Raw genomic sequence first — 57,671 nt, forward strand, 5'->3', positions numbered from 1 at the left:
CGACTATCCACCGACACAACCGGCGGATAACACCAACAGGGCGCAGGCGAAAAATGCGTTTGCAGCACGTTCTTGTGTTGCTCAATTATCACCCCCAATGGGGGGGGAGACCATTTCTTCGCATTCGCTGCCTGAGCCAAGACGCATTGTTCCACATCCGAGAACAATGCGGAAAGCACGCGAGCAAATCAAGCAGATGGTCCACGATGGATTCTCTATCCAATCGATCAGACGCTCGGCACCGCTTTGTCCTTTGGTGGGTAAATACCTCAGACATTTGAACTTATAACGAACTCTTAATACTGTATCAAGAGACATGCTGGGATAAACGTCTTGCAACGTGTGCTTTAGACCTACTTAAAGAGCGTGTCGTTAAGAAATCGTACACCACGACCGTGATGTCAAACTGTCGTTGCCCGTGATGGGTTGTCCATCATGCCGCATGCGGCGCTCAAGTCCAAGTAGTTCTGCTGTATTTGCTCGACATAGTTTATCAAGATGGGCACCCGCCCCTCGCGGATATCCCCGCGCATCCAGCCACGCCCCCCGGAGCCCGCCCGCCCATCCAAGGTCAAAACCAAGGCCAGATGAATCAGAAAGGGGGTAATAGGACGAACCATCATATTGGAACTTTAATGAACGCGATAACGGCTTTTTTTCTTCAAGAATATAATAAAGACCCTGGCAGAAAGCTTGTGCGTAGCACGCCGGCAGGAAGCGCTGCGTATAACCGATAACCTGACGCCAGAATAAATCACGTTGATTCCATGACCAACGGTCAAATTGCGCGTCGTAGACCTTAAGCGCATCAATCAAGTGCGATGGATTAAAAAACATTTCTTTTTTTGCCAAATCTGTAAAAGCTGTTCTAAACCCGTTTAAAGCCTGGCAAATCGGTGTGTCATTATTCTCTTTTCTAAGAGCTGCCATAATATCAGCATCTGAACTGTTAGAAATAACTTGAACTAGCTTGGTAAAATCATACGATTTCTGCTGAGGCAGTCCTTCAGGAAATAGTTGTCTAAATTGCCTTACCTTTTCTGCCTCACCATCGGGCAGCTTATCAAAATAGGACTCTATCTTTTTCCACAGGGCGACATCGTGAGAGGACAAAGCGGCCTGAAAGGGCGTCAACCCTTGATAGGAACGGCCTGAATAGTCAGTGGCTTTAGAAGGAATAAGCAATAAACGAGGGTTTGCATCAATCATTTCAAGCGCTTCAGCTTCCTCACCTTTAACAACATGGAATAAAAGTATTTTAGCTAATAGTGGTTGACAAGAAAAAAACATCACTTTTGATGCTTGAGAAAGGTTTGACAAGTCTTTTTTGGAAAGGTATTGCGCTAAAGGCCCTTGAATCAGTTCAGTGGGTAATTGCTCTAGTAAAGATAATGAATCTCCACTTGCACCTTCGTTCATTTTTTCTTCACCTTTCTTCGGCATATCAATCTATCCTAACCGTTTAAACAAATGAGCTTATCATAAATATGTCAAAAAATTATACTATGAAAAGCTTAAGGAACGATTAAAAGGTTGGATTTAACAATTGATTAAATTTTAAGCTTTGGATTGGCATTTGAGTGTTATGATTATGCTTCTCTCATCTCAATGGCAATGTACTGGGCAGATTTCAGGTCGTGCGGTATTTGATTTTAGAAAAGCGGGCGATCCTTCCCTCATGCAAGCCTGCCGTAAGTTAGTGATTGTTTAATCAACACAAGGCATATAGGAAGCTGTTAATTTTTGCCTAAATTTGTTTTCAAGACGCAACTGGGCGCTTTGTTTACTATGTGTTTTTTTTTAACAGCGAAAGTTCAATGCAGCCGTTAGGCCCTGAAAAATGAGATCATTGGTGTGCGTACCTGTGCCATCGTCAAATACCTGATATTGATTAAACCAATCAGAAACTTCATATCCTAGCTTTATAGAAACGTTATTATAGCTTAAATTTAACCCCATCAATCCTTGTAGCTCAAAGGCACCAAAATTTCTTTTTCCAAGACGAACCATGCTGGGTAATGTAGAATTACTTTGAGTCATGTTGTCATGAATTGACCAATTACCCCATAAATAAGCAGAAGAAATTTCTGCAACCAGACTAGAATGAAGGTTCTGCTTTTTATAAAAAATCCATTGACTGTCAATCCCAACTTTTGGACCTACTCCCCCAAAATTATTGCTGACTTTTTCATAAACTGTAATATCACCCTGAAAACGAGTATTAACCTGTTGGTTAATAGACCCCCCTTTGATTCCGATGATAGGCTGCAAAATAAACGACTCTCCAACTTCTATTTTCTTAAAGAGATCGGCATCGATCATATTAAAGTCAATGGTAAAATTAACATGTCCAGTATTGTAAAACGCCTCAGCAAACTTACCGGGAATAAATGCAGAAATCACATTACCTTGTGTTGTGGCTTTTTCATTAACGTGATAATGGGTATAAAGTAATCGACCATACCAGTTTTTGTGTTGAAATCCTGTGCCTACTCGAACACCCGGAGCAAAATCAAAATCAATCGTGTTATAGGAGATGACCTGATTAGGTAAACTCAAGCTATTCGTTAAGGACCAGTCGACCGTTTCAAATGCTTGCCAGTACAAAACATCGGCATAAAAATCGACCGCATAGGATAACGATGAAAACAACAGACTAATACCAATTATACTGTGATAAAAATACCGCATGTAGCACCTTGTAATGTCAAATCACCGTGGACGGGGAGCGCTTGGAACATGGGCAACCGTAATTGATTGCTCCAAAACTGCATCTCATAACCTGCTTTAAATGTCACCGTAGCTTTGGCTTGAAATGTCCAATCCAGGCCCAGAAAATACCGTGCCATAAATGTGCCCAGCTTGGAGTTTCTTCTATTTGAGGTAATAGTGGTTTGTGGGATTAAACCCAAAAAAGCCTCTGGCCTAACATAGATATCTTCTATATTCCAGCGCCCCCATAGTAATGCCGTTGACAAATCACTACGGATATTAAGATTTTTACTAAGAGAAAATGAACCATTGATTCCAAAGCTTGGTCCAAAACCTAAGAAATTATTTTTTAGGTTTTCATTGGCAGAATACAAAGGAGTATTATCAAAATTGGCTTCCCATGCAGAGTGAACAGTTTGGTTAATTGTTCCCCCTTTCACACCAATAAAAGGTCGTATTGCTAATGAATCCAGCGGATTAAACCTATGGCCAACCTCAACGTCAACCATATTCATGATAAGCCTCCAGTCTAGCTGGGCGGCATTAAACAAATTTAAAGTCGTAAATCCATTGAAAAACTCAGGAACAAAAAACTGGCCAGAAGGTGCAAAGATGCTTTCATGAGCTTTGGTCGAAAAATAGGTCCAATATAGTTTAAGATCAAAATAAGAACTAGGCTCATAAAGCACCCCCACCCTCAGACCAGGACTCCAATTAAAGTAAACATTGGGTTCCGTGTAAACCGCACCTGGTGGATTGTTTGTTGTTTGCATAAAAGCCCAGGGAGAGGTAGTTTCTTGAGAAGCTTTCCAATATATTAAATCTTCAAACAAGGAAACTTGACTCGAACTCCAACTGACGATGCTTTTAACACTTAAAAAAAACAAAAAAAAGATTGATCGAATGCTCATCATAAATCTTCGTTAAACGTGAAAACAGACGGTTAAAACGCCACCTTGGAAAAACAGTGAATCATCTAATCGTCCCATATCAAATGAATAGTATCTCAGCTGATTAAACCAAGCTTGCGCTTCATAACCTAAACGGACAACCAAATTGCTCTGATTAAAGACACCTTCCCACTCCATTCCTAAATAGCCCCGAACCATGGTTGATACGGTGGATAAAGAATCATTTTGAATCGTGATGAAAACCGGGGTATTGTTTTGATAAACATCCGTTAGTTTCCAGTGTCCCCATAAAAAAGCACCAGAAACATCGCCTTTCAGGTTTAAAGCATGCTTTGGTGTTTCAAAGAGATGCCAATTGGTGTCCAAACCGAACGATGGGCCGATTCCTCTAAAATCGTTGGTCACGGTTTCATTCGCTAATGAAAACGTAGTAATTGGCAATTTCGTTGCGTTGTTAAAAGGCTGTTGCCAATTGGAGCGAATGGATTGATTGATAACACCCGCTTTAATTCCTGCAAATGGGCGTAAGTTCAGAAGGTTATCCACGGCGATAGAGCGGCCAACCTCTAAATCTATGGTATTAAATAGGATTTTCCATTGAATACTCGCTTGGTGATAATAAGGACCTGAGACGCCCGCACCGGTTAGATTTTCAGCAAAAAAATTACCAAGAAATGCCGAGTGAATTTCCCCAGTATTGATTTGTACTTGATTGTTCCCTTCGGTTTGATAACCAGTGTAATAAAAGCGGATATCCCATGGAATTACTACGTTGTTGTAACCAACACCGACGCGTACCCCAGGATTCCAGTTGAAAGGAACGTTTAAAAATTGAACTTGTTGAGTCGTTCCAGTTGGACCAAGAATTTGGCCCCAATTGTCATCACTAACCTCCGTAACTTGCCAAATTAATAATTCTGCAAAAACCGAAGGCACTTGATTTGAATATTGAACACCAAAAATCTGGCTACTGAACCATAGTAACGCGAATAAAAATCCCTGTTTCAAAAAAACTTCTCCAATAACAACCTAAGACATTAAATCATTGAAATCTAACGAAGGAAATTTACCCCAAGGTTTTTGACATGTCTAGGAATAAGTTTGCTATTGAAGTCAATTTTCGCCAATAAGGGACAAGTTAACTTTCGTTCAAGTGTATAGATATTTTCCTCCATCATGATCATGTTCGGATCAATGCAATTAGCAATCCACCCCGCACAATGAATCTGATGCGTCTGCAAAACGTGTTCTGTAAGCAACGCGTGGTTTAAACAACCCAATGTTATCCCAACAATTAAAATCACTGGGATACCTGTCAGCTTTAACACATCAATCCAGGTTTCATGGTCATTAAGTGGCACCATTAATCCCCCTGCTCCTTCTATCAATAAATGGCTCGCGTACGAAAACCGTTCATGCATACAAAAATCAGCAACGTCTTTGGCAGTTAAACTCTGATTCACTAAATGAGGGGAGACTGGGGGCTTAAAACGCCAGGGATTTATATCAGTATGAGATGTGTTACACGCGGAAGAAAGAAGTGATGCGTCTGAGTTAATCAGCACCCCCTCTTTCTCCTCACAGCCAGTCGCGATTGGTTTTAAAGCAATCGCGGTCGATTCGTTCTGAATTAAAAAAGCCAATAGTTGTAATGTGGCATAGGTTTTACCACAATCGGTATCGGTACCGGTAATGAAAAAACGTCTCATACTATAAACTCCTTCAGCAACCTAACGAAATCGCTTTTTTGAGATAAAAATGGCATATGGGCTGATTTTCTAAAGGTTTCATAAGTAAACTTCGGATATTTTTTTTCCATTGCCACCTTTGTTTTATAAGGCGTAATAGCATCCAACCGCCCGAAGAGATAACATACAGGGATTGTAATACTGTTTAATGAATTACGAAGATCCCACTGAACCAAACAGTCTAACCCGTTTTTTAACCCTTCTGAAGTTGGGTCAGAAATTAAGGCTTGTAACGTTTGTTTGTTTTCACCCCGTGCCTGCAAGTCAACAAATTCTATTAATGTTTGAGAGGGGGTTTGACCTAGATTCAGATAAAATTTATCAAACAAGTCTTTTTCAATACCCGGCCAGTTTTCCTCTTTAACGAATTTAGGGGATGAAGCAACATTAACGAGATGAGTGATTCGCAGAGGAACCTCAATGGCTAATCGGGTGGCATATAGCCCACCCATTGACCAGCCGATTAGTGCAAATCGAGGGGGTAATTTGGCTAATAGTTGGGTTTTAAAATACGCCCAATCCGAGAGAGGCGTTTTACCAAACCCCGGTAGATCCACTAAATAGAGTTGATATCCACTGGTAATAAGAGAAGAAGTAAGCAATTCCCAAACTCGACTATCAAACCCCCATCCATGAAATAAAACCAAAGGCTCCCCTTCTCCATAAGATTGAATCTTTATGTTCACAAGGGGTTCCTTTCATAAAAAGAGTCTATACCACAAAACAAAGAATCAATCTGTTCTGGCTCATGACCTGCGTTTAAAATGACTCGTAACCCCGTATCTTTTTTTCGGACTGTAGGAGAGCGCATAGGTAGACAAAAGATATTGTTCTGACGTAAATGCTCCGATAATTTTACCGCTTGATGTGGACATCCTAATCTTAGTTGCTGGATCTGTGACGTAGAATCACCCCATTTGACCTTGGATGCCGTAATTTTCTTTCTAAAATATTGAATCAGGTTTGCGAGTTTTTTACGGCGATCATCCGCTTGTCTTATCACATCTAATGTACGTTCAAGTCCATAAGCATAGGCCGGACTAATCGCAGTCGAGTATATATAGCTGCGAGCACATTGTAGCAGCGCATCAATCCAAAGTGCATTACCTGCAATAATTGCACCTGACGCAGCAAAGGCTTTACCAAGCGGGATCACTCTTAGCGGAACCTCTTCTTGCGATAGTTCCTGCGCAACCACTTCCCCAAGACCATCTCGTCCAGTCACTCCAAAAGCATGGGCTTCATCAATAATTAATGGCCCTGGGTTCAAGCGTGCCATCGCTTTAAGTGAGGTTTTTTGACCACTCATGCTAAAAATGCTTTCTGTGAAAATGACCTTATCACCAGCGACCTTAGAGATTTTTATACCCAAATCAGTCAAGTTTTGATGTTGATAGCGACTGTACTCAACACCGGCTAGTTTTAAACCATCATACACGGAAGCATGTACTTCTTTATCAATTAGAACATGGAGTTTTAGCCGACTTAAAAGACTAGCAATGCCTAGGTTCGCGGTGTAACCTGAGGAAAACAAAATGCACTGGTCTACTTTCAGTACTGTCGCAAAAGCCTGCTCTAACCTGGCATGGGCCTGGTGATAGCCACTCACAACCATAGAACCACCACTCCCTATGGCAAAGCGGCGAAATCCCTCAAGGTATGCTTCCTGAATCGAAGTCTCTAATCCGAGTGATAAATAATCATTGCTGCTAAAGTTCAGATAATTATCATCTCGGATTTTACGAGAACGATATAACCCCATAATCTTCGTTTGGGCAATAAATTGTTCCAGTGCGCCCTGGATCATAAAGCCACAGAGGTCTCATGTGCATTTAATCCTAGTTTGCTAAAAAGCTGATTATCTTTTTCACGTTCAGGATTATCCTCAGTCAATAATTTCTCGCCAATAAACACCGAATTAGCACCAGCAAAGAAACATAATGCCTGCAGTTCGTCATTCATCTCTGTTCTTCCTGCGGTGAGTCGTATAACACTTTCAGGCATAAGAATTCGGGCTGTAGCAATGGTTCGGACCAACTCTATATTATCCACTGGCTTTGCTTGAGCTAACGGGGTACCGGCCACAGGGATTAAGCGATTAATTGGAACGCTTTCAGGAGGCGTTTCAAAATTGGCTAACGTCAATAAAAATTCAATGCGGTCATTACGACTTTCACCTAACCCCAAAATTCCGCCACAACAAACGCGAATGCCTGCATTTCTAACCTCTTGGAGGGTATCGAGACGATCTTGAAATGCTCGGGTGGTGATTACTTGATCATAGTAATTAGGAGAGGTATCAATATTGTGATTGTAATAATCAAGACCAGCGTCTTTGAGCGCTTGCGCTTGCTCGGAATTAAGCATGCCCAACGTCATGCATGTCTCCATGCCTAGTTTTCTGACTTCCTTAATCATTTCCACTAATCTAGGCATAGCTTTGGTGGGTGGGCATCTCCAAGCGGCCCCCATGCAAAACCGTTTTGCTCCACCAGCTTTAGCCTCGATGGCTTTTTGTATCACATCCTCCACATTCATTAAATTTTCTTTTTCAATATGAGTGCTATGATGGCCGCTTTGCGAACAGTATCCACAATCCTCAGGGCATGCGCCTGTTTTAATGCTTAGTAGTGTTGCGAATTGCACTTGATTAGCCAGGTGATGCTGACGATGGATTGTATGGGCATTGAATAATAAATCATTGAATGGTTGCTCATAAATAGCAGAAACCTCATTAATACTCCATTTTGTTTTTATTCGAGACATTTTTAGCTCACTGTCATTGAGGATTGCGAAAAAAATTTACCCAAGATACCGTTTGTCACAAGTCTTAGCACATGATAAATTAGCCCAACCAGTTGTCAACCTGTTTTTTATATTGTGGTTAACAGTGATTTTTTAATTCCTCGTGATTTGAAGCATATCTGGCATCCTTGCTCTCAGATGAAAGATTTTGAACAAGCTCCCCCGCTGATCGTTCATCAAGCTAAAGGCAGCTATCTTTACACCGATAAAGGCATGTTAATTGATGCCATTTCATCATGGTGGTGTAAGTCATTAGGACATGGTCATCCAGAGATTATTGCCGCAATTAAATCCCAGCTATCAAGTTTTGAACATGTCATTAGTGCCAATACCACGCATGAGAAAATCGCCGAACTAGGGGAGCGAATTGCTGATATTACCCAAAACCAACACGTTTTTTTCGCTAGTGACGGCTCAAGCGCCGTTGAAATTGCCATGAAACTTGCTTTACATGCCAAGCAACTCCAAGGATCCACGGCGAATTATTTCGTCTCTTTAAAAAATAGTTATCATGGCGAAACATTTGCAACATTAAGTGTGAGCGATGTAGGCATTTACAAAAAACCCTATAATTCTATAAGCGTCCCTTGTCACTTTCTTCAAGATATCCCTTATGTCAGCGGAAAAGATGATGCCCACTGGCAATCGTGTGAGAGCCATTGGCAAGCGACCCAAACGGTGCTTGACAGCATTAAGGATAAAACTTGTGCCATTATAGTAGAACCGCTTATACAAGGTGCCGGAGGCATGCTTTGTTATAGTGCTGCGTATTTAAAAAAATTAGGACAATACTGCAAAGAAAATGATATTTTTCTTATCGCTGATGAGATCATGACTGGCTTAGGTCGAACCGGGAAATGGCTAGCTTGTGAGCATGCTGAAGTAACAGCAGATTTAATTTGTCTCTCCAAAGGATTAACTTCAGGAACCCTTCCATTAAGTTGCGTCAGTGTAGATCATTCCATTTATGAGTTATTTTATAATGACTATGACACTGGGCGATCATTTTTACATTCGCATACTTACAGCGGCAACGCGGTTGCTGTCAGTGCAGCCTTGGCGACTTTAAAGATTATGCAGCGAGAAAATACTACCTTGAAGGCTGAAAACCTGGGTCAGGTTATGGAAAAAAACTTACATGACATTGCAAGCCTTACTGGAAGATTAAAAAATATCCGTCGTTTAGGAGCAATCGTTGCTGGAGACTTAATTAACCCTGAGCAAAAAAGAGTGGGATTTGAGTTATACAAACGTGGAATTGAGAATGGGGCGCTGCTTAGGCCGTTGGGAAATACGTTGTATTGGCTCCCTCCCTTAAACTGCGATGAAAAGACTATTGGGAATTTAGCTGAAATAACACTAAAATCAATTAAGGAAGCTTATACCTAATAAACGGATCAGAATGTTTCAACTCAAAGAGAAGGGTTCAGGAAGTTTTTATATTCTTATTATTTTCTGGCTATTATTAACCAGCTTAATTTTAACGATTATTTTTTATTTCAATTGGAATAAAGAGCAATTAGAAACAGAACACGCCCTTTTTAAAGCCTCCGACTCAGTTAGTCATAAAGTAAATAACTTAATTAATGACATCCAAAACTCCGTCTACTCCATTCCTGTACTAAGCAAGAATTTCGACGAGTGCACGCCAAACGTACGAGAGAGTCTTGAAAACACTGTTTTTAATAACCCCTTAATTTCTGCTTTGGCTTTAAAAAATAAAAAGAATAAAGTGCTTTGCTCCTCCATCAGCGATATTGCCACCGCTGGGTATCTTAACCCCAAAGCACAAGGACTACTTGGTCCTATAAGTGTGACCAAAAAAGATAATCCAGCCTTTGTCCTCCAACAACCCTTAGGTAATTACATCATTGATGTGTATATATTAAAAAAAGTTTTGGAACAAGCTTTAGAAATTAATGCTTCTTATGCACAAATTATCGCACTTTATAACAACAACGCTCAAAAAGTATTTCTTCAAATTGAGCGAGATGAAAAAGGGGAATGGCAAGCAAGCTCAGAAGAATCTTATTTAACGATGAATGCGATTAACCAGACCTCTTATTTCCATATCGCCACAATTGATAGCCTTAAAGACTTTCAAATTATTTTAATTGCACAGCCAATGGTGATCCATCAATTAACCCTTTGGCATAAGTTGGTCTCGCTATTGGTTGTCATTATTATTTCGATTTTACTGTTTTTCGCGATGAGAAAAGTGTTCAATCATTTTTTTTCACTGCATCGCGCCATTATGAATGCAGTTAAGCATGAGCGGTTTTTCCCGGTGTTTCAGCCTGTTTATGATTTAAATAAAAACCTTTATGTAGGCGTAGAGGTATTAATGCGCTGGAAAACAGAAAATGATGAAATTATAATGCCCGATGTCTTTGTAAACAATGCCGAACGCTCAGGACTTATCATCCCAATCTCTTTACAAATCATAGAAAAAGCTTTTAAAGAATGCCGCCACCTTCTAGCCAAGCACGCTAATTTTTATCTTGGATTTAATTTATCCGCGGCTCATTTTTCAAACCATGATTTTTTTAATAGGTTTGAGAAGCTATGCTTAAATTATCAAGTAAAGCCATCACAAATTTTGTTAGAAATCACTGAACGTGAATTAATTAGTCATGGTGAAACCTTAATCACCAAGACCATGAAAAAACTAAGAAGCAAAGGTTACTCCTTGGCCATAGATGATTTTGGAACAGGACATGCTAGTATTAATTATTTACGGCATTTCCCATTTAATTATCTTAAAATTGATAAACTTTTTATCACCGCAATTGGTACTGGAGCTGTAACTGAAGTGCTAAGTCATTCCATTATTCAAATGGCTAATAACTTAAAACTTGAAATTATCGCTGAAGGCGTAGAGTCTGAAAAACAGATAGAATATTTAAAAGAGAAAGGCGTATATCTTATCCAGGGATGGTATTTTGCTAAAGCAATGCCCATCTACGAGCTAATGCCGTTTATGAATGGAGTCAATCATGAGTAATCATCTTGTTGTCATAATCATTATGCTGAGTATCCTAGGGGCAAATTCTTTATTTGCAGACACCACAGCTGTGATGAAAGGTCAAAATAGCTATTGGCAATGTAAAGCTTATGATGATCAAAATAATCAATGGATTGCGCATAGTCCTTATGAGCGAGTCGCTATAAATAAAGCTTATGATGCCTGTAAAAGTCAAAGTAAACGACCTGAAAGCTGTAAAACCGCTCACGAATACTGTGAAACCATGATTAAAGGAGTAACTACGCGCCCTATGTGGCGCTGCACCGCGCTCGACATGCATGCAAACGCCTGGGTAAGTGATCTTTACACCAGTCGAAATGATGCTGCATTGGGCGCGCGCGCATACTGTGAACATCGAAGCGGTATGCCAGCCACGTGTTATGTTAATTTACTCACCTGTAAAAATCATAATCAGGTACAGGATTAGTCCGATGTATTGCGTCGCGTTAACTGGAAACATCGCCAGTGGAAAATCAACGGTTGCTAAGCTGTTCAACCAACGAGGTGTTGATGTCATCAGTGCCGATCAAATTTCTCGTGCTCTGACTCAACCTGGAGAACCCGCTCTATCTGAAATCACACAATATTTCGGATCATCGATTTTAACCTCCAATGGTGAGCTTGATCGGCCCAAGCTTAGACAAATTATTTTTAATAATCCAGAAAAACGACGATGGCTGGAAACACGGTTACACCCTAAGATACGTCAAGCGATTGCCGCGCAGGTGGCAGAATGTAAAAGTCCTTACTGCATCATTGAAATTCCTCTATTGCCTGATAAAAAGCATCACCCCTATCTCGATGAGATCCTATACGTCGAGGCTGACAAAGAACAGCAAATCGAACGCGTCATGAGGCGCGATAATTGCAGCCGTGAAGAAGCGTTATCAATTTTGAACACACAAGCCACTGCCGAACAACATAAACGATTAGCGGATAAGATTTTATTCAACACTGGAACCCTAAGCGATCTAGAACACAAAGTAGAATCGCTTCATACGTATTATGTAGAAAAGGCTGCAAATAAATCTAAGAACTAAGAGACAACCATCCGTTTAGCGTTTATTCTGCGTACGAAGCCTTGATCATAAAAAACTTGACAAAGATCATTTTTTTTTGTTTTCAGAAAGAAGTATGTTAGTCTAAATGAATCATGCACTAGATGCACAAAACCAATGCTAAATGAAACCATTACATTTCAGCTTGCAACACATTTTCTATCGAAGATTGCCCTGCGTCTTGAGTGCCTTTTTTTAACGGTTGAACAAGCTTGCGAAGAAACGCATCCAGTGATCCATCATTATGCGTTAAAAAACATTATTGAGATTGTAAAAATTGTTGAAAAACCTGAGCTTAAAAGTCGGTTTTTAAAAGAGCTCATGCGAATCGAACACGCGATTCATAAAACCCAGTTCTCTATATCGTCTGAACAATACACTAAGTTGTTTACCCAAGTGCAATATTTAAGTCACGCTGCAGGTCGATTAGGTGGTTCTATTCAGTCCGATCCTTTTCTCCAGGCAATTCGTCTAGCACAAGCCAGTGAGCATAATGATTGTGAGTTCCATTCTCCTCAGCTTCTGTTATGGCTAGAAAACACCCCTCAAAAAAGGCAGCATGATTTATTGAGTTGGCTTAAGAAATTACAATCATTGCAAGAAACCGTTTCGGTTTATTTATCGTTGTTAAGGAATACCGCTCAATTTAACACCATTGATATGTATAATGGCTTTTATCAACGTTCCCTTCCATCTAAAATCTCTTGTCACTTAATATTGCTTCGTATGGATAAAGATTGTGGAATTGTTCCGAAAATGCATGTCGGACATCATGGTTTGAGCCTACGCTTATGCGAGGCTAATTCAATGAATGAAGTAAGCCATAGCCGCACCCCGGTTGACTTAGCAATCTGTCAAATTTAGTCGAAATTTCCCCTTCGTAATACCTGGAAGTACAGAATGTCTTTCCTGAATTAGGGTTATAATTTTTTCATTAGCTTCCGGAAAATGGTACTGATTAAGATCAACCCAATGAACCCATTTCAACCCAAGTTGGTTCTCGTTAGGAATTGCGTGACCTTTAAAAGACGTGACATAGAACACGAATAATCTGACGGCAAGAGTTGCATAATAATGATTGATTGCTCCTATAGAAATACAATCCATAATTTCAAGATTAACTTCCTCTTTGATTTCTCGTTGCAAAGCCATCCGGGGAGACTCATTCTCTTCGACCTTACCTCCAGGAAATTCCCACATTCCTCCGTGCGACTTATCCAGCGGGCGCTGAGCAATGAGCACCCGCTGTGATTGATCAATGATGATCGCAACCGCAACATCCATTAAATCTTACCATGACAGGCTTTATACTTTTTGCCGGATCCACAAGGACAAGGATCATTTCGACCAACTTTTTTAGCGGATCGCTTAAACGTTGAAACCCCTGCCTCTTCCTCTTCCTGATGATCGGGAGCCGCATGAATGTATTGCATTTTATAGGATTGATCAGCGCGACGCTGTTCTTCTACAGCCTCGACATCATCCGATGTTTGCACCTCAACAGAAGACAGTAGACGTATAATTTCATAACGCATGTTGTCTAACATCATAGAAAAGAGTGTAAATGCTTCGCGCTTATACTCTTGCTTTGGATCTTTTTGCGCATAACCCCGCAAATGGATGCCTTGGCGTAAATGATCCATCGCAGCCAAATGTTCACGCCAATGATTGTCTAAGGTTTGCAAGATCACTGACTTTTCAAATTGAGCCAACACATCACGACTAATTTGCTGTTCTTTTTCCTTAAACTGCGTTTCACTTAACTCAATTACTTTTTCTTTAATTTGCTCAGGAAGAATGGCGTGATCTGCTTCAATCCAATCCGAGATCGGTGCTTTAAGCTTGAAATCATCCAAAAGCACTTGTTCAAGCGATTGAACATCCCATTGATCTTCCATGCTTTGTGGCGGAATGTAACGATCAACTAGATTGCCTAAGACATCTTCGCGAATTGTATCAACGGATTGCAATGGATCTTCCATTGCCATAATTTCAGCGCGCTGAGAGTAAATGACTTTCCGTTGATCGTTTGCCACATTATCGTATTCAAGCAATTGCTTTCTGATATCAAAATTATGCCCCTCAAGCTTTCTCTGGGCGTTTTCGATAGCTCTAGTAACTAAATTATGTTCGATTGGTTCACCGGGTTTCATACCTAAACGACGCATCAATGCTGCCACACGCTCAGAAGCGAAGATACGCATTAAATTATCGTCCAAAGACAAGTAGAATCGACTGCTACCAGGGTCTCCCTGTCGGCCTGAACGACCACGAAGCTGATTATCAATACGACGTGACTCATGACGCTCTGAGCCAATAATTCTCAACCCGCCTGCTGCTACAACCGCATCATGTCGCTTTTTCCAATCCTCGCGAATCGCTTGTTTTTCTTCTTCCGTTGCATCTTCTGGAAGTACGGCAAGTTCAGCCGAAAGATTTCCACCTAGAACAATATCTGTACCCCGACCAGCCATGTTTGTTGCAATGGTCACAACCCCAGGACGACCTGCTTCGGCGATAATCTGGGCTTCTTTTTCATGAAATTTCGCATTTAATACTTGGTGTTTTATCTTCGCACGATTTAACATCTGACTGAGTAACTCAGAGGCTTCGATAGAGGCCGTTCCTACCAGTACCGGTTGTTTTCTGGCCACACAATCGCGAACATCTTCAATGATGGCCTGATATTTATCAGCAATGGTTAAATAGATTAAATCCGACTCATCCACTCGCCTCATAGGTTTGTTCGTTGGAATAACGACCACTTCTAAATTATAAATTTGTTGAAATTCATAAGCTTCTGTATCTGCCGTACCGGTCATACCTGATAATTTATCGTATAAACGGAAGAAGTTCTGAAAGGTAATTGAAGCCAAAGTCTGATTTTCATTCTGAATGCGAGCGCCTTCTTTTGCTTCGATTGCCTGATGCAACCCTTCTGACCAGCGGCGACCCGGCATGGTTCTACCGGTGTGCTCATCAACAATCACCACTTCATTATTTTGTACGATGTAATCTACATCACGATGGAACATCGCATGTGCCCGTAAAGCGGCGTTGACATGGTGCATTAGAATAATATTGCTAGCATGATAAAGACTTTCGCCAGGATCCAGCAAATTGGCTTCAGTTAACAACTCTTCAATATGCTGATGACCAGTTTCGGTCAAATGCGCCTGTTTTTGCTTTTCATCAATGGTGTAATCCCCATCACCCTCTTCGCTTTCTTGTTTTTTTAATTTTGGAATGAGCTGATTTATTTTAAGATATAGTTCTGAGCTATCTTCGGCGGCTCCTGAAATAATCAAAGGTGTACGGGCTTCATCGATTAAAATAGAATCTACTTCATCCACAATGGCAAAATTTAACTCACGCTGAACTTTATCCCCCAAACTAAAGGCCATATTATCGCGCAAGTAGTCAAAGCCAAACTCATTGTTTGTCCCGTAGAGAATATCTGATTTATAGGCCTGTTGCTTTTCTTCGTGAGGCATATCTGGATAAATAACGCCAACACTCAAGCCTAAGAATTCATAAATAGGTTTCATCCATTCGCTATCGCGCTTAGCGAGATAGTCATTTACGGTAACAACATGAACGCCTCGATCAGTCAACGCGTTTAAATAAGCAGGTAATGTTGCGACTAGTGTTTTACCTTCACCAGTACGCATTTCGGCAATGTTGCCTTCATGTAAGACCTTGCCGCCTATCATTTGCACATCAAAATGACGTAACCCTAGTTTTCGGACAGAAGCTTCACGAACAACCGCAAACGCCTCAGCTAACAATTCGTCGAGTGTTTCACCATCTGCTAATCGGGCCTTGAAATGTTTAGTCTTTCCAGCGAGCTCCTCATCCGACAATGCTTTCATATGAGGTTCAAACGCATTAATAGCTTCCACCGTTTTTTCCATGCGCCGTAGGGTGCGCTCGTTTCGGCTACCAAACATTTTTTTCATTAACGTATTCAGCATGGCCCTGATAATCCCCTCATAGAATCAAATTTTTAAAATTGGTTAATGTACTAGAATTCCTCTCTAAAAGCCATGACTCAACAGCAATTCCCGCCTCTTTCGTATAATCTTAGAAGCAAAAGCCTTCAGTCAGCATGGCTTCAGCATAGGTTTGTTCCATATCCGTCATCATATTCAGAGCTTGTTTAATCCCTTGTTCAAAATCATGGCTGGCCGTGGAAAGTATACACTGCTTCCATCGCTTGGCATTTGGTAATCCATGGGTTAAGCCAAGAACCGGTTTTAACAAAAGACTAGTCGGAACCCCAAGCGGTTTTTGTGATAGCACATAATCAAAATAGTGGGTTAAAACCTCGACGCGTGTTACAAGTGGATATTCTGGAAACATCTTATGATGAATTCTTCCTATCTGATAAGGTTCATTGCAAGCCAAACGCCCTAGCATAACCCCATCAACTACTACTAAATGGTTTTGTATTTCATTATAGCAGTTAATATTACCGTTGATGACGACAGGGAGGGATTTTAGTTCATTTTTTAATCGATAAACGTATTCATAGTTAATCGGTGGTATTGTTCGATTTTGCTTTGGGTTTAATCCTTTTAGCCAGGCTTTGCGAGCATGAACGATGAGTTTATCGGCGCCTGCATCAACAAGACGATGAGCAAAATTCGCAAAAAACTCATAGCTGTCTTGCTGATCAATGCCAATACGTGTTTTTGCTGTAACAGGAATAGCCACAGCGCGCTTCATAGCAAAAATGCAGTCAGCCACTAAATTCGGCTCCGCCATCATACAGGCACCAAAACGCCCAGCTTGCACGCGATCACTCGGACACCCAAGATTTAAGTTGATTTCATCAAATCCAGCCTCTTCCGCCAATTGTGCGCAATGCACTAAGGCATCAACTGAAGCACCGCCTAGCTGTAAGGCCACTGGCTTTTCAATACGCTGAAATTGCAAAGCGCGCTTAGGATTGTTAAACACCGCACCAGGTGTTTGCATATCTGTATAAACTAAGGCCTTAGGGGCCAACAATCGCATCAATACCCGAAAGTGAGTATTTGTCCAATCAATCATTGGGGCTATTGCTAGAGGGGAGAGTAAGCTTGGTGGTTCAATCACAACAAATGCTTCGAATCATTTACAATAGGCTATAGTATACAGCAAAATTTACTGTGTTTTAAAATTAGATCTATCTAGCCTATTACTCTCAGAAACAAACTTCTACTTAGCCAACTTATGCAGCTCGTCTTTTGAGGTCTTGGCTATGCAGGACTCTATAGGCAAAAATCGCCAAATTTGACGCTGTCGCTTTCTCTTTATTCAGTAGATAGGGTATAATATACCCATCCCACCTGAAGATACTGGTTTTTTCGCGACTTGATTTTTGTATCAGCAATTTGTTCAAAAGTGAATAATAGCAAGCCCCACTGCGAGCTTTTGAACAAATTGCTGGCGTAAAAAGCGATAGCGCAAATCCAGTATCTTCAGCTGGAATGGGTATAAAGTGCCTTGGCCTAGGTTGAGGCAGTTAACCGCATACATGGGGCAAGTCATGAATATATTGAACATTGATTACACGCATCCTCTGGCCAATAAACAATTTAGCGAATCACTCCAACATACTGGCTTTGCTGTATTAGAAAACCACCCAATATCTTCTGCGCTCATTGATTCCATTTACAGCGAATGGATTAATTTTTTCAATTCTGATGACAAAAACCGTTATCTCTACAAACGAGAGACACAGGACGGCTACTTTCCTCCTTCAGTTTCGGAGAAAGCAAAAGGCGCCTCTTTGAAAGATATAAAAGAATTTTTTCAATATTATCCCTGGGGACAATATCCCTCCATAATGAGCCAAGATACGAAAACGCTTTACCAACAACTCACAGATTTAGCTGCAACGCTTTTGACTTGGTTAGAAAATACATTACCTGTGAATGTTTCTAATCAATTGTCTATGCCGTTTTCCCGCATGATCAATCAAAGTGACCAAACCATGCTTCGCATCCTACATTACCCGCCGCTAACCGGATCGGAACCAGCAGGCGCTGTTCGTGCAGCCGCGCATGAAGACATTAACTTAATTACGTTATTAGTAGGAGCAACCAGTTCTGGATTGCAAGTAAAAGACAACCTTGGAAATTGGCATGAAGTACCCTGCTCTAAGGAAAGCATTGTGGTCAATGCAGGGGATATGCTAGATCTGGCAACTAGTGGTTATTATCGTTCTACCACTCATCGAGTCGTTAACCCAGAATTAAATAATGTGGCTAGGCTTTCCATGCCTCTATTTTTACATCCCAGACCAGAAGTATCACTCTCTCCTGAAAAAACAGCCAGACAATACCTTCATGAACGCTTAACTGAGTTAGGAGTTCTATAGCCATGAGCAACCACAATACCAGCCTACCATCCGATGCTATTGTACAAGTTAAACAGTATTTGTTGGGATTACAACAATCAATTTGCCAAGAATTAGAACGCTTAGATGGCAAAAGTCGGTTTATTGAAGATGCCTGGACAAGAGCTCAAGGTGGCGGAGGAATTTCACGAGTGCTGAGCCATGGCTCTGTGTTTGAGAAAGCTGGTGTTAATTTCTCTCATGTTTCAGGACATCAATTGCCTGCCTCAGCAACGGCGCATAGGCCAGAATTGGCTGGCCGTGAATTTACAGCGCTAGGTGTGTCATTAGTCATTCATCCTGATAACCCCTTTGTTCCGACCTCACATGCGAACGTCCGTTTTTTTAGTGCGAAAAAAAGAGGCGAACGTCCGATTTGGTGGTTTGGCGGAGGATTTGATTTAACCCCTTATTATGGCTTTATAGACGATTGCCGCCATTGGCATCAAACCGCTCGGGAAGCTTGTGCTCCGTATGGCGAAGAGATTTATCCAAGGTTTAAACGCTGGTGTGATCAATATTTCTATCTAAAACACCGCGAAGAGGCACGAGGCATTGGTGGACTATTTTTTGATGATTTTAATGAAGGCGGGTTTGCATTGAGCTTTGGTTTAATGAAAAGTATTGGCGATCATTTTATCAAAGCATACGCACCAATTGTTGAGAAGCGGAAAGACAGTCCCTACAATCCACACCAAAAAGAATTCCAACGGTTTAGGCGCGGGCGTTATGTGGAATTTAATTTAATCTATGATCGCGGCACCTTATTTGGATTACAATCAGGAGGGCGCACTGAGTCGATTCTTATGTCGCTCCCTCCTGAAGTCCAATGGCAATATAATTGGCATCCAGAGCCACATACCCCTGAAGCAAAGTTGTATACAGATTTCCTTCCAGCACGAGACTGGTTGAGCTAGGCAGGAACCAGCTTAAGTTAGATTGTGTTTTCTAACCATTCTAACCTGGTTCCTGATCACTAGTCCTTTGCTCTAAAATAAATCCAAAATATTCCTGCTGCAAAAGCATTTAGTATGCCTAATATCAAAAACACCCCTGGGATTGACACGTGCAAATAAATGAGCAGCATTACAAACAAGGAACCAAGCACCATAAACAATGCATTAAAAATATTATTTGCCGCGATGGTTCTTGCGCGATGAGTACCTTCACTGCCCACTTGTAGAAACGTATATAGTGGAACAATAAATAGACCGCCAAAAAACGCTAAAAAAAACAAGTCTAATGAAATGCGTATGTGCTGTATATTCCAAAAAAACTCAGTAAGCGACAGTAGCGATTTATTTTGTTGGGGTGTAGCCCAATACAAGTCACAAGCAAAAACCGACAATAATAACATTGCTTTAGGCACTAGCCTTAGAGACACTTCTCCTTCTAAAATCTTATTAATTGTTAAAGACCCGGCGGCGATTCCAATTGAAAACAATGCCAGAAACACAGCAAATACTGGTGTTTCAGCATTTAACACATAATTAGTATAATCAGGAAGCTTGGTTAATATGACTGCTCCAATTAGCCAAAACCAAGAGATCGCAAACAATGTTGGTACAATTTTGGTGTTACGAATAATATCCTTGATCATGCGATTTGTGGCTCGGATAACGCGCCAATCCACATCTAGATTGTTGTCTTTTGATCGCGCCGGAGGAATATATTGACTGGCTAATAAGCCAATAAGGGCGGATGAGCAGGTTAGTAGAATGGCATACAAAGCTCCTGAGCGCTCTCCACCCACGCCCAATGCGCCTAAAGTCGTCCCGAGTAAAATAGCTAAAAAAGTGCTGCCTTCAATTAGTGAGGTTGCCGCTAGAAGCTGCTTTTTCGGGAGGTGGTCTGGTAAAATAGCATATTTGATTGGCCCAAAAAACGTTGAGTGAACGCCCATCCCGGTTAAAATGGCCATCATGATGGGTATATTTCCGTAATAAAGCCCAAACCCACCAAAGATCATAAGCATTAACTCAAATAGCTTTAATACGCGTGTCATTTTGGCTTTATCTATTTTATCAGCTAATTGGCCTGCTGTTGCTGAAAAAATAAAAAAAGGGAGAATAAATAATGCGCCGGCAATAGCTTGGAATTGTTCAGACTGTCCCTGACTGGTGCTAAGAAAGTAGCTGATTAAAGTCAGCGTGGCTAACTTGTAGGCATTATCATTAAATGCGCCAAAGAACTGCGTTAAAAACAGCGGAAGAAAGGTTTGTTTTCCTAGCAGGTGGAATACGCTCGCTTTCATTTAGAATCCTGTTTTTAATGATCAGCCATTAGTACGTCGAGATAGCGCTTGCATTACCTTCTCTAGATTGTGTTGATGAGGGGATGTTTGATTAATTACAGCCTTCATTCGCTCTTCAAAATAATCTTTCACTTCACGATCCGGAAGAATGTAAAATACGTTTTTATCGATTTCAGCAAGAATATGGTGGGCGATCTCTTCAGGATCCCGACTTCGTTGTATCAAATCTACCATTAGATTTTGCAATGGGCTATTTGTACTCGGTTTAGAGTTTGATAGTAATTGCGTGTTCGCAAACGATGGGCATACCACAGATACGTCTACGGGCATTTCTGAAGCACGAAGATCAAAATAGAGGGATTCAGACAGCGCGACAATGGCATGTTTTGACATAGCATAAGCCGCCATATTTGAACCACTGCATAACCCATAAAAACTAGCCATATTAATAATGTGCGAACGATGCGATTGCTCAAATAGGATCGGAATAAACGCTTGAACGCCATTTAATATTCCATATAAGTTGACATCCATAACCTGGTGAATTTCATCAAGCTTCAAACTCCACAAGGGAGCAATCCGCCCGCTAATTCCAGCGTTATTGAATAACCAATCCACACGATTAAAAGCGTTAATTGTCTTATCCGCGAGACGTTGAAGTTGCGAAAATTGAGTGACATCACACCGAACACCTAGTATGCAAGCCCCTTCATGCTGTTGCAATTTCTGAACGCTAAATGACAAAGCTTGCTCATCGACATCCGCCATCACCACGCGCATGCCTTTTTTAACGCATGCATTGGCAAGTGCTAACCCAATACCACTCGCAGCACCAGTTATAACAGCAACTGGAACGCGTTCACAATGTTTACTCATGAAATAAAAAAGACCTTGACCAAGTCATCTATAATGAACCCAGTTTAAGAATTAATCTATTAGTATGCGGATGGTGTATGATTCGATACACTAAGTCAATAACTCATTTCTTTTTCGAGAACAACATCCTGAGCTTTGAGACCTTTAGGGCCTTTGTCTAGAACATAGCTCACTGTATCGTTTTCATGCAGCGTTTTAAAACCAGCTCCCTGGATATCTTTATAATGTACAAAAATATCATTTCCATCAGGGCTAATAATAAAACCAAATCCCTTTTTTTCGTTAAACCATTTAACTTGTCCTTTTAATCGTTGCGACATTTCGCTCATCCTCTTTTTTTGGTTTATAAAATCCATTAAGTTAAAAATATTGCTAAACTATAATTACTGTCGGTCAGTCCGTATCAGCATAACAATATTTTAATTGATTATTAAGGATTTTTTTTAAAAGTCAATATCGGGGAGCGTCTGTGAAAAATTTAAAAGAAGCGTTTATACGACTTGCTTTGGAGTGTGAGGCATTAAAATTTGGTGACTTTACCTTAAAATCGGGGAGAAACAGTCCTTATTTTTTTAATGCCGGGTTAATTTATCAAGGGAAAGGACTCCGGAGTCTAGGACAATTTTATGCCAATGCTATTCTGGATCAAGAATTAGAATTCGACCACATTTTTGGACCCTCCTATAAAGGCATACCCATTGCCACTGCAACCGCCATTGCGTTAACCGAAATGGGAGTAGACACAACCGTCACTTTTAATCGTAAAGAAGTAAAGAATCACGGTGAAGGGGGGGAATTGATTGGTGCGCCTTTGGGTGGAAGAACGCTTGTTGTGGATGATGTTATTACTGCAGGAACAGCGTTTCGTGAAGCACAAGATCTAATTGTTCGCCATGGGGGGCAACTATCATGCGTGATTATTTCCCTGGATCGATGCGAACGAGGAACTGGCGAACGATCAACCTTAAAAGAGATCCAGTCACAGGGAATTCGGGTGATTTCTCTCATTACCATCTTCGATCTGATCGATTATCTGCAAGAACATGATGAAGAAGAGAAAGTGTCGCGATTAAAGACCTACTTAGAGATTCACGGCGAACCTTCCTAGGTTTCTTGGATAAATGCCCGTGCTCTTTCAATGCGTGATTTATGCTGTTTCTTTTTCGCCCTGCCGTATATTAAAATACTCGCAAGGTAATGAGCCATTACTCGCTTTTAAAATACGGCAGGACAAAAAATAAAGACGCCTAAAACACGCTTTTTTCAACAATCACAAGCATACAAGGAAAGAAATATTGTTGGGCGTTTTTTTCAGAAGATTAAGCGTTTTAGAAGGATTGCTACAAGGTATGATAAAACAGCCAGGATGAGCCACACTGGCGTGAAGTTTGTGAGTATATTATTAGGTAACTTCGGGGACGTTACCTAGCCAGTATATACTGGCTATCGGTATGAACACACGGTTTAGCCGCTAATAGGAAGCGATATCAATGGTCTTCATCTTATGGGTAATCTTTTTATCATTGCGTAAGACGGTTAAAGTAATTTCATCTCCTACTTTAATTTTGCTTAACAGGTTATAAAGCGTATCGTAATTACCAACAGACTGCCCATTTAAGCCAATAATGATATCTCCTAGATGAATACGACCAAAACTATCGCGATAAGTTCCTTTCAAGCCAGCCGCAGCAGCAGGAGTTTTGGGCAAAACCTCCGAAATTAGTATGCCTTTCTTAACGCCGAGTTTAGCAGCAGTATTTGGTTCAACACGCTGAATGCCTATGCCCGCAAGCTTTACGCGTCCATGTTCAATGATTTGGGTCACCAATCGGGAAATATCATCAGCAGGCACTGCAAAACCAACACCAGAAGACGAGCCTGACTGTGAGTAAATCAGTGTATTTAATCCAATAAGTCGACCCGCACTATCAAGTAGCGGTCCTCCAGAATTACCAGGATTAATCGATGCATCTGTTTGGATCATTTCTCGTATAGTAACACCCCCGATACCAGGAACTTGACGTCCTAACGCAGAAATCACTCCAGTCGTTAAACTATGATCTAGACCAAATGGGTTTCCAATGGCAATAGTTTTTTGCCCCACTAAAAGATGATCAGTGTGAGCAATCTCAAAAGGTTGAACAGACCTGACAAGATCCAATGCTTTTCTGGATTCTAACATCAAAACTGCAATATCTTTACGTGGCTCTGCACCAACGACTTTTGCTGAAAAAGTATGATTACCAATACTGACGGCTAAATTATCCGCACCCGCAATGACGTGAAAATTAGTGACGACATGTCCTTTGTTGTCCCAAATAATTCCTGATCCTGCGCCAGATGGAATATGAAGAAGCTCAGCCGCACCATTAACCACAGTTTTAATCCGATGAACATAAATCACTTTAGGTGAAGCTTTCTGAAATACTTCAATAGTATTTCGCTCATCGGGCAATAAGTGATCCAGTTGATTAGCAAACCCAGGGTGTATAAATACAAGAAAAGTAAATATAACCACAATACGAAATAAATTGTTCATGTTTTCCCCCTAATGAAACCGAATGAAGAGTTTGGGAATATCCCGTTAATGCTTGTATAACTAACACCTCTTTGGAGTATTAGGCTCAGAACGGTATGCAAGACAAAGGATAATAAAAAAATATTATGCTTGATTGATGCGCAATTAGTCAATTAAAAGAGTAAGATATCTGAGTAGCTGAGATGATTGGGTATATTTTAATTTATCGAATTTCAACTATACTTTTTATAAATTAATGATATACGTCCGCACAATGATGTAAGCGATTTCAAGAATAAGCAAGGTAAATTACAAGGAGTATGGACATGTGGGAAGAAGCAAAGGATAAACTGTATCTACAAATTCTCAACTCTGTTTCTGATAGTGTCTATTGGATTGACAATCTTTGCAACCTAAAAGGCTATAACCTCAGCTTTATTAAGCTTTTGGGCATTGATCCCGGTTCTATCAGTGAATTGAAAGGAACACCATATGACCAAATGCTCAAGTTTACTTCTTGGAACAAGAAAAGCATTGAGTCGATGCGTTTAGATGATATGAAAGTCATTTTTTCTAAGCAAGAACAAATGAATGTGGAAGAAAGTATAGTTAATGGGGAAGGTAAAACGATTTATTTCTGTGTACGGCGTGTACCACTGTTTGATGATTATCAAGAAATTAAGGGCTTAGTTGTGGTATTGACCGACATCACCGAACAAATGACTTTACGAAAAAAAGTATTACAGAACGAAGAAATACCTACTAAAAAGCTCCCCAAGAAAATCACCCACCCTAATATTTTATTGGTCGAAGATGATCGCGTCGCCCAGACAGTAGAAAAATCCCTGTTCAGTTCAATCTATTGTAATGTAGATGTAGCAGCAACAGAAGATAAAGTAATCGAACTGTTTAAACCTGGCAAGTATGACATGGTGCTAATGGATATTAGTCTAGAAGAAACATCGGGTTATATGATTGCTAAAAAAGTTCGCGACATGGAAAATAAATCAAACTACCACATTCCTATCATTGCTTTAACATCACACAAAGCGGCTGTCGTTAAAGAAGACTGCAAGACCTATTTTATGGATGGGGTATTAAGCAAGCCTATTAGCGCCAAACAAGCAGAACAGCTCATCAAGCGCTATATTCACCGAGAAGAAATTCAAGTAAATGGACTTGAACCAACGTCTGAGGAGTGACTGCATAGATTAAGAGAACAGGATTTACCCGAGATCGTTCAAAATGCGTGTTTTTAGACGCCTTTATTTTTCGTCCTACCGCATTTTGAACGATCTCGGGTATACATTAAGCTGGCTCAGTAGTATACGATTGTTCATCATAATCCGGCTCAGCTTCTGGCTCATAATATGAATGATGAGAACCACCTAAATCCGAATCATTTCCGTTAATTTCTCTTTCTGTGTTTCTAACATCCGTACGAGCAGATCGCTCCTCTTCGAAACGTGTGGGAGAAATATTGGAGCTAAGATTAAAAAACTGCAAGAGCATTTGAAAAGGTACCGTAATTAACTTAAACGCTTCTGAACCTGACTCAATCGATTTCACAGTTACTCGCTCAGAATTTTGATTGTGTCGGATATAGATTTTTTCTAATAAGCCAGTATGTCGCTTATAGATATCATCTAATTTCGTATTGCGTTCTTTTTCCTGCTCCAACAAATAGTCTTGCAGATCCTTATGAGTATCCCAAAAGGTTGCACGACGAGCTTGCAACTGACTTAATTGCTCGTCGTAGAACTCTATTTCACGGTCTATTTCCTGTCTTAATCGATCACAGACTAATTTACGCTCAACAGCATTCTCACCGACGACTAATGCACTCGATTCTTTAAGGGTCATTTCTGAATATCTTTGAATTAAAAGAAATTTTTTATTCAAAATATCTTCAATCTTTTGATCCAGATATTGAATGTCATCCTTATTCGAATCAAGCACTTTATAATGCGAGTTAAAGCGCTTGTTGCTTTCCATTTGCTTACGCAATCGTTCAAGCTCAGCGGCTTCCTGATCCAATGCCCGTTGTTGCGCTTTATCATTCAAATGTTTGTCGCGGCTGAGTAACAGTTGTCTTACAAACACTGAAAGCGTAGTAACTACCCCGAAAATAACAGTACTGATGATTGCGATCGTGACAGGTTCCATAAACCGCCCTCCTTAATGCAAATGAACCAACTGAGTATGTAATTCAACGGCAAAATAACGGCTAAAATCTTGATAATTTTTAACTTCGGGCCAAATTTCTGTTTCATCACACATACGATGCATTTCTGCTTTATACATGGGCTGATAATAATGCTTTATAAAGGGCTTAACTTCCGTTAATTGATTAAAGTTTTTAATCACCACGGTAGCATTTTCAGAAATTTGGGTGAGATTGACCGTATTTAAAATGGTAGTCAAATCCGTTTGTTGTTGAACAGCAGACTTCATCCATTTTAGTAATACCGCACGAGGCTTGATGCAAACCAATTGGTGCCCATCCTGCAACGATGGTTCCATTAATACTATTTGCGAGTGAAGCTCAAATTTAAAACAACAGAGAAAATCCAGAAAACTGCCTTCGATATCATTGCGGGCATCGTCACCTAACCAACGTGATATTTCATGCCTAAACATGGCTGGAAAATGCTTTTCAATCTCATCTAGCATCTCTTCCTCATCGTCATGTTTTGGCAGGGTGTACGCAGTGGTATCCGTTTGAAGCAAACTAAGATCAGGAATTTCTACCCCAGGTAATTGGGCAGCTAGAAAAGAACGAAAAACCGATGTTGGTTTTAATATTACGACTTCCCATTGACTTTGTTGCATAATGCTCTCCTTAAAATATTGTCTCATCCTGAGTACAACGTGAAAAGCTAATTTTAGTTACATCTTTTCTCGGGGAAGACTATCAGCTTACCACTTTATTATTTATATTTGCAATATATTTTTGTACGCAGATTCAATTGATTAAGAACTAGTCTGACGCTATCCTATACTCAATTTTGTTATATACCTGTGATCGTTCAAAATGCGTGATTTATGCTTGTTCTTTTTCGCCTGTCGCATTTTAAAACACCCACAAGGGAATGAGCCATTACTCGCTTTTTAAAATGCGGCAGGACATACAATAAAAGCGCCTAAAAACACGCATTTTGTACGATCGCGGGTATAGGATCAAATTATCCTTTCATAACGCTTGGTTGATATTTATGAATGCTTTAAAAAAAATAGTTTTAATATTCGTTACTGCCCTTTTTATTCTAGCGGTTGGGATTTGGCTATTCATCAAAAGCCTTGAACCCGATTGGATTAAAACTTATATAGCAAAACAAATTACAACCATCACAGGACTACCGAGTGATATCAAAGGCAGTATAACCTGGCAAATTTTACCTACCCCAGGACTTAAGGTTCATCAAATTCAAGTGGGTAGCGCGGAAAGTGAAAAAAAACTCAACCTTGAGATTAAAGAACTGGTTCTTAAACTTCAACTTGAACCTCTATTGCACGGTCGATTGACTTTTAGTGAAATCTCAATCGATGGGTTGAATGCCGTTATCAATCCTAACGCGCCAGCCCCCGCAATCATTAAAACTGAGTATAAAACAAAAAAAGAACCTAAAATTACCCCTTCACGAGTAACCTTCGCCATTGATAATTTTCGCCTAACCGATGGTCATATTAAATTTATGCAGGATAATGCTCAATATAAACTCAATGATGTACACATATCATTGTCTCAGTTAAATCTGGAAAATAAATATTTTCCTCTGCAACTAAAATCTAATTTGGCGATAAGCTTGCCAGGTCATTCTGGCCATGCAACCCTAAACTATACAGGTAAAATTAAATTATCCGATAAGATTTTTTATTTAGCGCCAAACAACTTAAGTGCCTTAAATAGTATCGGCCATCTAACCCTTACGGATGTTCAGTTTGATCAGTTCAAAATTGAGAAAATCACAGCAGATACCGACATTCAAAACAATAACATCCAATTCGATCCGATTAAAATTAATCTTTATGATGGTGAATCGATTGGGAATGCATCCTATCGACTAGATACCCAAGCCATCACTGTTAATCAAACAGCAACCAATCTTAATCTCGAAACGTTTATTCAAGACCTCGTGGATAAAAAATTAATTGTCGGAAAACTCGATTTTACCACCCACGGCACTGCTCGCTTGAAAGAACAGAACGGATTAAATTCTTTACGAGTCAATGGCACTGCCTCAATTAAAGATGGGAAGTTATTATTCGTTGATATTCAAGCTCTGGTCAATGAGTTGCTTAACCGGTTTCAAATGTTATTAAACAACAGCACCATTGATCCGCAAACCCTTTCTGAACTTGCCAATTTAAATCCTGAAGATTTTCAGAAAGGCATAACTAAGTTTACTGCTTTAAATGTTACCTATGATATTCCCCAACCGATGCTTCTGAATAATTCTTTGGTGCTACAAACTCGCCAATTTGAACTATCTGGCCAAGGTTCTATCAATCTACAACAACAGAGTATTAATAATCATTTAAATTTAAAACTGTCATCAAATCATGAAAACGCAGCCAAGATAAACGATATTTTTGTTGATGGTATTCCTCTTAGATTAAAAGGCAGTCTTAAGCAGCCACTGGTCTACCCTGATGTTAAGCAAATTAGCGCACTTCTCACAAAGCATTATTTGAAAAAGACGCTTAATAAGCCAATTAAGCAACTAAAAGAGGAAGTAAAAGGATTTTTTGATACGCTATAGCATGAACACATCAGAAATCACAAAGCAATTCACTCTACCCCTCTTACAATGGTATCAGCGACATGGTCGCAAAGAACTACCTTGGAAATCTGCCGATCCATACCCTGTTTGGATCTCCGAAATTATGTTGCAACAGACTCAAGTAAAAACGGTCATTCCTTTTTTTAACCGATTCATGTCCCGTTTCCCAAATTTAGAAACGCTCGCTAATGCCGCCATTGATGACGTATTAGCATTCTGGTCCGGTCTTGGATATTACAATCGCGCGCGAAATATTCACAAAGCCGCTCAAATTCTATACTTTGAGCACCAAGGTCTATTTTCAGATGATCCAAACGAATTAACGAAACTTCCAGGAATTGGGCAGTCCACAGCCGCCGCGATCACCTCCTTAGTATTTAATCAGCCTACCCCTATACTGGATGGCAATGTAAAACGTGTCTTATGCCGTTTTTTTCTAATACCAGGCTCCCCTGATGAAACGTTAGTTAATAAACAACTCTGGGAGCTAGCGGCGCAATGCATGAGCCAACGCCATTGTGCGGAATATACACAAGCCATCATGGATTTAGGAGCAACGTGTTGCACCATTAAAGCCCCTCAATGCACACAATGCCCTCTACAAAGCTCATGTCGAGCGTTTAGTGTAAATGAGGTTTTAAGCTACCCTCATAAAAAAACCAAAAAGGCCAAACCACTTAAATCTCAGCAGTTTTTACTGCTGTTTAACAAGCATGAGCGTATTTATCTCGAGAAAAATTTTTCTGAAGGCTTATGGGGCGGTCTTTGGTGCATGCCAGCGATTGACAGTGAGCTACCCCCCGAGAGATATCTTGCGGAGAAATATAATTTAGAGGTAATGCAAAGAATTCCCTTGAAGGCATTTAAGCACACATTTAGCCATTTTAACCTTCGAATACAACCAATAGTCTTTTTAATAACTCCTGGGAATGGTGAATCTATTCTAGAGGCACAAGGGAGATGGTGGGATTTAAACGAAGCAAAAGCATTAGGAATTGCTAAACCTACACGTCAAATAATTGAGACATTCCAAGAGTTACTCATTAAAAAATCATTGCCGTATGCGTGATTAACTGGTTAACATTTTCATGGCGGCTATAGCATCAGGTTGTCCGGATTTAGCAGCGCATTTGATCCAAAATAAAGCTTTTTTTCGATCCTCTATTACGCCTTGCCCATAGAAATACATATAACCCACAGCATATTGTGCATCGGGATTGCCCTTTTCCGCCTCGGGTTTAAGTCGAATAAAGGCGGTGCGATAATCTTGAACTTGAAAGCTGCGAATGCCTTCTTGTAAATTCATTGTTGTGAATGAACACCCGGATAATAGTAAAACACAGTTCATCGCTAACATGATAAGGCGTTTTGATAACATGTTGTTTAGTCCCCAATTAAAGGCTTAGCTATGGGTGCAAAGATTAATTCATTTTTTGGTAAACTTAAACTCTCTAATGAACCATTGCGCGAGACAAGTACTCCATGTGGTGTAATCCGCTTAATAATTCCTCCGCCAGGTAAATGATCACCTACTCGATAAACATTTTCTTGTCCATTAGCCGAGCGAATAATAACCTGTGAATACTTTTCATCTTCTGAATAGACAACCCCAACCATGGTTAAATTTAACCTGGATTGTTTGATATTGGATCCTTCCAAATGTTCAGGTACATAATCTCCAAAAAGAGAAACGTTAGGTATCTGTTGATGAGTTGGTAATTGCGCCGTCTTCGGTGGTGTTGGAAGTGCTACTGATCCTTCTGCCCGATAAAGTGCAATTAATGACATAATTCCATCCACAACGACCCAAAGTACAAACATTGCCAAAATGATAAAAGCAAGTTTGGGGACCGTAGGTTTTTGTATGGCATTTTTCAAATCTGGATACACCCCTCCCCCTTAGATCTCAAAACAATAATTTTGAACAAGAAACATGATTGGGATCGTATTTCTCTTTTGGTTGTTGTTCGCTCAGCACCGGCATGACCAAAAATGGTTCATCCAATAATCCGAGTTTAAATCTAAACAAAACCAACCGGAAATGTAACGTTTACAGCCTAAAGTCGTAAGTCGTCAATTTTTAATAAGGCTAAATTGGCTTTCCAACAAACATCGAACCACGTAACCTTCCTACCAAGGAAGCATATGCTCCCTGACCCAGAGTCTTTCATTCCATACAATTTTTGTCATGACGACAAATATATAATGATAGCTCAAGGACCTGCTCAAGCCTAGCGGCATTTAGTCTGCATGTAAATTGGGGTAGTTCATTAAAAACTCCTCAACCAAATCTGGCTTGCAGGGAGGACTGAAATAATAACCTTGTGCACTATCACAACCATATGTGAGAACAAAATTTTTTTCAAATTCATTCTCTACGCCCTCGGCAAGAACTTCGAGAGCTAAGCTATGCCCCAAGTTGATGATGGCTTTTACAATGGCCGCATCATTTTTATTCGATACCATCTCTTGCACAAATGATTTATCAATTTTCAACTTATCAAGTGGGAACTGCTTTAAGTACGATAAACTAGAATAGCCTGTTCCAAAATCATCGATTGCTAACTTAACTCCAAGCGCCTTCAACTCATGCATCAGTTCCACACCGTTATCAATATTCTCTACCAGCAGGGTTTCAGTCAGTTCAAGCTCTAGGCATTCAGGCTTTAATCCTGTTTTTTTAAGGGTTTCTCGCACAAATTGTGGTAATTTTGATTGATGTAACTGCCTGCCTGAAATATTAACAGCTATGGTGAGATCTTTATATCCCTTCTTATGCCAGCATATAGCTTGTTTGCAAGCCTGTTCAATCACCCATTCTCCAATCTCAATGATCAAACCATTTTCTTCCGCAACCGGAATAAAATTCATTGGCGAAACATGACCAAGCAACGGTGTACACCAACGCAATAAAGCCTCAAGTCCAATCACGCGTTTACGTTTTAGATCGATTAGAGGCTGATATAAAAGATAAAATTCATTATTTTTCAATGCGGTTCTAAGCGCATTATCAATTTGTGTGTAGTTAATGACCTGATGATTCATCTTGGTTTCAAAGATACGGTAAGTATTACGACCACTATCTTTTGCGTGATACATTGATAAATCAGCATTTTTCATCAACGTTTCATAATCTTCCCCATCCCTCGGATAAAAACTAATTCCAATGCTTGCGGAAATTTTTAAATAATGTTGATCTATCTCGATAGGTTTCTGAATCAGCTTAAGCAGTTTTTGTGCTAAGATTTCTGCATCATTGTACTGTTCTAGATTTGGAAGAAGTATCACAAACTCATCGCCACCAAATCTCGCTACGGTATCAAAATCATTGGTGGCTACTAAGAGTTTATTGGCAATAAATTGCAGAAGTTTGTCGCCAATACTGTGCCCCAAGGTATCATTCGTCATTTTAAAACGATCCAGATCTAAACAAAGAAAGGCTACTTTGGTGTTATTCTTTTTCCCCTGTAAGATGGCCTGCTCTACACGATCCATGAGCAACACGCGATTTGGAAGCCCAGTTAAGGAGTCATGGGTCGCTTGCCTTAATAGTTGCTCCTCCATTGCTTTTCGTTGAGTAACTTCGTTGAAAATAAAGACAAAGTGCTTTACGGTATTAAAGGAGTTTTTAACCGGCGCCACGCTCAATTCACACCAAAACAATTCACCTGTTTTTCGTTGCAATTGAACTTCAACGGTTTCTTCTCGCTCTTCTCGAATCCCAAGATCAATTCGTTTTTTATTTGCTTGGTCTATAAGCTCTGGGTATATCATAGCAATAGACTGACCTAAAATATCTTCTTCTTTAAAACCAGTTGTTCGCTCAAATGGTGAATTTATATAAACAACTGGCATGCCCTCCTTGCTTAAGTCAATAATAGCTATTCCTTGAGTACTGGCCTCAATTGCTCCTTCTCTGATTCGTAACTCATCATCAGCAAGGCGTCTGGCTGTTACATCTCTAAAGCTATAAACTCTTCCGACAATCTCCTCTCCAATTCGTTGTGGTTGGGTATAGCGCTCGAAGATTCGACCGTCCCTGAAATGTAATTCAGGCAGATCCCCTTGCCACTCAGGGTGGCAATATAATAATTTTGCATCTGAAATTATTTTTCCAGGCTCCATTAATTGTTCTAAGATGTAATCAAAGCTTAAGTTTTCAGGCCCAGCCTCCATTAAATGGGTCGGTATCCGCCACATTTCAACAAATTTTTGGTTCCAATCCACCACTTGCCCTTTATTGTTGACCATCATAATGCCATCGGCAGTGCACTCCAGTGTCGCTCGTATGAGGGATAAGGATTTCTCAAGCTCGTTATTTACATTAGAATTTAAAGTGTCAGTGGCAATATTATCGGTTAGAGGTGTATACGATGTTCGTTGGAATTCAGGTTGGGTGTGATACCATTTTTCAAGTAACGTCGATAATTCAGGGGTTGCGGTAACTAATCCTAATTCTTCACAAAGCTCTATTACAGAAGGTTCTATACCCTCGTTTTTCAACTTTGAAGCGGCTTGGCATACTTTTTTATAATCTACCTGTTGCCTACCCATGAATCCCTCTCTAGAATGGCACTCCATTAATGTTAACGGCTAACCAGTAAAAACACTTTAATATTGTTCATTTTGCTTATATTTTGACGCTCAATATATTAATTTTAACAATCAAGTAAGGTTTCATTTATTCTTTCCAGGATAGAATCCACAATACAGGAGTAACCATGAATCAAAAAAAATTCGAAACCAGAGCCATTCATGCTGGTCAGTCTCCCGACCCTGCAACCGGTGCAGTTATGACACCAATTTATGCCACCTCGACTTATGCACAGTCCGCTCCAGGCATCCATCAGGGGTATGAATATTCTCGTACACATAACCCCACTCGCAAAGCTTATGAGGCCTGCCTTGCCAGTCTGGAATCAGGACAATATGGATTTGCGTTTGCCACCGGTATGGCCGCTATTAACTCAGTGATTGATATGCTTGATGCAGGAGATCATATCATTGCGACGGATGATTTATATGGAGGCACGTTTCGTCTGTTTGATAAAGTAAAAACTCGAACCAATCAATTAAGCTTTTCTTTTGTAGATATGCAAGAGACAAAACACATTGAAAACGCTATTCGTCCTAACACCAAGTTAATTTGGGTAGAAACCCCCTCGAACCCTATGCTAAAGCTAGCAAATTTACGAGAAATTGCGGCAATAGCCAAACGCCATAAACTCATTAGCGTAGTCGATAATACCTTTGCTACGCCTTGGCTTCAAAGACCGCTTGAACTAGGATTTGATCTAGTTGTGCATTCGGCAACGAAATACTTAAATGGCCACTCCGACGTTGTTAACGGAGCAGTAGTTATTGGCGATAACTCTGAGCTTGCTGAAAGACTGGCTTTTCTACAAAACTCATGTGGTGGTGTATGTGGGCCGTTCGACAGTTTTCTGGTGTTAAGAAGTTTAAAAACGTTACCTTTGCGAATGCAACGCCATTGTGAAAATGCATGCGCGCTTGCAGAATGGCTTGAACAACATCCTAAAGTTTCAAAGGTCATTTATCCAGGCCTTTCAAGTCATCCCCAACATCAATTAGCCCAAGAGCAAATGAGTGATTATGGCGGCATGATTTCTCTGGTACTGAATGGTGACCTTGAATACGCCAAGCGATTTTTATCGCGCTGCGAAGTCTTTACCCTGGCGGAAAGCTTAGGCGGCGTTGAAAGTCTTATCGAGCATCCCGCCATCATGACCCATGCATCAATCCCTCCTGAAAACCGGAAGAAACTTGGAATTGTAGATGGATTTATTCGACTCTCAGTAGGAATAGAACATATCGATGATCTGAAATCAGATTTGAACTATGCTTTAACCTAAATCCCCGCCCTACCCTACCTGACCTGACTTGTTCAGACCAGGTAGGGGTGCTCGAATTAATTGGGAATAGCATTTGTTAGCGATGAGAATAAAACTCCAAATACCACTTTACAAATTCGGATACACCCTCATGGATGCCTACTTTCGGCAAATAACCTAAATCGATTTGCAAAGCACTTGTGTCAGCATGGGTGGATACGACATCCCCTTTTTGCATGGGCATAAACTCTTTAATGGCTTCTTTACCCGTTGCGGTTTCAATGGCTTGAATATAATCCATTAAATTTACAGGATTACCGTTACCAATATTATAAATTCGATAGGGTGCATGGCTGGAGGATGGATCCGGTTGCATGGCGGTCCAAGCTTCGTCAGGCTCAGGAATTTTATCAATAGCACGAGAGAGGCCCATCACTATATCGTCTATATATGTGAAGTCACGTTGCATTTGCCCATGGTTGAAAATTTTAATGGGATTACCCTGAAGAATATCTCGTGTAAAACTAAAAAATGCCATATCCGGTCTTCCCCACGGCCCATAAACAGTAAAAAACCGTAAGCCAGTGGTTGGCAACTGATATAAATGTGAATAAGAATGTGCAATTAGCTCATTTGCTTTTTTTGAAGCGGCATATATGGTCAGAGGATGCGCCGTACCATCTTTTTCACGATAAGGTTGTGATCCATTCGCCCCATACACGGAGCTGGTAGAAGCATACACCAAATGTTCTACGTCATTGTGGCGGCAAGCTTCGATAATGTTCGTAAAGCCAACAACATTTGATTGAATGTAAGCATGAGGGTTTTGAAGCGAGTATCGTACGCCAGCTTGGGCGGCTAAGTTGACTACACGTACAGGTTTATGAGCCTTAAAAACTTGGGTTACTTGTTCCAAATTACAAATGTCGCTCTCATAAAAGTGAAACGATGGATAAGATTGCAGTAATTCCAATCGGGCCTGCTTTAGGCGCACGTCGTAATAATCATTTAGATTATCCACCCCAATGACCTGATCGCCCTGTTCTAAACGTGCTTTAGCAAGATGATAACCTATAAATCCTACACAACCCGTGATTAACAATCGCATAACATGGCCTAAAGTTAAGAATCAGGGAAGTATACTCCCTCTATGAATTGCTGCAAACCATCATGACGATTGTTACAAAAAACGCTATACTGGAATTTTTTTATTGCTAAAAAAGGATCGGAATGAGTCACTTGCAGCAAATCATCGAAGCAATTTTCGAAGAGCGCCAAACCATTACGCCACACTCTGCTACTAAAGAATTAAGCGATGCCGTTGCAGAAGTTTTAAACGGGTTAAATTCAGGACAATATCGTGTTGCAGAAAAAGAAGGGAACCAATGGGTTGTTCATCAATGGTTAAAAAAAGCCGTTTTACTTTCTTTTCGAATCAATCCAAATGAAGTCATCGAAGGAGGTTTTTGCCAATTTTATGACAAAGTTCCTCTAAAGTTTAATCACCTAAATCGCAATGACTTTCAAGACATGGGGGTTCGAATTGTTCCCCATGCCATCGTTCGCCATGGAGCTTTCGTAGGGCGAAATTCAGTTTTAATGCCTTCTTATGTCAATATCGGAGCTTACATCGATGAGAACGTAATGGTGGATACTTGGGCGACGGTTGGATCTTGTGCGCAAATCGGTAAAAATGTTCATTTATCAGGCGGTGCCGGAATTGGAGGTGTACTTGAGCCTCTGCAAGCGAATCCAACCATTATCGAAGACGATTGTTTTATTGGCGCCCGTTCAGAGGTCGTTGAAGGTGTGATTGTGGAACGAGGTTCAGTTCTATCAATGGGGGTATATCTTGGCCAAAGCACGAAAATCTATAATCGTTTAACCGGTGAAATCACGTATGGGCGCATCCCAAGAGGTTCTGTCGTTGTGCCTGGAAATTTACCGAGTGAAGATGGCAGCCACAGCCTATATTGTGCGGTAATTGTTAAGCAAGTGGATGAAAAAACTCGTGCTAAGGTCAGCATCAACGAGTTATTACGGGATATTCCATCATGAGCGATGTGCAGCGCTTGCTCGCAACCCTAGTGCAATTTGAATCTGTGACTCCCTTTGATGATGGGTGCCAGCAATTTATGATGGATTACTTGCATGAACTTGGTTTTACCTGCACCCCATTAAATAATAATCCAGTATCCAACTTTTACGCGCAAATTGGCGAAGAGAAGCCGTGCTTGCTCTTTGCCGGCCATACAGATGTCGTTGCTGTAGGAGAATTAAACAAATGGGAAACAAACCCGTTTGAACTGGTTGAAAAAAATGGTTTTTTATACGGTCGCGGTACGGCTGATATGAAAGGCAGTCTCGCTGCAATGTTACTCGCAGCAAAACAATTTCTTAAAGCACATTCTGAATTTAAAGGTTCGCTGGGCTTTTTAATCACCAGTGGTGAGGAAGGTGACGACTTTGAATTGGGTACTCCGCATGTCATGCAAGTCTTAGCACAAAAAAATATCATTCCAGAGTTTTGTATTGTTGGAGAGCCATCAAGTGCTGAATACGTTGGCGATGTTGTTAAAATTGGACGGAGGGGGTCATTAACAGGAAGAATGGTCTTGCATGGCAAACAAGGACATGTGGCGTATCCGCATTTGGCTGAAAATCCAATTCACACTTTAAGTCCAGCTTTAGCAGAATTAATTGGCATAGAGTGGGATCAAGGTAATGATTTTTTTCCACCCACCACACTGCAAGTCACACACATCGAAGCAGGAGGAAAAGGTTCTAATATCATCCCAGGAGAACTACGCTTACAATGTAATTTCCGATTTTCAACTGAAAACACAGCGAAGTCTCTGATCAAAAAGGTAGAAGAATGCTTTAATCGCCATCATCTTGCTCCTGAGATTAGATGGCAGCTAAATGGAAAGCCTTTCTTAACCGGTCAAGGAAAACTTGTAAATGCTACCGTCCGTGCGATCCGTACAATCACGCAGTTAGATACCCAATTATCCACCAGCGGTGGAACATCAGATGCTCGTTTTATCGCGCCTTATGGCGTAGAAGTGCTGGAATTGGGCCCTGTGAATGCAACCATCCATCAGGTCAATGAGTGTGTTTCATTGGCTGATTTAGAAACACTTACAGAGATTTATTATTCCATCTGTGAAGAGCTTCTAACATAGCCTACGCTGCTCCGGCTTCAATTGATTCTGGACCTACTTCCGAGGCAGGATATTCGTACGAAAATGCTTGCTGATTTTTCTCATCAACCACCTTCGTCACACAGGCATCTGACCAGACATTCAACGAGGTTTCTAACATATCGATTAAGCTATAAAAAGGCAAAATTATCCCCATTAATGTGATCGGGACATTCATGCTCGCGAGCAAACTCGCGCTTAGAAAAAAACATCCCATGGGAACACCGGCATTGCCAATAGCAGAGACGGTAGCAACGACAACCCATAAAGCCATGGATGCATAGGTCACATGGATGCCGTGATTTTGCATGAGATATATGACCGTTACAAAAATAAAAGCAGCACACCCATTCATATTAATGCTTGTGCATAATGGCAAAACAAAACGCCCTACTTCAGGCTTAACTTTTAAGGCTTTTTCAGCCGTGTCCATTGTAACGGGCAAGGTTCCAACGGAAGATTTTGAAAAAAACGCAAGCGATAAAGCCGGCAACATGCCTTTTAAAGCAGCATAAGGTTTTATACCATGTGACTTTAACCATAACGGTAAAATTACAAGACCTTGCACTAGATTCGCTAAAATAATAACAAGTAAATATTCCCCTATCCCTCTTAAAACGGTTCCCGCACGAATTTGCACAACCGAGGAGGTAATAAAGCCAAATAATCCTATAGGGATAATCGTAATAACCCATTTTGTGATTACCATGAACAACCCGTGAGCGCCCTTGAAAAATTGAGTGATGGTTTGTCTTGGTTCTTCATCGGGTATAAAACGAATGGCCACTCCTATTATGATTCCTAGAAACAACACACTTAACACTTGTTGTTCCAGAAAAGGAGAAAATAAATTGGTTGGAATCAGGTTGGATACGTGTTCCAAGTAGCTAAATTTCTCTGTGGTAACCGCGTGTGTTTGCTTAGCCACATGAACCATACTTGGGTGAATAACAATATAAATTAATGCGCTAATTGCCGCAGCGATGAACGTAGTTCCTAACGTATAGCGCATCGTTCTTCGCCAAATATTTTTCATCATCCCATCCGATCGATAGCTCGCAAGGGTAACAATAATTGAAAGTGAAATAATCGGTAAACTGATGCATTTAAATATTTTAATAAATACATCTGCAATAAATAATCCAAGGGCTTTAAGAAGCGGGATATCCGACACGCCGCTTAAAATTCCAAGAAAAATCATAACCGTATAAAGAACCGGCGTACTAAACCAAAAAGAAGTTTTTTTAACTGAATGTTGTGCGCACATTTAAATGCCCTTATAAGAATAAATCTATTGAAAAAAAGAGAATTAGCGACAACAACAACAAAAAGCGACGGGAATAGCAGAAAATGAATGCGAATTTAAAGGGATCAAAATGGTCATCTGCGCCTCTTTTGACTTGTTTTTGTACATAAAGAGAATATTTTAACACATAATCTTAATGAGTAAAAGAGGAAATGTTATATGATCAGGGCAAGATCATACCATTAAGTGTCATGAATAGGGTAAGTAATTGTTCATTTTTGCCACTCCCGCGCGGTGGGAATTTATTTTTATAGCACACTGAGGCGCTAGATTTTGAACGATCACAGGTATATACCCGTAATCTTTCAAAATGCGTGATTTATGCTTTTTCTTTTTCGCCCTGCCGCATTTTAAAAAACTCGCAAGGGAATGAGCCATTACTCGCTTTTTAAAATGCGGCAGGACAAAAAATAAAGGCGCCTAAAAACACGCATTTTGAAAGATTACGGGTATAGTTCGGATGATTGCTCAATTGGGATGTATTTCTGCTTAAATTGTTTGATTCTTTGATAAGATTCTTCGATTCTTATGGGGGAGATGTCACCAGACTGTACTAAAGTTTCAATGTAATCAATCACTTCTGGTGCGCTAATCTCACCCAGTTGATTTCCAAAAATCAGCATATCTGCTCCAGCGTTAATTGTGTGTGACAGCGCTTCTGAAAGTTGATAATGATGACTAATCGCTTTCATTTGTAAGTCATCACTGACAATAATGCCTTTAAACTGCAATTGATGCCGTAATAAGTTAGTTAATATGGGATAAGATAAGGTCGCTGGTGACCCCGACTGATCTAACTGTTGATTCACCACATGCGCGGTCATCACCATCACTGGAGCCTCATGGTCTTGTAATAAAACTTCATAAGGAATCAATTCCTCTGGCTGGAATGTTTCTGTTACATTCACAAAGCCTTCATGCGTGTCCCCTAGTGCACTGCCATGGCCTGGGAAATGTTTATAGCAGCAGACCATTCCTTGTTGCTTAAAGGCCTTAACAAATTGACTGGCAGCACGAATAACTGCGGCAGGATCGTTAGAAAAACTTCTTCCTCGTTTGCCAATAATTCCAACCTGATTGTTTAAATCCAAATCAACAACTGGAGCAAAATTAAGATTAAAGCCAAGCGATTTTAAGGTATGTGCCATAATTCCTGCTTCTTGGAATAAAGCATCATCGGAAAGTTTCGCTTGCATCACTGGCGGAATAGTTCTTGCACAATCGTCAATATGTTTCAAACGATCAATGTCGCCTCCCTCGTAATCTAATGCGATAAATAAGGGTAAACGTTCTTGATTATCGTTTGAACCTATGGAGAAATGGAATAATTTTTTATTAAGAGACTTAATCTGGGATTTATTTTTTAAATTTTTTCCAAATTTCTTGTTAGGAAGATCATAATCAAACAACAACACGCCCCCAATCTCATCCCGTCGTATCCATTGGGCAACGGGACTTGACTCATCAACATCATATCCGTTAAATCCCATGATAAGCATTTGGCCGATCATTTTTCTTAATGTGGTCAATTACAATACTCCAAGAATGACTTATTTTTAGAACGACTTACCCTAGCTCATCATTGCGGTGGAACGGGTGGTATTTTAGAAAAGTCGCAGGTACATTTTGAACCAGCTTGCGGTGGCATGGGCACTTCGGAAAAATCCTTTGGAAAACATAAGTTTATATTCCAAGCCGTTTCATCTCCTGTATGCTGTTCCGGCAAAAACCAGAAATGAGCGCCTTGATATTTTTTTCCGCTATCCCCTTCCCAAAATACGGGATTAAATTCCGCTACAAATCCTAATTCTTCTTTAAGTTGACATTCAAACTGCTGTCTTCCCCAAGTGCTTCCTTCCGGCACAACAATAGTCGCTAACGCTTTACTGTCATTCATCACACTTTGCACGGTTACAGTTACATTATAGTCCTCCCAGCAACTATCCTTTGCTAAGGTAATAAAGCAAGGAAAGGCCCAAACAGGGGCTGATAAGCCTAAGAACCCTAAACAAGCAATAATTCGATTCATAACTCATTTCTCTAAAGCGATATAAATAAATTATAATCTATACCCGAGATCTTTCAAAATGCGATAGTTTAAAAAGGCTTATTAAAAAGCTCTGTACCGTACAGAGCGTACAGAGATTAAATAGTTGCTGTGATTGATTTTTTGAGTTATTAAGTATATTCTTGCGGCTTCGGAGAGGTGGCCGAGCGGTCGAAGGCGCACGCCTGGAAAGTGTGTATACGGAAACGTATCGAGGGTTCGAATCCCTCTCTCTCCGCCAAATCCTTTTATTTGTCTTTAAAGATTGTTAGTCGTTGTAGTGCGGCATAACAACTCTGTCTATAAAATCCTTCACAAGCTTATTGGAATAAGGGGTGTTGTGTATTGCGGTGTCAATGATTTGTTGAAGCGATTCATTCCCCTCTAAATACCGCATTTGATATCGCGTAATGCGAGTAATCAAATCCTTTTTATCTACTTCAGGGTGAAATTGAAAACAGTATATTGGCTTGTCGATAAACTTAACAATGTGGTAAGGACATTGCTCACTAGAAGCCAAATGAATGCAACTCGAAGGGATACTACTAGCCCGCTCTTTATGACCTGAAACAGCCCAGAAGTGCTCTGGATAATCATAAAGAAGAGGATCATCTTTTGCATCCGGGTACAACTGTATCGAGTATACACCCATTTCCATATTTTCTTTATCCAAAATAACTTTTCCGCCCAGCTCTTCCATAGCAATTTGAAAACCAAAATATGAAGCTAGCACTGGAATGTTTTTATCGAAACAATAACGAATCAGTTGCTTGCAATGAGGAACAAAAAGAAAATCTTCAACATTTAGGACGCTAGCATCACTTGAGCCCCCAACGAACAGCACATCATAATCATCAATAATTGAAGGGGGGAAATGAACCATTTTAAACGTATTCAATTTTGTAAATTGTTCTTCATGTAACTCGCTAAATTGTACAAATTCGTAAAACTCTTCTAGCATGGTTTCTTCATCTTCGCGAATTTGAAGGAGTAATACTTTAAGTTGATGTCGTTCTTTCATGGTAATGAATGCCTATGTCTATACCCAAGATACTTCAAAATGCGACTTTTATGCGGATGCTTTTTCCGCCCAAACCTTGATAAAAGTTCACGATAGAGCCGACTATCACTTGACTTTTCCTAGCGTTTGGACAAAAAAATAATATCGCCTAAAATATCGTATTTTGAAGTATCTCGGCTATAGACGTTGCTTAGTTAAGAACTACAAAATCTAGCATAACCTTAGTTGAAGCGAAATCCTGACAAAAATAAATTCATTAACTTGGGAAATTTATTAGTTCATTTTTTGCAAAATTAATGCAAAAATAGATAGACAAATAATAAAATTATCATACAATTCGCGCACCATATTATTAACCTTTTCTGAGGGGTCAGTGGCAAAGAAAAAACCAATTAACGCATTGCCAGTCAACGATGGCGACTTCCGTCGAGCGTTAAAAACCCGACATGTCCAACTTATTGCTTTAGGTGGCATTATTGGCTCAGGGTATTTCCTCGGAACCGGTGCAATGGTTCATCAAGTGGGTCCTGCCGTTTTTCTAGCGTATATTCTTGGTGGCTTAATCATTTACCTTACCATGTTATGCATGGGAGAGTTGGCTGTTGCTATTCCAATTTCAGGTTCTTTCATTCATTACACTGCTGATTTTATTTCCCCGGCACTTGCCTGCGGCGTAGGATGGTCTTACTGGCTCAGTTGGGTTGCTTATATTCCGGCCGAGTGCGTAGCCGGCGGAATCATTATGGAGCATTTTACTGGAATTAATGGATATGTTTGGGCTGTTGGGTTTGGCTTGTTAATTACCTATATTAATTTTGCTAAGGTCGGAACATTTGGTGAAATTGAATTTTGGCTTGCGATCATCAAGATTTTAGCGTTATTTGGGTTTGTCGCCTTATCTGTGTTTATTTTTTTGGGGGTAATCCACGGACCAAAACCTCATAACATTCTGTGGGGGAAATATATATTTGACCAAGGTGGGCTTTTTCCAAATGGTCCAATGGCATTTTTAACCGCCATGGTCCTCCTGCTGGTGAATTATCAAGGTTCAGAAATTATCGGGCTTGCTGCAGGCGAATCTATTGATCCAGGGCGTATGATTCCAAGCGCTATTCGCAATGTAACGTTTCGTATCATCTTTATCTACATTATTCCTGTGTTTTGTTTAGTTTTAATCTTTCCTTGGCAAAAAGCCAGCTTAGCCAATTCTGTATTTGCTGAGGCTCTTAATTTCTATGGTCTTAAATGGGCTGGTGCTGCCACAAGTTTTGTCACTATGACGGCTGCCTTATCCTGTTCAAATTCAGGAGTATATGGCATTGTACGATCCATGCACGCCCTTGCTCAAAGTGGAATGGCTCCTAGAAAACTGGCAAAACTGAATCGAAACGCAGTTCCCCAAAATGCCGGAATTGTAACCCTGGCTGCAATATGGTTGTTGCTGTTAGCGGGATATTTCTTTGGCCAGTCTATGCTCTACATCGCCTTATTACTGGTCTCTGGCTTTACAGGCGCCGTGGCTTGGATTTCCTTATGCTGGGCTCAAATTAATTTCCGAAGACGTCTAATTGGAGCGGGATATAGCGCCAATGATCTGCATTACAAAACCCCTTGGTCGCCTTATACTGGCATTTTAGCCATAGCCTTAATGATGATTTGCTTGGTATTTCTTGCGTTGGATAAAGATCCATCCTACAAGGTTGCTTTTACAATTGGCGTGTTAGGTCTGGTTTTGCCGACAATTATTTATAAAATTGCCGGTTTAGATAAAAAACGGCAAGCCCTTGCGGATAAGCGCACTGACTTTGATGATCTGTTTCCCCGAAAAACAACCGTATCAGAGAGTTCAACTTCAGACTATCAGTCCGCCCAATAAGCTCATCTGTAGAATAGACTAGGGGCAGTGAACAAAATCGATATTTAGCTTTGAAGTTGATTACACAGGATTCTTACTATCTATAAATTCATGGCTCAATTCAAATTTCTGACTTAGATGCTTGCCTAAAGCCTTTATGCCAAAACGTTCGCTGGCATGATGGCCGCAAGCCAAATAATGAACTCCTAATTCCTTAGCCAGATAGTAAGTGCGTTCAGAAACCTCACCACTCAAGTAAGCGTCAACTCCTAACGCTGCAGCCTCATCAATATAATCCTGGGCAGCCCCTGAACACCAGGCAATCTGTCTAATGGATTGATCTGATGCTTCAATCGTTAAGGGAGTGCGATTCAGTTTATGAGTAATAAACTGCGATAACTGATATAAAGATAAGGGTTCTTTAAGCGTACCAGACCACAAAATATCTGGGGTTTTATTAATTGTGTGGCTTTGTACGGAAGTCACCTCTAAACATTCAGCCAAACAAGCATTGTTGCCTAGTTTTGCATGGCAATCTAAAGGTAGATGGTAAGCAAAAAGATTTAAATCAGATGATAAAAGTAAAGCAAGTCGCTTTTTTTTTATACCCTTAATGGTAGGGTCTTCTCCACGCCAAAAATAACCATGGTGAACTAAAAGCGCATCGGCGTTTTTCGAAATGGCCTCCTCTATGGCTTCTTCGGAGGCCGTCACCGCAGTACAAATTTTGCGTATCGTATCTTTTCCTTCGACTTGCAAGCCATTCGGAGCATAATCCTGGAAGGTTGTACAGGATAAAAACTCATCAAGATATTGCGCGAGCTCCGAACGTTTAATCACTGGAAGAACACCGTTTAATATCCGCGCCAAGCATCGACAGTTTTTCTTCAATACGCTCATATCCACGGTCTACGTGATAAATACGTTCTACCCGAGTTTCACCTTCAGCAACCAATCCCGCCAGAATCAAGCTTGCTGAAGCTCTTAAATCCGTTGCCATTACAGGTGCTCCGGTTAAATGCTCAACGCCACTAATCATCGCTGTGTTTCCATGTAAGCGAATTTGTGCGCCCATACGTTGTAATTCCTGAACATGCATAAAGCGGTTTTCAAAGATCGTTTCAAGAATGGTAGAAGAACCATCAGCAACGGCATCCAAAACCATAAACTGGGCTTGCATATCTGTAGGGAAGCCTGGATATGGCGCTGTAGCAATATTGACTGGTTGTGGCCGAAGTCCATGCATGTCCAATTGCACCCAATCTTCACCTAAGCTGATTGCAGCGCCAGCTTCTTCAAATTTACAAAGCATGGATAATAAATTATCTGGTTTTACCTTGCGGACCGTAACTTTACCTCGAGTGACTGCGCCAGCAGCAAGGTACGTTCCTGCCTCAATGCGGTCTGGCATAACCGAATAACTCCCCCCCCCTAATGCCTCTACTCCTTCAATTTCTATCGTTGAAGTACCTGCACCAGAGATCTTAGCACCCATAAGCATTAGGAAATTAGCCAAATCAACCACTTCTGGCTCACGTGCAGCGTTTTTAATAATGGTTTTACCTTCAGCGAGCGTTGCCGCCATCATCAGGTTTTCAGTTCCACCCACAGTCACCGTATCAAACACTAAGACCTTACCTTGCAATCGCCCGTGTTTGCATCGTGCTTTAATGAATCCGTTTTTAACAGATATATCAGCACCCATACTTTTAAGCGCTTTGAGATGTAAATCTACTGGTCGTGTTCCGATTGCACATCCTCCTGGCAAAGAGACATCCGCTTTACCGAAGCGTGCTAACAATGGCCCAAGAACAAGAATTGATGCGCGCATGGTTTTAACCAACTCATAGGGCGCCACCAGTTCATTGATGTGGCTAGCATCAACTTGGACGTTCATCTTTTCATCAATTGTTAATTGCGCACCTAATTGTCCAAGAAGTTCCATCATGGTCGTCACATCTTTCAAATGCGGAACATTGGAGATAGTTACATTATCATTCGCGAGAATGGTTCCTGCCATAATAGGCAAGGCAGCATTTTTTGCTCCAGAAATAATGACGTCACCATTTAATGGATGACCCCCATTGATGATCAACTTATCCATGTTGTTTCTCCCATTCATCCTTCGTCCAGGTCGTCATGCTTAGGGCATGTAGACTTCCGCTTGTTATATAATCCTTCAATAAAGCATACACCCACTGCTGTCTTGCAACCTTTGATTTTCCAACAAATGCATCTGAAACAACGGTTAATTTATAGTGATACCCATCCCCTTCAACGGTTACAAAGTCCACCTTATCATTTGAACTAAGATACTGTTCAATTTGTTCATTAGTTATCATTTAAAACCACTTCTACACCACAAAATTCAGCCAAGGCGTATATTGCCTGTGAGGCCCCTAATATTTCTACTTGTTTTTTATGTTTTTTTGACAATCGTTTGGCTTCAACCAGTAACGCTAAACCAGCACTGTCACATTTTTTTATGTGCGTTAAATCTAATTTCAACCTATTTACTGCCTGATTTACGAGAAGGTCAGATAAACGCTTCAGATTCGTCTGAACGGTATTAAACGTCAGTTCCCCCTCTAAACACAAGGTTTCCACCATGATTAGCTCGCCTTAGTTTTCTTCATTTGCGCAATTAATTCAGCCATGTTTGAATTTTGCAGCACCTGGCCGAACTGTGAACGGAAACTTTGTAGAAGACTTACACCCTCAACACTTAAATCATAAATCTTCCACTGTCCATTTTTTGACACGAGACTATAGCTTAAAGGAATATTCGGGCCATTACTGCGCACGATGATGCTGTTTACCCGAACGAAACGGCCATTGAGTGGATCGCGCATTGGTAGAAACTTAACTGTTTCATCTGAATATTCTGAGAGCGGTGTTGCATATGTTCGAATAACCAGTTGAGTAAATTCCTGGATAAATTGTTGCTTTTCAGTGTTAGACGCACGATTCCACGCTTGGCGGCCCAAAACAGAACGCGACATGCCCTTTACATCAACAATGGGCAATAAATACCGTTTAACCGCGTTATGAATCGCTTGATGATCGTTTTTAAGACTCGCACGGTTCTCTTTTAATGTGTTGGTGATTTTTGTTGCAGCGCTTTCCAACATGGGAATTGGGGATCCTGCTGCAAACCCAACTTGGCTTGTGGCCAAAGCCAGAAAGACCAATACCATTTTAATTATTTTCATACTTCCCCCTTTTCAATCTGTCGTTCTGAAATCCATTTCAAGGATTACGCTCACTAGAGTTATTTTTTAATATTAAACAATAATTGCCCAATTAAGTTTTCTAGTATGATCGCCTGCTGAGTTCTAGCAATGACATCGCCTTCGCGCAGATAAGGATGCGTATTATCTTCTTCATCCTCAAAGCCAGGAACGATGCTGATGTAATTTGACCCTAGCAATCCTTCGGTTAAAATACGAGCGGAGGTATCATCGTAGGGTATTTGTTTATCACGTCGTAAAGCCATCGTCACTTTTGCATTCAACTGTTCTGGCTGTAATTCGATTTTAGTCACTTCTCCTATTTTCACACCCGCAACCGTCACTGGCGCTCTAACCTTAAGACCGCCAATATCATTGAAATCGGCTGTAACTTCATAAACATTAGAGGACTTAAAATCAGACATACCACTCACTCGCAACACCATAATTAATAATGCGAACAATCCCAATAACATAAATAGACCTACAGAGATATCAATAAATCGCTGTTTATTCATTTTACCAGCCTCCAATCATCATCGCTGTCAGTAAAAAATCAAACCCCAATACCGCCAGTGATGAATAAACCACAGTCCTTGTTGTCGCCTGACTGATTCCCTCTGCCGTTGGGATACATGCAAACCCTTGGAATACCGATATCCATATCACCAAAAATGCAAACACAATGCTTTTAATTATGCCACTTAAGACATCCAAATGAAAATTCACAGCCGATTGCATGTTGGACCAGAAGCTTCCTGAGTCTACTCCTAACCAATCGACGCCAATAAAATAACCGCCATACACGGCTACGGCTGAGAAAATTAACGTCAAAACGGGTAGTGCGATTAGGCCTGCAAGAAATCTTGGGTAAATAATACGACCTAGGGGATCTATTCCCATCATATCCATGCTATCAATTTGCTCAGTAGCCTTCATTAATCCAATTTCAGCAGTCAATGCCGATCCAGCTCGTCCTGCAAATAATAACGCAGCGATTACTGGACCAAGTTCTCGCACAATACTTAATGCCAATAATTGCCCTAGTTGGCTACCTGCACCAAACTTTTCAAGTGTATTATATCCCTGCAGGCCGACAACACCGCCAATAAATAAAGCGGAAACAACAATAATTAAACAAGATAAAACGCCAACATAATATAATTGAGTGCGCAACGAAGGCCAAAGGCGCACAATATCAGGCTTTCTAAACAGAACGTGCAATAAAAATGCCCCAGAGTTTCCTACCATTTGGAGCGTAGTAAGACTGCTCTGGCCAAAGCGCGCAATCAGATCAAGCATCAAGTAGCTCCTCGGTGTAAGGACGTGCTGGGTAGTGAAAAGGAACAACTCCATCGGCTAGTCCATGAATAAATTGATGAACATGTGGATCCGAAGACGCTTGTAATTCCGCGGGTGAACCCTGGCCGATGAGGTTTCCTTCTGAGATCAAATAGACATAATCCGCGATAGAACAAGTCTCATTCACATCATGAGATACAATGATCGTGGTCGTTTTTAACAATTGATTTAAGCGCTTAATTAATCGAACCAGGACTCCCATAGCAATTGGATCCTGGCCTGTGAATGGCTCATCATACATCATAAGCTCAGGATCAAGAACAATGGTTCTCGCTAATGCGACTCGCCTAGCCATGCCTCCGGATAACATATCGGGCATAAAATTAGCGGCTCCGCGTAACCCAACTGCTTCAAGTTTCATTAACACAATATCTCGTAACATCGCTTCGCTAAGATTGGTATGTTCTCTTAAAGGAAACGCGACGTTATCAAAAACAGACAAATGGGTAAATAAAGCGCTGCTTTGAAACAGCAAGCCCATTTTTTTTCGAATTGAATAAAGCTTTTTTCTAGGCAATTGATGAATATTGCATCCATCAACCATTATTTCGCCAGAGCTTGGACATAGTAAGCCTCCAATTAAACGAAGCAACGTGGTTTTCCCACTTCCACTTGGTCCCATAATCGCTGTGATTTTCCCACGTTGAACTGCTATATCAACGCCGTTAAAAATGACACGCTTATTTCGAGAAAACGATAAGCTTTTGATTTCAACAAAGTTATCCGCCATGGAATTATTCCAATAATGATTTGTATAAACTGTAAATTCTGACTGCGCGAATTATATTATATACCCTTATCCAAAATTTTTGCGAGAAAGGACGATTTATAAGTTAAAAATATATAAATCCCAGATTAAAGCGCCACTAGCTCCTGACTCCTGACTCCTGGCTTCTAATATGTTAAAATGGAATTCTTCCACATTGGACTTAATAGCCTATGAACTTTTGCAAACTGGGACTCGCGGTTATAGAAAGCGAAGCGAGCGCGGTTTTTGAATTAACTCAGCGCATTGATGAACATTTTGAACGAGCTTGTGAACTTATGCTCTCTTGCACAGGACGTGTGGTCGTAACCGGCATGGGGAAATCAGGCCATATCGGCAATAAAATTGCCGCCACCTTAGCAAGCACTGGAACACCCGCTTTCTTCATGCATCCTGGAGAAGCCAGTCATGGCGATCTAGGCATGATTACCCGCCAAGATGTCGTTATTGCTATTTCAAACTCCGGCAACACCGCCGAAATTGTTTTATTACTTCCTCTTTTGAAACGACTTGAAGTTCCATTGATTGTTTTAAGTGGAAACCCAGACTCAGTTCTTGCCAAAGCAGCCAATGTTTCTATCGATTTATCCATTAAATCAGAGGCGTGTCCTCTTGGACTAGCACCAACAACCAGCACAACGGTATCGTTAGTTATGGGAGATGCCTTAGCCATCGCGCTGCTGCAGGCACGAGGGTTTACCGCGGAAGATTTTGCCTTATCGCATCCCTCAGGAACATTGGGTAAACGATTGTTGCTACGTGTCGATGAGATTAGCCATAAGGGAGATGAATTGCCTGTAATATCCGAACAAGTCACTGTGGCTGAAGCATTAATCGAAGTTACTGCTAAAAAACTTGGCATGACTTGTGTTACCGATGAACAAGGTTATCTTTGCGGTGTCTATACCGATGGTGATGTTCGAAGAACATTAACCAAACAGTTGGATATCAATACGACAAGACTCACAGATGTTATGACTCGATCGTGTCGCACGATTCAACCCGATTTTTTAGCAGCCGAAGCCTTGGCCATCATGCAAAAATATAGTATTACGTCTCTGGTAATTGTTACTGAAGACAATCGCCCCTATGGGGTCATTCATTTACATGATTTATTAAACGCTGGTGTATATTAGATGAACGAATTAATCAATAAAGCAAAACATATAAAATGTCTGATTTGTGATGTGGACGGAGTACTAACCGATGGGAGGCTATATATTGATAATCATGGTAATGAACTCAAAGCCTTTCACGTTCAAGACGGAATGGGCTTGAAACTGCTCATGGCTGCTGGTATTCATGTGGCGGTCATAACCACCTCTCGCAATGCCGTGATTGATCATCGCATGGAACAACTTGGGATCCAACATTATTTTAAAGGTCAAGTTGAAAAACAAAAATCATTTCAGGCACTTAAAGAAACATTATCCCTTAAAAATGAAGACTGTGCTTATATCGGCGATGATTTACCTGATTTATCGATTATTCAAAACGTTGGATTTGGAGTCGCTGTTGCGAATGCTGTTCGACAAGTTAAAGAATATGCAGCCTGGCATACGCAAGCTAACGGTGGACATGGAGCTGTTCGTGAGGTGTGCGACTTTATTTTAACCGCGCAAAATAAACACGAAGAAGCGCTGCAAGGATACTTTAACTCATGAATGCTGGAAAGCAGGCCGTTTGGCTATTTGCCGTCCTCATCGGCCTAGCTTTTTCCAGCTGGTATTTTGCAAGTTCTGGGCCGGTCAAAACACTGGATGAACAAACCTTATCCTCCACCATCGACACAATGGTTCATAACTTAACGCTAAGCCAGTACAATGAAGAGGGAAAATTGATAAATTTTCTTAAAACCCCTTTAATGCATCACATCCCTAAAAATAATAAACATTGGTTAAAAACCCCTTACATTATCGTAACCCAGGAAAATCAAAAACCATGGGAAATTAAAGCGTTAGAGGCGACCTCGTTATATGGCGGTGATAAAATTACTTTAACTAAACATGTTATTTTCCATCAAGCTCAAAGCGATAAAGCGCCCGAAAGCACCCTTAAAACGGAGGAGATTGTCTATTTCCCCAAGAAAAAAATTGCCATCACCAAAAAACACGTGACGTTTGAGCAACCTGGAAATATCGTTCAATCCGAAGGCATGAAAGCTTATCTTGCAGAAAAACGGGTTAAATTGTTAGGGAACGCCAGGGGTAAATATGAACCAAAACATGGGTAAATTCCAACGTTCCATTGGGGTGCTTTTACTGGGTCTAATAGTCCCTTCTCTAGCCGTTGCTTTACCAGAAGATCGCAAACAACCTTTGTATTTAAGAGCCAACAAAGCAGATATCAATCAAGCCAAGCACAAAGGAATCTATTCTGGAGATGTGGAGCTTGATCAAGGTAGCTCACATTTACGGGCGGCCTCTGCAATAACCGTAGGCGATGACAACAATAAATTAATTAAAGCAATTGCAAAAGGCGATGCGCATACCCAAGCTCACTTTTGGTGCGATGTTGCTGCGAATAAACCTGTTTTACATGCATATGCCGATAAAATATACTACTACCCGAACAAACACATCATTGAACTTGAAGGAAAGGCAACAGTATCGCAAGGCGACAATACCTTCCAGGCACCTAAAATTCTATATAATATTGAAAAGCAACATGTAATCACGCAACGTTCTGGCAATCAACGAACAAGCATTACGATTTATCCTGAGAAAACTCAATGAATAACTTAGTCGCCCAAAATTTAAAAAAGTCCTTTAAGAAAAGAACCGTTGTAAATGGGGTGAGCGTAACTATTTCCCGTGGTGAATGCGTGGGATTATTAGGACCAAATGGCGCTGGAAAAACAACCTGTTTCTATATGATAGTGGGTTTACAAAGCTGTGATGAAGGACATATTTTTTTAGATGAAAAAGACATTACCGAAACGGCTATGCACCAACGTGCACGATTAGGTATTGGTTATTTACCCCAAGAGGCATCTATATTTCGCAAATTGACTGTATCAGAAAATATCATGTCCATTTTACAGCTCAGACGAGAGTTGAACGATAAACAACGAAAAGAAAAGCTTCAACAATTGATGCAGGAATTTCACATTAATCATCTGGCAAATAATTTAGGTATGAGTTTATCCGGTGGTGAACGAAGGCGTGTTGAAATTGCTCGTGCTTTAGCCATCGAACCTTCTTTTATCTTATTGGATGAGCCTTTTGCGGGCGTTGATCCAATTTCAGTGTTGGATATTAAAAAAATCATTCAACATTTACGGGATAAAAATATTGGTATTTTAATTACCGATCACAATGTTCGAGAAACATTAGATATTTGCGAGCGTGCCTATATCGTCTCTCAAGGAAGAATTCTGTGTGAAGGTTCTCCACAAAGCATTTTATCGAATCAGCAAGTCCGTGCGGTGTATTTGGGAGAGGAGTTTTCTTTATAGCACTTTGTTGAGTCTATCATGTTGCTGTTGATTGATAATTATGATTCGTTCACCTATAACCTTGTTCAGTACTTCCAATGTCTAGACCAAGAGGTTCTTGTTTTTCCGCATGATCAAATTACACTCGAGCGGATCGCCCAATTGTCTCCAGACTATCTTGTCATTTCGCCAGGACCCAACTCTCCTTCTGAAGCTGGAATTTCACTAGCAGTGATTCATCATTTTTACAAAACAATTCCCATACTAGGAATTTGCTTAGGCCATCAATGCTTAGGGCACGCATTTGGAGCACGCATTGTTCAAGCGCCTGAAATACTGCATGGAAAGACATCGCAAATACATCATCATAAACGAGGCTTGTTCCGTGATTTGCCGAATAATTTTCTTGCAACACGCTATCATTCTTTAATCATTGAGACAAAGAGCCTTCCGAATTGCTTTTCTATCGATGCCTGGGCTAACGGGATAATTATGGCAATTTCTCATCGTCATTATCCTCTCTTTGGTCTACAATTTCATCCCGAAGCCATTCTTACTGAACATGGCTTACAACTCCTACAGCGATTTCTATATGATGAACATCAAACAAGTTTTTGAACAAATTATAAGTGGGGAAGATTTAAATAGCCTGCAAATGCAAGATGTAATTAAGCAATGCATGAGGGGTGAACTAAGCGACCCTCAACTGGCTGCTTTTCTGGCTTTAATGCGAATGAAGGGCGAAACCGTGGATGAGCTGACCTCCGCCGCTCTAGTGATGAAAGAGTTTGCTCATACTCTGAATTTAGGAAATGATTTAGTTGATATTGTTGGAACGGGTGGAGATGGACGAAATACGTTTAACATTTCCACCATTAGCAGTTTTGTTGCCTGTGCGGCAGGAGCTAAAGTAGCCAAGCATGGAAACCGTTCCGTCTCAAGTCAAAGCGGAAGTGCTGATCTTCTTACCCAAGCCGGGTTTGCTATCGAGTTATCGGATGAAGCCATCATACAATGCTTCAACCAATGCGGAATCGTCTTTCTATTTGGGCCTCGTTTTCATCAAGCGCTAAAGCACGCACGTGATGCACGACAAGCGTTGAAGATTAGAACGTTATTTAATTTACTAGGTCCCTTATTAAATCCTGCTGAAGTCAAAAAACAGGTTGTAGGAGTTTATGCAACATCCTGGCTAAAACCCGTGGCAACCGTACTCGCGAATCTAGGTAGTGTCCACTCCTTAGTGATCCATTCTCGCGATGGCTTAGATGAAATCAGCATCGTTGACGTTACTGATGTTATTGAATATCAAGATGGCGAGTTTAAAGGGTGGACTATCGATCCTAAACAATATCATATGAGTTATTCTAACCTCGATGCCATTCTTGTTAAGAGTCCTGCTGAAAGCCTCATAATCGCAGAAGAAGTATTTTCCGGTAAAAAAGGCCCTGCACGTGATATTATTCTCCTTAATTCTGCAGCAGTCCTTTACTGCGCCAGCTTGTGTAAAGACCTTAAAGAAGGGATAGAACTCGCCGAACACGCCATTGACAGCGGTAAGGCAAATGCATGTTTTAACGCACTCAAAAAACTCACGCGAAGGAGTCTGAATGACTAGTATTCTTGCCCAAATTGCCGAACATAAGAAACAAGAAGTATTGTTATCCCAAAAAAAATGTCCGCTTTCAGATCTCATGAATCAAGACCGCAAAGAGACTCGTGATTTTACACGCGCATTACAAAAGAAAAATCCAGCGATTATTGCTGAGATCAAGAAAGCCTCTCCAAGCAAAGGCATTATACGAGAAATATTTAATGTCCCAGAGATTGCCAAGACTTACGAAGCAAACGGCGCAAGCTGCTTATCTGTTTTAACCGATATTCATTTTTTTCAGGGACACCCAGATTATATTCAACTGACAAAATCCCACAGTAGTTTACCTATACTAAGAAAAGATTTTATTGTGGATGATTATCAGATTCATGAAAGCCTGATCTTAGGAGCTGATTGTATTTTATTAATCGTTGCCCTCTTAGACGACTTTCAGCTTATGGACTACTGCCAATTAGCTCAAGAGCTCAACCTCTCGGTGCTAGTAGAAAGCCATACCCGAGAAGAACTAGAGCGCGCCTTGAACCTACCTACTTCGTTGATGGGGATTAATAATCGTAGCTTACACAGTTTTGAAACCAATCTAAATCAAAGCATTCAACTTCGCTCTTATGTGCCCGAAGATAAGATTTTGATCAGCGAAAGTGGGATTCGCTCCCATCAAGACGTCGTTCATTTGCAGACCCATGGGATTACAACGTTTTTAGTTGGCGAACAATTAATGCAAGCCGATGATATTGGCGCAGCCTTGCGAACGTTAATTTATGGGTAGAACAATAAAAGGAGCGCAGACGCTTAGAATTACTAGGTGCACACCTCAAGATTTGATCATCTATGCTAAATTAAAGATAATGGCATCTTTTTAAGAATTTATCTTTATGGCAAAAAAATTAACACTCACATTGCTTAAAAAAATTGTGGCACTAGCGGAAATAAATCAAGACGGTGATGTGGCCAACTATATTCCTGAGCTTGCTAACGTGAATAAAGACACCACAGCCATCGCCGTGTACCCGCTTGGTGGCGAACCGCTGCATTTTAGCAATACACCGATCGTGCCCGTGACGCTGCAAAGTACCGCAAAACTTATCCCTCTAATTGGATTGCTCGAGGATTGTGGCGCTGAGCAAGTGTTTGAATGGGTTAAAGTCGAACCCTCTGGGGATGATTTTGCATCCATTACTCGCCTTGAGCAATTTGGCCCTAAACCGTCAAATCCAATGCTAAATGCAGGTGCTATTTGCTTGTGCTCACATATTCCTGGGGAAGGCGAACAACAATTTGCATGGCTTGAAGGTTGGACTGAGAAACTTTTTAACCGACATTTAAGAATTAACCCTTTGGTGTTTGCTTCTGAAAAACGAACCGGGGACCGAAATCGTGCCCTTGCTCACCTGCTCAATAGTCGAGGAAATCTAGGAAGTCGCGTCAAAGCAACCTTGGATTTATATTTTTCTTTATGTTCTTATGAAGCCACCCTTGAAGAAATGCTTTATCTACCCGCCATACTAGCCAATCAGGGTAAGGATCCTAAAACTGGAAAGAAAATTCTGTCCCCCGAAACTTGCAAGATCACGTTAGCAATCATGGCTACCTGCGGACTGTATGATGAAACTGGAAGACATATGGTGCAAACTGGGATGCCCGCCAAAAGTGGTGTATCGGGTTACACCGTGGCCGTAGTTCCTGGCAAAGCAGGAATTTGTGTGTTGAGTCCGAGGGTCAATAACAAAGGCAATAGTGTACGAGGGGAAATCATGCTCGAACAGCTTTCAAGCCACATGAATTGGCATTTCGCCACCCTATAATTAAAAAATTTCCTAAAGTTTAATCTACGGAAGGATCTTCTGGAATCTTGACGGGCCTTGGCTCTGGCTTATCGATTGGCTCAGGTTCAGGAGTATTCGGGGGCAGAGGTTCAACTGGATCTGGCAAAGGAGGGGATTCCATAGGAGGGGGTTCCGGTATTTCATCCGGCATATCAGGTGTTTGGGTGTAAATCATCATGCTCTCCATGCAATAGTTCCTAATAAGTATGAATATAATTTTTTAAATGCTCAATCGTTTTGGCTCTGTCTTCCAGAACGTTAAGCAAAATATCCCCAATAGAAACGATGGCTATAATGTCTTCACCTTCCTCAACCAGAATATGACGACGCTTGGTTAACGTCATGGCTGCCATTGCATTTTCAATAGTATCTGTGACGTTTAGAAAGGTAACATCAGCACACATAACATCGGAAATTTTGGTCGTTTCTGGTGGTAAATCCTTGTACACTACGGAGCGTATAATATCACGCTCGCTTAAAACCCCATAAAATTCATCTTCATTGGCCACCACTAAAGCGCCAATGTTTTCATGAACCATCATTTCAACGCCTTGCTTTACAACAACATCAGGATAAACTTTTACAATCGGTCGTCGTGGCTGAGGTAATATTGATCGTAAAATATGAGCCATTGTCTACTCCTTAATCGTTCAATGATTTAAATTTAATCATTGTATTGATTAATTCTAGCACATGGTCGACGATCAGGGGGCGGGGATTGAGGATAAGGAATCCGTTTAAACGGATTCCTTATTTTTTACATTGACTCAGCTAACCACTCTCCAGGAGCCATCGGCTTGACGACATGCTTTACCATAAATTTGCTGGGTTTTACCACCGATTAACGCGTTAGTTACGTACTCACGGCATGGCTGTTCATTGGTATAATAGGTTCTAGTAGGTTTAACCGTAAATTGATTTCCAGTATCTGGGTTTTTCCAGGATATTGCTTTGCCGGTTGGGGCAGTTTCTAATGCGCGTTGCATTTCCATACGATCTTGGCGATCCATGTATTGCCCTATTTTACCGCCTAAAAATGCTCCCAACAGTGCGCCACCAGCAGCTGCGGCTACCTT

General features: G+C 40.7%; 61 protein-coding genes and 1 tRNA gene (1 of these 62 running past the window's edge). 26 read left to right on the top strand and 36 right to left on the bottom strand.

The features are described from left to right. Positions 1-372 precede the first annotated feature (372 nt). Positions 373-1,443, bottom strand: a complete 1,071-nt coding sequence (locus E1O47_RS04270) for an F-box protein (RefSeq protein WP_133130035.1) — start codon at positions 1,441-1,443, stop codon at positions 373-375. Positions 1,444-1,576: 133 nt separating this feature from the next. Between E1O47_RS04270 and E1O47_RS12595 the strand changes: the two genes are divergently transcribed. Next, complete coding sequence (locus E1O47_RS12595; protein WP_278025360.1) at positions 1,577-1,711, top strand: hypothetical protein; 135 nt, start codon at positions 1,577-1,579, stop codon at positions 1,709-1,711. An 89-nt stretch (positions 1,712-1,800) separates the two neighbouring features. On the opposite strand, the gene E1O47_RS04275 is transcribed toward E1O47_RS12595, so the two are convergent. The 7 genes from E1O47_RS04275 to bioB form a co-directional block, all read right to left on the bottom strand. Next, entirely contained in the window at positions 1,801-2,691 is an 891-nt protein-coding gene (locus tag E1O47_RS04275; protein WP_133130036.1) for an Lpg1974 family pore-forming outer membrane protein, read from the bottom strand. Continuing rightward, positions 2,667-3,545 (bottom strand): Lpg1974 family pore-forming outer membrane protein, encoded by an 879-nt coding sequence (locus E1O47_RS04280; protein WP_133130037.1) that lies wholly within the window; start codon positions 3,543-3,545, stop codon positions 2,667-2,669. The genes E1O47_RS04275 and E1O47_RS04280 overlap by 25 nt, the downstream gene beginning before the upstream one ends. Positions 3,546-3,635: 90 nt before the next feature. After that, a complete protein-coding gene (locus E1O47_RS04285; RefSeq protein ID WP_133130038.1) occupies positions 3,636-4,631 on the bottom strand; it encodes an Lpg1974 family pore-forming outer membrane protein in 996 nt (331 codons plus the stop codon). Positions 4,632-4,675: 44 nt separating this feature from the next. Then, positions 4,676-5,332: a dethiobiotin synthase gene (bioD, locus tag E1O47_RS04290; RefSeq protein WP_133130039.1), complete on the bottom strand. Its 657-nt coding sequence runs from the start codon at positions 5,330-5,332 to the stop codon at positions 4,676-4,678. Next, complete coding sequence (locus E1O47_RS04295; RefSeq protein ID WP_133130040.1) at positions 5,329-6,057, bottom strand: alpha/beta fold hydrolase; 729 nt, start codon at positions 6,055-6,057, stop codon at positions 5,329-5,331. The genes bioD and E1O47_RS04295 overlap by 4 nt, the downstream gene beginning before the upstream one ends. Then, a complete protein-coding gene (locus E1O47_RS04300) occupies positions 6,054-7,178 on the bottom strand; it encodes an aminotransferase class I/II-fold pyridoxal phosphate-dependent enzyme (protein ID WP_133130041.1) in 1,125 nt (374 codons plus the stop codon). Before E1O47_RS04300 ends, E1O47_RS04295 begins: the two co-directional genes overlap by 4 nt. Then, the gene (gene bioB, locus E1O47_RS04305; protein WP_133130042.1) at positions 7,175-8,137 is read right to left on the bottom strand and encodes a biotin synthase BioB; all 963 of its coding nucleotides are present in this window, start codon (positions 8,135-8,137) and stop codon (positions 7,175-7,177) included. The genes E1O47_RS04300 and bioB overlap by 4 nt, the downstream gene beginning before the upstream one ends. Positions 8,138-8,251: 114 nt before the next feature. Between bioB and bioA the strand changes: the two genes are divergently transcribed. The 5 genes from bioA (at position 8,252) to zapD (ending at position 13,123) form a co-directional block, all read left to right on the top strand. Continuing rightward, positions 8,252-9,565, top strand: a complete 1,314-nt coding sequence (bioA, locus tag E1O47_RS04310) for an adenosylmethionine--8-amino-7-oxononanoate transaminase (RefSeq protein WP_133130043.1) — start codon at positions 8,252-8,254, stop codon at positions 9,563-9,565. Between the two features lie 13 nt (positions 9,566-9,578). Then, on the top strand, positions 9,579-11,180 hold the full coding sequence (locus E1O47_RS04315) for an EAL domain-containing protein (protein WP_133130044.1): 1,602 nt from the start codon (positions 9,579-9,581) through the stop codon (positions 11,178-11,180). Beyond that, positions 11,173-11,628, top strand: coding sequence for a hypothetical protein (locus E1O47_RS04320; RefSeq protein WP_242602002.1), 456 nt, complete (start codon positions 11,173-11,175; stop codon positions 11,626-11,628). Before E1O47_RS04315 ends, E1O47_RS04320 begins: the two co-directional genes overlap by 8 nt. A 4-nt stretch (positions 11,629-11,632) precedes the next feature. Beyond that, a complete protein-coding gene (gene coaE / locus E1O47_RS04325) occupies positions 11,633-12,241 on the top strand; it encodes a dephospho-CoA kinase (RefSeq protein ID WP_133130045.1) in 609 nt (202 codons plus the stop codon). A 135-nt stretch (positions 12,242-12,376) separates the two neighbouring features. Beyond that, positions 12,377-13,123, top strand: coding sequence for a cell division protein ZapD (gene zapD / locus E1O47_RS04330; protein WP_133130046.1), 747 nt, complete (start codon positions 12,377-12,379; stop codon positions 13,121-13,123). On the opposite strand, the gene E1O47_RS04335 is transcribed toward zapD, so the two are convergent. The 3 genes from E1O47_RS04335 to dusA form a co-directional block, all read right to left on the bottom strand. Then, complete coding sequence (locus tag E1O47_RS04335; RefSeq protein WP_133130047.1) at positions 13,103-13,543, bottom strand: (deoxy)nucleoside triphosphate pyrophosphohydrolase; 441 nt, start codon at positions 13,541-13,543, stop codon at positions 13,103-13,105. The two genes, zapD and E1O47_RS04335, sit on opposite strands and share 21 nt — an antisense overlap. Further along, positions 13,543-16,233, bottom strand: coding sequence for a preprotein translocase subunit SecA (gene secA, locus E1O47_RS04340; RefSeq protein ID WP_133130048.1), 2,691 nt, complete (start codon positions 16,231-16,233; stop codon positions 13,543-13,545). Before secA ends, E1O47_RS04335 begins: the two co-directional genes overlap by 1 nt. 109 nt (positions 16,234-16,342) lie before the next feature. Next, positions 16,343-17,359, bottom strand: coding sequence for a tRNA dihydrouridine(20/20a) synthase DusA (gene dusA / locus E1O47_RS04345; RefSeq protein WP_278025361.1), 1,017 nt, complete (start codon positions 17,357-17,359; stop codon positions 16,343-16,345). Positions 17,360-17,792: 433 nt separating this feature from the next. Between dusA and E1O47_RS04350 the strand changes: the two genes are divergently transcribed. After that, positions 17,793-18,626 (top strand): 2OG-Fe(II) oxygenase family protein, encoded by an 834-nt coding sequence (locus E1O47_RS04350; protein ID WP_133130049.1) that lies wholly within the window; start codon positions 17,793-17,795, stop codon positions 18,624-18,626. A 2-nt stretch (positions 18,627-18,628) separates the two neighbouring features. Next, on the top strand, positions 18,629-19,561 hold the full coding sequence (gene hemF / locus E1O47_RS04355) for an oxygen-dependent coproporphyrinogen oxidase (RefSeq protein WP_133130050.1): 933 nt from the start codon (positions 18,629-18,631) through the stop codon (positions 19,559-19,561). 59 nt (positions 19,562-19,620) lie between these two features. Here hemF and E1O47_RS04360 read toward each other — a convergent pair whose 3' ends face one another. From E1O47_RS04360 to E1O47_RS04370, 3 genes are all read right to left on the bottom strand, one after another. Continuing rightward, positions 19,621-20,898 (bottom strand): MFS transporter, encoded by a 1,278-nt coding sequence (locus E1O47_RS04360; protein WP_133130051.1) that lies wholly within the window; start codon positions 20,896-20,898, stop codon positions 19,621-19,623. 21 nt (positions 20,899-20,919) lie between these two features. Continuing rightward, entirely contained in the window at positions 20,920-21,774 is an 855-nt protein-coding gene (locus E1O47_RS04365; protein WP_133130052.1) for an SDR family NAD(P)-dependent oxidoreductase, read from the bottom strand. A gap of 95 nt (positions 21,775-21,869) precedes the next feature. After that, complete coding sequence (locus E1O47_RS04370) at positions 21,870-22,094, bottom strand: cold-shock protein (protein WP_133130053.1); 225 nt, start codon at positions 22,092-22,094, stop codon at positions 21,870-21,872. Between the two features lie 149 nt (positions 22,095-22,243). Here E1O47_RS04370 and pyrE point away from each other — a divergent pair, with 149 nt between their 5' ends. Then, the gene (pyrE, locus tag E1O47_RS04375) at positions 22,244-22,882 is read left to right on the top strand and encodes an orotate phosphoribosyltransferase (protein WP_133130054.1); all 639 of its coding nucleotides are present in this window, start codon (positions 22,244-22,246) and stop codon (positions 22,880-22,882) included. Between the two features lie 363 nt (positions 22,883-23,245). Here pyrE and E1O47_RS04385 read toward each other — a convergent pair whose 3' ends face one another. Then, on the bottom strand, positions 23,246-24,313 hold the full coding sequence (locus tag E1O47_RS04385; RefSeq protein WP_133130055.1) for a S1C family serine protease: 1,068 nt from the start codon (positions 24,311-24,313) through the stop codon (positions 23,246-23,248). Between the two features lie 305 nt (positions 24,314-24,618). Here E1O47_RS04385 and E1O47_RS04390 point away from each other — a divergent pair, with 305 nt between their 5' ends. Beyond that, positions 24,619-25,494: a response regulator gene (locus tag E1O47_RS04390; protein ID WP_242602003.1), complete on the top strand. Its 876-nt coding sequence runs from the start codon at positions 24,619-24,621 to the stop codon at positions 25,492-25,494. A gap of 106 nt (positions 25,495-25,600) precedes the next feature. Here the strand turns inward: E1O47_RS04390 and E1O47_RS04395 are convergent, their stop codons facing one another. Both E1O47_RS04395 and E1O47_RS04400 read right to left on the bottom strand, forming a co-directional pair. Continuing rightward, the gene (locus E1O47_RS04395) at positions 25,601-26,458 is read right to left on the bottom strand and encodes a hypothetical protein (protein ID WP_133130057.1); all 858 of its coding nucleotides are present in this window, start codon (positions 26,456-26,458) and stop codon (positions 25,601-25,603) included. Between the two features lie 12 nt (positions 26,459-26,470). After that, a complete protein-coding gene (locus E1O47_RS04400) occupies positions 26,471-27,124 on the bottom strand; it encodes a hypothetical protein (RefSeq protein ID WP_133130058.1) in 654 nt (217 codons plus the stop codon). A 383-nt stretch (positions 27,125-27,507) separates the two neighbouring features. Between E1O47_RS04400 and E1O47_RS04405 the strand changes: the two genes are divergently transcribed. Both E1O47_RS04405 and mutY read left to right on the top strand, forming a co-directional pair. Continuing rightward, positions 27,508-29,055 carry an AsmA family protein gene (locus E1O47_RS04405; RefSeq protein ID WP_133130059.1) on the top strand — a complete coding sequence of 516 codons (1,548 nt, stop codon included), beginning with the start codon at positions 27,508-27,510 and terminating at the stop codon, positions 29,053-29,055. 1 nt (position 29,056) lies between these two features. Then, the gene (mutY, locus tag E1O47_RS04410; protein ID WP_133130060.1) at positions 29,057-30,145 is read left to right on the top strand and encodes an A/G-specific adenine glycosylase; all 1,089 of its coding nucleotides are present in this window, start codon (positions 29,057-29,059) and stop codon (positions 30,143-30,145) included. Here the strand turns inward: mutY and E1O47_RS04415 are convergent, their stop codons facing one another. The 3 genes from E1O47_RS04415 to E1O47_RS04425 all read right to left on the bottom strand — a co-directional run bounded on the left by E1O47_RS04415 (position 30,146) and on the right by E1O47_RS04425 (position 33,630). Further along, the gene (locus tag E1O47_RS04415; protein ID WP_423202757.1) at positions 30,146-30,433 is read right to left on the bottom strand and encodes a tetratricopeptide repeat protein; all 288 of its coding nucleotides are present in this window, start codon (positions 30,431-30,433) and stop codon (positions 30,146-30,148) included. A 26-nt stretch (positions 30,434-30,459) separates the two neighbouring features. Then, the gene (locus tag E1O47_RS04420) at positions 30,460-30,966 is read right to left on the bottom strand and encodes a type II secretion system protein N (RefSeq protein WP_278025362.1); all 507 of its coding nucleotides are present in this window, start codon (positions 30,964-30,966) and stop codon (positions 30,460-30,462) included. Positions 30,967-31,317: 351 nt separating this feature from the next. After that, entirely contained in the window at positions 31,318-33,630 is a 2,313-nt protein-coding gene (locus E1O47_RS04425; protein ID WP_133130062.1) for an EAL domain-containing protein, read from the bottom strand. Positions 33,631-33,797: 167 nt separating this feature from the next. Between E1O47_RS04425 and E1O47_RS04430 the strand changes: the two genes are divergently transcribed. Further along, positions 33,798-34,949 carry a cystathionine gamma-synthase gene (locus E1O47_RS04430; protein ID WP_133130063.1) on the top strand — a complete coding sequence of 384 codons (1,152 nt, stop codon included), beginning with the start codon at positions 33,798-33,800 and terminating at the stop codon, positions 34,947-34,949. Between the two features lie 76 nt (positions 34,950-35,025). On the opposite strand, the gene E1O47_RS04435 is transcribed toward E1O47_RS04430, so the two are convergent. Next, positions 35,026-36,036 carry an NAD-dependent epimerase gene (locus tag E1O47_RS04435; RefSeq protein ID WP_133130064.1) on the bottom strand — a complete coding sequence of 337 codons (1,011 nt, stop codon included), beginning with the start codon at positions 36,034-36,036 and terminating at the stop codon, positions 35,026-35,028. Positions 36,037-36,158: 122 nt separating this feature from the next. Here E1O47_RS04435 and dapD point away from each other — a divergent pair, with 122 nt between their 5' ends. Further along, positions 36,159-36,986 (top strand): 2,3,4,5-tetrahydropyridine-2,6-dicarboxylate N-succinyltransferase, encoded by an 828-nt coding sequence (gene dapD / locus E1O47_RS04440; protein WP_133130065.1) that lies wholly within the window; start codon positions 36,159-36,161, stop codon positions 36,984-36,986. Next, a complete protein-coding gene (gene dapE, locus E1O47_RS04445) occupies positions 36,983-38,113 on the top strand; it encodes a succinyl-diaminopimelate desuccinylase (RefSeq protein WP_133130066.1) in 1,131 nt (376 codons plus the stop codon). The genes dapD and dapE overlap by 4 nt, the downstream gene beginning before the upstream one ends. A 1-nt stretch (position 38,114) precedes the next feature. Here the strand turns inward: dapE and E1O47_RS04450 are convergent, their stop codons facing one another. From E1O47_RS04450 to E1O47_RS04460, 3 genes are all read right to left on the bottom strand, one after another. After that, complete coding sequence (locus tag E1O47_RS04450; protein WP_133130067.1) at positions 38,115-39,398, bottom strand: dicarboxylate/amino acid:cation symporter; 1,284 nt, start codon at positions 39,396-39,398, stop codon at positions 38,115-38,117. Positions 39,399-39,880: 482 nt separating this feature from the next. After that, complete coding sequence (locus E1O47_RS04455; RefSeq protein WP_133130068.1) at positions 39,881-40,966, bottom strand: glycoside hydrolase family 3 N-terminal domain-containing protein; 1,086 nt, start codon at positions 40,964-40,966, stop codon at positions 39,881-39,883. A 50-nt stretch (positions 40,967-41,016) separates the two neighbouring features. Further along, positions 41,017-41,466: a hypothetical protein gene (locus E1O47_RS04460; RefSeq protein WP_133130069.1), complete on the bottom strand. Its 450-nt coding sequence runs from the start codon at positions 41,464-41,466 to the stop codon at positions 41,017-41,019. Positions 41,467-41,637: 171 nt separating this feature from the next. Here E1O47_RS04460 and E1O47_RS04465 point away from each other — a divergent pair. Further along, positions 41,638-41,725: transfer RNA gene (locus tag E1O47_RS04465), tRNA-Ser, on the top strand. Positions 41,726-41,752: 27 nt separating this feature from the next. Here the strand turns inward: E1O47_RS04465 and E1O47_RS04470 are convergent. Beyond that, positions 41,753-42,505 (bottom strand): type 1 glutamine amidotransferase, encoded by a 753-nt coding sequence (locus E1O47_RS04470; protein ID WP_133130070.1) that lies wholly within the window; start codon positions 42,503-42,505, stop codon positions 41,753-41,755. A gap of 373 nt (positions 42,506-42,878) precedes the next feature. Here E1O47_RS04470 and E1O47_RS04475 point away from each other — a divergent pair, with 373 nt between their 5' ends. Beyond that, entirely contained in the window at positions 42,879-44,381 is a 1,503-nt protein-coding gene (locus tag E1O47_RS04475) for an amino acid permease (protein WP_133130071.1), read from the top strand. 60 nt (positions 44,382-44,441) lie between these two features. On the opposite strand, the gene E1O47_RS04480 is transcribed toward E1O47_RS04475, so the two are convergent. Genes E1O47_RS04480 through E1O47_RS04515 form a run of 8 tightly spaced genes read right to left on the bottom strand, consistent with a single transcriptional unit; the run spans position 44,442 to position 49,682 of the window. Then, positions 44,442-45,200: a Nif3-like dinuclear metal center hexameric protein gene (locus E1O47_RS04480; protein ID WP_133130072.1), complete on the bottom strand. Its 759-nt coding sequence runs from the start codon at positions 45,198-45,200 to the stop codon at positions 44,442-44,444. Continuing rightward, on the bottom strand, positions 45,193-46,464 hold the full coding sequence (gene murA / locus E1O47_RS04485) for a UDP-N-acetylglucosamine 1-carboxyvinyltransferase (protein ID WP_133130073.1): 1,272 nt from the start codon (positions 46,462-46,464) through the stop codon (positions 45,193-45,195). Before murA ends, E1O47_RS04480 begins: the two co-directional genes overlap by 8 nt. Next, entirely contained in the window at positions 46,457-46,702 is a 246-nt protein-coding gene (locus tag E1O47_RS04490) for a BolA family protein (protein ID WP_133130074.1), read from the bottom strand. The genes murA and E1O47_RS04490 overlap by 8 nt, the downstream gene beginning before the upstream one ends. Then, positions 46,692-46,970, bottom strand: coding sequence for an STAS domain-containing protein (locus tag E1O47_RS04495; RefSeq protein ID WP_133130075.1), 279 nt, complete (start codon positions 46,968-46,970; stop codon positions 46,692-46,694). Before E1O47_RS04495 ends, E1O47_RS04490 begins: the two co-directional genes overlap by 11 nt. A gap of 2 nt (positions 46,971-46,972) precedes the next feature. Beyond that, a complete protein-coding gene (locus tag E1O47_RS04500; RefSeq protein WP_133130076.1) occupies positions 46,973-47,572 on the bottom strand; it encodes an MlaC/ttg2D family ABC transporter substrate-binding protein in 600 nt (199 codons plus the stop codon). Between the two features lie 59 nt (positions 47,573-47,631). Continuing rightward, positions 47,632-48,108, bottom strand: a complete 477-nt coding sequence (mlaD, locus tag E1O47_RS04505; RefSeq protein WP_133130077.1) for an outer membrane lipid asymmetry maintenance protein MlaD — start codon at positions 48,106-48,108, stop codon at positions 47,632-47,634. A gap of 1 nt (position 48,109) precedes the next feature. Further along, positions 48,110-48,892, bottom strand: coding sequence for a lipid asymmetry maintenance ABC transporter permease subunit MlaE (mlaE, locus tag E1O47_RS04510; protein ID WP_133130078.1), 783 nt, complete (start codon positions 48,890-48,892; stop codon positions 48,110-48,112). Next, positions 48,885-49,682: an ABC transporter ATP-binding protein gene (locus E1O47_RS04515; RefSeq protein ID WP_133130079.1), complete on the bottom strand. Its 798-nt coding sequence runs from the start codon at positions 49,680-49,682 to the stop codon at positions 48,885-48,887. The genes mlaE and E1O47_RS04515 overlap by 8 nt, the downstream gene beginning before the upstream one ends. 209 nt (positions 49,683-49,891) lie before the next feature. Between E1O47_RS04515 and E1O47_RS04520 the strand changes: the two genes are divergently transcribed. From E1O47_RS04520 to glsA, 9 genes are all read left to right on the top strand, one after another. Beyond that, positions 49,892-50,854 (top strand): KpsF/GutQ family sugar-phosphate isomerase, encoded by a 963-nt coding sequence (locus E1O47_RS04520; protein WP_133130080.1) that lies wholly within the window; start codon positions 49,892-49,894, stop codon positions 50,852-50,854. Then, a complete protein-coding gene (locus tag E1O47_RS04525) occupies positions 50,855-51,382 on the top strand; it encodes a KdsC family phosphatase (RefSeq protein ID WP_133130081.1) in 528 nt (175 codons plus the stop codon). After that, entirely contained in the window at positions 51,379-51,951 is a 573-nt protein-coding gene (gene lptC, locus E1O47_RS04530; protein ID WP_133130082.1) for an LPS export ABC transporter periplasmic protein LptC, read from the top strand. The genes E1O47_RS04525 and lptC overlap by 4 nt, the downstream gene beginning before the upstream one ends. Next, the gene (gene lptA / locus E1O47_RS04535; RefSeq protein ID WP_242602004.1) at positions 51,932-52,453 is read left to right on the top strand and encodes a lipopolysaccharide transport periplasmic protein LptA; all 522 of its coding nucleotides are present in this window, start codon (positions 51,932-51,934) and stop codon (positions 52,451-52,453) included. Before lptC ends, lptA begins: the two co-directional genes overlap by 20 nt. After that, a complete protein-coding gene (gene lptB, locus E1O47_RS04540; protein ID WP_133130083.1) occupies positions 52,450-53,175 on the top strand; it encodes an LPS export ABC transporter ATP-binding protein in 726 nt (241 codons plus the stop codon). The genes lptA and lptB overlap by 4 nt, the downstream gene beginning before the upstream one ends. A gap of 18 nt (positions 53,176-53,193) precedes the next feature. Then, positions 53,194-53,772 carry an anthranilate synthase component II gene (locus E1O47_RS04545; RefSeq protein WP_133130084.1) on the top strand — a complete coding sequence of 193 codons (579 nt, stop codon included), beginning with the start codon at positions 53,194-53,196 and terminating at the stop codon, positions 53,770-53,772. Further along, positions 53,750-54,772, top strand: coding sequence for an anthranilate phosphoribosyltransferase (trpD, locus tag E1O47_RS04550; RefSeq protein WP_133130128.1), 1,023 nt, complete (start codon positions 53,750-53,752; stop codon positions 54,770-54,772). The genes E1O47_RS04545 and trpD overlap by 23 nt, the downstream gene beginning before the upstream one ends. Continuing rightward, on the top strand, positions 54,765-55,538 hold the full coding sequence (gene trpC / locus E1O47_RS04555; protein WP_133130085.1) for an indole-3-glycerol phosphate synthase TrpC: 774 nt from the start codon (positions 54,765-54,767) through the stop codon (positions 55,536-55,538). Before trpD ends, trpC begins: the two co-directional genes overlap by 8 nt. 106 nt (positions 55,539-55,644) lie before the next feature. Continuing rightward, positions 55,645-56,574 carry a glutaminase A gene (gene glsA, locus E1O47_RS04560; RefSeq protein ID WP_133130086.1) on the top strand — a complete coding sequence of 310 codons (930 nt, stop codon included), beginning with the start codon at positions 55,645-55,647 and terminating at the stop codon, positions 56,572-56,574. Between the two features lie 19 nt (positions 56,575-56,593). Here glsA and E1O47_RS04565 read toward each other — a convergent pair whose 3' ends face one another. From E1O47_RS04565 to E1O47_RS04575, 3 genes are all read right to left on the bottom strand, one after another. Next, positions 56,594-56,773: a hypothetical protein gene (locus E1O47_RS04565; protein ID WP_133130087.1), complete on the bottom strand. Its 180-nt coding sequence runs from the start codon at positions 56,771-56,773 to the stop codon at positions 56,594-56,596. Positions 56,774-56,792: 19 nt separating this feature from the next. Next, positions 56,793-57,227, bottom strand: coding sequence for a CBS domain-containing protein (locus E1O47_RS04570; protein WP_133130088.1), 435 nt, complete (start codon positions 57,225-57,227; stop codon positions 56,793-56,795). A gap of 135 nt (positions 57,228-57,362) precedes the next feature. Continuing rightward, positions 57,363-57,671: the 3' portion of an RT0821/Lpp0805 family surface protein gene (locus E1O47_RS04575; protein ID WP_133130089.1), read on the bottom strand. 141 nt of this gene lie beyond the right edge of the window; only the last 309 of its 450 coding nucleotides appear in the window; its start codon lies beyond the right edge, outside the window; the stop codon is at positions 57,363-57,365.

This window comes from Legionella yabuuchiae (assembly GCF_900640115.1).
Classification (GTDB): domain Bacteria; phylum Pseudomonadota; class Gammaproteobacteria; order Legionellales; family Legionellaceae; genus Legionella_A; species Legionella_A yabuuchiae.

Coding starts and splice junctions, on each gene's coding strand:
- E1O47_RS04270 (WP_133130035.1), bottom strand. CDS start 1,443: ATGCCGAAGAAAGGTGAAGAAAAAATGAACGAAGGTGCAAGTGGAGAT.
- E1O47_RS04275 (WP_133130036.1), bottom strand. CDS start 2,691: ATGCGGTATTTTTATCACAGTATAATTGGTATTAGTCTGTTGTTTTCA.
- bioD (WP_133130039.1), bottom strand. CDS start 5,332: ATGAGACGTTTTTTCATTACCGGTACCGATACCGATTGTGGTAAAACC.
- E1O47_RS04300 (WP_133130041.1), bottom strand. CDS start 7,178: ATGATCCAGGGCGCACTGGAACAATTTATTGCCCAAACGAAGATTATG.
- bioB (WP_133130042.1), bottom strand. CDS start 8,137: ATGTCTCGAATAAAAACAAAATGGAGTATTAATGAGGTTTCTGCTATT.
- E1O47_RS04315 (WP_133130044.1), top strand. CDS start 9,579: ATGTTTCAACTCAAAGAGAAGGGTTCAGGAAGTTTTTATATTCTTATT.
- E1O47_RS04320 (WP_242602002.1), top strand. CDS start 11,173: ATGAGTAATCATCTTGTTGTCATAATCATTATGCTGAGTATCCTAGGG.
- coaE (WP_133130045.1), top strand. CDS start 11,633: ATGTATTGCGTCGCGTTAACTGGAAACATCGCCAGTGGAAAATCAACG.
- zapD (WP_133130046.1), top strand. CDS start 12,377: ATGCTAAATGAAACCATTACATTTCAGCTTGCAACACATTTTCTATCG.
- E1O47_RS04335 (WP_133130047.1), bottom strand. CDS start 13,543: ATGGATGTTGCGGTTGCGATCATCATTGATCAATCACAGCGGGTGCTC.
- secA (WP_133130048.1), bottom strand. CDS start 16,233: ATGCTGAATACGTTAATGAAAAAAATGTTTGGTAGCCGAAACGAGCGC.
- E1O47_RS04350 (WP_133130049.1), top strand. CDS start 17,793: ATGAATATATTGAACATTGATTACACGCATCCTCTGGCCAATAAACAA.
- hemF (WP_133130050.1), top strand. CDS start 18,629: ATGAGCAACCACAATACCAGCCTACCATCCGATGCTATTGTACAAGTT.
- E1O47_RS04360 (WP_133130051.1), bottom strand. CDS start 20,898: ATGAAAGCGAGCGTATTCCACCTGCTAGGAAAACAAACCTTTCTTCCG.
- E1O47_RS04365 (WP_133130052.1), bottom strand. CDS start 21,774: ATGAGTAAACATTGTGAACGCGTTCCAGTTGCTGTTATAACTGGTGCT.
- E1O47_RS04370 (WP_133130053.1), bottom strand. CDS start 22,094: ATGTCGCAACGATTAAAAGGACAAGTTAAATGGTTTAACGAAAAAAAG.
- E1O47_RS04385 (WP_133130055.1), bottom strand. CDS start 24,313: ATGAACAATTTATTTCGTATTGTGGTTATATTTACTTTTCTTGTATTT.
- E1O47_RS04390 (WP_242602003.1), top strand. CDS start 24,619: ATGTGGGAAGAAGCAAAGGATAAACTGTATCTACAAATTCTCAACTCT.
- E1O47_RS04395 (WP_133130057.1), bottom strand. CDS start 26,458: ATGGAACCTGTCACGATCGCAATCATCAGTACTGTTATTTTCGGGGTA.
- E1O47_RS04400 (WP_133130058.1), bottom strand. CDS start 27,124: ATGCAACAAAGTCAATGGGAAGTCGTAATATTAAAACCAACATCGGTT.
- E1O47_RS04405 (WP_133130059.1), top strand. CDS start 27,508: ATGAATGCTTTAAAAAAAATAGTTTTAATATTCGTTACTGCCCTTTTT.
- mutY (WP_133130060.1), top strand. CDS start 29,057: ATGAACACATCAGAAATCACAAAGCAATTCACTCTACCCCTCTTACAA.
- E1O47_RS04415 (WP_423202757.1), bottom strand. CDS start 30,433: ATGTTAGCGATGAACTGTGTTTTACTATTATCCGGGTGTTCATTCACA.
- E1O47_RS04425 (WP_133130062.1), bottom strand. CDS start 33,630: ATGGGTAGGCAACAGGTAGATTATAAAAAAGTATGCCAAGCCGCTTCA.
- E1O47_RS04430 (WP_133130063.1), top strand. CDS start 33,798: ATGAATCAAAAAAAATTCGAAACCAGAGCCATTCATGCTGGTCAGTCT.
- E1O47_RS04435 (WP_133130064.1), bottom strand. CDS start 36,036: ATGCGATTGTTAATCACGGGTTGTGTAGGATTTATAGGTTATCATCTT.
- dapD (WP_133130065.1), top strand. CDS start 36,159: ATGAGTCACTTGCAGCAAATCATCGAAGCAATTTTCGAAGAGCGCCAA.
- dapE (WP_133130066.1), top strand. CDS start 36,983: ATGAGCGATGTGCAGCGCTTGCTCGCAACCCTAGTGCAATTTGAATCT.
- E1O47_RS04450 (WP_133130067.1), bottom strand. CDS start 39,398: ATGTGCGCACAACATTCAGTTAAAAAAACTTCTTTTTGGTTTAGTACG.
- E1O47_RS04460 (WP_133130069.1), bottom strand. CDS start 41,466: ATGAATCGAATTATTGCTTGTTTAGGGTTCTTAGGCTTATCAGCCCCT.
- E1O47_RS04470 (WP_133130070.1), bottom strand. CDS start 42,505: ATGAAAGAACGACATCAACTTAAAGTATTACTCCTTCAAATTCGCGAA.
- murA (WP_133130073.1), bottom strand. CDS start 46,464: ATGGATAAGTTGATCATCAATGGGGGTCATCCATTAAATGGTGACGTC.
- E1O47_RS04490 (WP_133130074.1), bottom strand. CDS start 46,702: ATGATAACTAATGAACAAATTGAACAGTATCTTAGTTCAAATGATAAG.
- E1O47_RS04495 (WP_133130075.1), bottom strand. CDS start 46,970: ATGGTGGAAACCTTGTGTTTAGAGGGGGAACTGACGTTTAATACCGTT.
- E1O47_RS04500 (WP_133130076.1), bottom strand. CDS start 47,572: ATGAAAATAATTAAAATGGTATTGGTCTTTCTGGCTTTGGCCACAAGC.
- mlaD (WP_133130077.1), bottom strand. CDS start 48,108: ATGAATAAACAGCGATTTATTGATATCTCTGTAGGTCTATTTATGTTA.
- mlaE (WP_133130078.1), bottom strand. CDS start 48,892: ATGCTTGATCTGATTGCGCGCTTTGGCCAGAGCAGTCTTACTACGCTC.
- E1O47_RS04515 (WP_133130079.1), bottom strand. CDS start 49,682: ATGGCGGATAACTTTGTTGAAATCAAAAGCTTATCGTTTTCTCGAAAT.
- E1O47_RS04520 (WP_133130080.1), top strand. CDS start 49,892: ATGAACTTTTGCAAACTGGGACTCGCGGTTATAGAAAGCGAAGCGAGC.
- E1O47_RS04525 (WP_133130081.1), top strand. CDS start 50,855: ATGAACGAATTAATCAATAAAGCAAAACATATAAAATGTCTGATTTGT.
- lptC (WP_133130082.1), top strand. CDS start 51,379: ATGAATGCTGGAAAGCAGGCCGTTTGGCTATTTGCCGTCCTCATCGGC.
- lptA (WP_242602004.1), top strand. CDS start 51,932: ATGAACCAAAACATGGGTAAATTCCAACGTTCCATTGGGGTGCTTTTA.
- lptB (WP_133130083.1), top strand. CDS start 52,450: ATGAATAACTTAGTCGCCCAAAATTTAAAAAAGTCCTTTAAGAAAAGA.
- E1O47_RS04545 (WP_133130084.1), top strand. CDS start 53,194: ATGTTGCTGTTGATTGATAATTATGATTCGTTCACCTATAACCTTGTT.
- trpD (WP_133130128.1), top strand. CDS start 53,750: ATGAACATCAAACAAGTTTTTGAACAAATTATAAGTGGGGAAGATTTA.
- trpC (WP_133130085.1), top strand. CDS start 54,765: ATGACTAGTATTCTTGCCCAAATTGCCGAACATAAGAAACAAGAAGTA.
- glsA (WP_133130086.1), top strand. CDS start 55,645: ATGGCAAAAAAATTAACACTCACATTGCTTAAAAAAATTGTGGCACTA.
- E1O47_RS04565 (WP_133130087.1), bottom strand. CDS start 56,773: ATGATGATTTACACCCAAACACCTGATATGCCGGATGAAATACCGGAA.
- E1O47_RS04570 (WP_133130088.1), bottom strand. CDS start 57,227: ATGGCTCATATTTTACGATCAATATTACCTCAGCCACGACGACCGATT.